The organism is Geodermatophilus maliterrae (assembly GCF_041018925.1).
Lineage (GTDB): Bacteria > Actinomycetota > Actinomycetes > Mycobacteriales > Geodermatophilaceae > Geodermatophilus > Geodermatophilus maliterrae.
Genome location: NZ_JBFNXQ010000022.1, coordinates 1 through 56,662 on the forward strand (window position 1 = coordinate 1; position 56,662 = coordinate 56,662).

Annotated in this window: 53 protein-coding genes; 12 read left to right on the plus strand and 41 right to left on the minus strand. The window is 74.3% G+C overall.

The features are described 5' to 3' along the window. The 11 genes from ABQ292_RS09065 to prfB all read right to left on the minus strand — a co-directional run. The coding region (locus ABQ292_RS09065; protein WP_369205436.1) for a 2-keto-3-deoxygluconate permease at nucleotides 1-992 on the minus strand (992 nt) is incomplete at its 3' end. A gap of 110 nt (nucleotides 993-1,102) precedes the next feature. Then, complete coding sequence (locus tag ABQ292_RS09070) at nucleotides 1,103-2,155, minus strand: GNAT family N-acetyltransferase (RefSeq protein ID WP_369205438.1); 1,053 nt, start codon at nucleotides 2,153-2,155, stop codon at nucleotides 1,103-1,105. A gap of 63 nt (nucleotides 2,156-2,218) precedes the next feature. Further along, a complete protein-coding gene (locus ABQ292_RS09075; protein ID WP_369205440.1) occupies nucleotides 2,219-3,061 on the minus strand; it encodes an alpha/beta fold hydrolase in 843 nt (280 codons plus the stop codon). Nucleotides 3,062-3,120: 59 nt separating this feature from the next. After that, on the minus strand, nucleotides 3,121-4,587 hold the full coding sequence (locus ABQ292_RS09080) for an FAD-dependent oxidoreductase (protein ID WP_369205442.1): 1,467 nt from the start codon (nucleotides 4,585-4,587) through the stop codon (nucleotides 3,121-3,123). Between the two features lie 273 nt (nucleotides 4,588-4,860). Continuing rightward, nucleotides 4,861-5,751 carry an amidohydrolase family protein gene (locus tag ABQ292_RS09085; RefSeq protein WP_369205444.1) on the minus strand — a complete coding sequence of 297 codons (891 nt, stop codon included), beginning with the start codon at nucleotides 5,749-5,751 and terminating at the stop codon, nucleotides 4,861-4,863. Continuing rightward, nucleotides 5,748-6,671: an NADP-dependent oxidoreductase gene (locus tag ABQ292_RS09090; protein ID WP_369205446.1), complete on the minus strand. Its 924-nt coding sequence runs from the start codon at nucleotides 6,669-6,671 to the stop codon at nucleotides 5,748-5,750. Before ABQ292_RS09090 ends, ABQ292_RS09085 begins: the two co-directional genes overlap by 4 nt. Continuing rightward, entirely contained in the window at nucleotides 6,671-7,147 is a 477-nt protein-coding gene (smpB, locus tag ABQ292_RS09095; RefSeq protein WP_369205448.1) for an SsrA-binding protein SmpB, read from the minus strand. Before smpB ends, ABQ292_RS09090 begins: the two co-directional genes overlap by 1 nt. A 20-nt stretch (nucleotides 7,148-7,167) precedes the next feature. Continuing rightward, entirely contained in the window at nucleotides 7,168-8,193 is a 1,026-nt protein-coding gene (locus ABQ292_RS09100; RefSeq protein WP_369205450.1) for an acyl-CoA dehydrogenase family protein, read from the minus strand. Nucleotides 8,194-8,299: 106 nt separating this feature from the next. Continuing rightward, nucleotides 8,300-9,184, minus strand: coding sequence for a permease-like cell division protein FtsX (ftsX, locus tag ABQ292_RS09105; RefSeq protein WP_369205452.1), 885 nt, complete (start codon nucleotides 9,182-9,184; stop codon nucleotides 8,300-8,302). Nucleotides 9,185-9,228: 44 nt separating this feature from the next. Further along, nucleotides 9,229-9,918: a cell division ATP-binding protein FtsE gene (gene ftsE / locus ABQ292_RS09110; protein ID WP_369205454.1), complete on the minus strand. Its 690-nt coding sequence runs from the start codon at nucleotides 9,916-9,918 to the stop codon at nucleotides 9,229-9,231. A gap of 156 nt (nucleotides 9,919-10,074) precedes the next feature. Continuing rightward, a complete protein-coding gene (gene prfB / locus ABQ292_RS09115) occupies nucleotides 10,075-11,190 on the minus strand; it encodes a peptide chain release factor 2 (protein WP_369205456.1) in 1,116 nt (371 codons plus the stop codon). A gap of 632 nt (nucleotides 11,191-11,822) precedes the next feature. On the opposite strand from prfB, the gene ABQ292_RS09120 reads away from it, so the two are divergent. Both ABQ292_RS09120 and ABQ292_RS09125 read left to right on the plus strand, forming a co-directional pair. Then, on the plus strand, nucleotides 11,823-13,544 hold the full coding sequence (locus tag ABQ292_RS09120) for a polysaccharide deacetylase family protein (protein ID WP_369205458.1): 1,722 nt from the start codon (nucleotides 11,823-11,825) through the stop codon (nucleotides 13,542-13,544). 83 nt (nucleotides 13,545-13,627) lie between these two features. Beyond that, complete coding sequence (locus ABQ292_RS09125; protein ID WP_369205460.1) at nucleotides 13,628-14,812, plus strand: glycoside hydrolase family 5 protein; 1,185 nt, start codon at nucleotides 13,628-13,630, stop codon at nucleotides 14,810-14,812. 88 nt (nucleotides 14,813-14,900) lie between these two features. Here ABQ292_RS09125 and ABQ292_RS09130 read toward each other — a convergent pair whose 3' ends face one another. Both ABQ292_RS09130 and ABQ292_RS09135 read right to left on the minus strand, forming a co-directional pair. Beyond that, entirely contained in the window at nucleotides 14,901-15,722 is an 822-nt protein-coding gene (locus tag ABQ292_RS09130; RefSeq protein WP_369205462.1) for a metallophosphoesterase family protein, read from the minus strand. Further along, nucleotides 15,722-18,433 carry an ATP-grasp domain-containing protein gene (locus tag ABQ292_RS09135; RefSeq protein WP_369205464.1) on the minus strand — a complete coding sequence of 904 codons (2,712 nt, stop codon included), beginning with the start codon at nucleotides 18,431-18,433 and terminating at the stop codon, nucleotides 15,722-15,724. Before ABQ292_RS09135 ends, ABQ292_RS09130 begins: the two co-directional genes overlap by 1 nt. Before the next feature lie 203 nt (nucleotides 18,434-18,636). On the opposite strand from ABQ292_RS09135, the gene ABQ292_RS09140 reads away from it, so the two are divergent. Then, entirely contained in the window at nucleotides 18,637-19,704 is a 1,068-nt protein-coding gene (locus ABQ292_RS09140) for a lipid II:glycine glycyltransferase FemX (protein ID WP_369205466.1), read from the plus strand. Here ABQ292_RS09140 and ABQ292_RS09145 read toward each other — a convergent pair. From ABQ292_RS09145 to ABQ292_RS09180, 8 genes are all read right to left on the minus strand, one after another. Next, complete coding sequence (locus ABQ292_RS09145) at nucleotides 19,637-20,881, minus strand: glycosyltransferase (RefSeq protein WP_369205468.1); 1,245 nt, start codon at nucleotides 20,879-20,881, stop codon at nucleotides 19,637-19,639. The genes ABQ292_RS09140 and ABQ292_RS09145 overlap by 68 nt on opposite strands. Before the next feature lie 98 nt (nucleotides 20,882-20,979). After that, nucleotides 20,980-22,446 carry a tyrosine-protein kinase domain-containing protein gene (locus tag ABQ292_RS09150; RefSeq protein ID WP_369205470.1) on the minus strand — a complete coding sequence of 489 codons (1,467 nt, stop codon included), beginning with the start codon at nucleotides 22,444-22,446 and terminating at the stop codon, nucleotides 20,980-20,982. 42 nt (nucleotides 22,447-22,488) lie between these two features. Continuing rightward, a complete protein-coding gene (locus ABQ292_RS09155; RefSeq protein WP_369205472.1) occupies nucleotides 22,489-23,838 on the minus strand; it encodes a hypothetical protein in 1,350 nt (449 codons plus the stop codon). A gap of 149 nt (nucleotides 23,839-23,987) precedes the next feature. Further along, the gene (gene murJ, locus ABQ292_RS09160; RefSeq protein WP_369205474.1) at nucleotides 23,988-25,553 is read right to left on the minus strand and encodes a murein biosynthesis integral membrane protein MurJ; all 1,566 of its coding nucleotides are present in this window, start codon (nucleotides 25,551-25,553) and stop codon (nucleotides 23,988-23,990) included. Between the two features lie 107 nt (nucleotides 25,554-25,660). Beyond that, nucleotides 25,661-26,398, minus strand: a complete 738-nt coding sequence (locus ABQ292_RS09165; RefSeq protein WP_369205476.1) for a sugar transferase — start codon at nucleotides 26,396-26,398, stop codon at nucleotides 25,661-25,663. Continuing rightward, nucleotides 26,395-27,042 (minus strand): LbetaH domain-containing protein, encoded by a 648-nt coding sequence (locus ABQ292_RS09170; protein WP_369205478.1) that lies wholly within the window; start codon nucleotides 27,040-27,042, stop codon nucleotides 26,395-26,397. The genes ABQ292_RS09165 and ABQ292_RS09170 overlap by 4 nt, the downstream gene beginning before the upstream one ends. Beyond that, entirely contained in the window at nucleotides 27,032-28,225 is a 1,194-nt protein-coding gene (locus tag ABQ292_RS09175) for a DegT/DnrJ/EryC1/StrS family aminotransferase (protein ID WP_369205480.1), read from the minus strand. The genes ABQ292_RS09170 and ABQ292_RS09175 overlap by 11 nt, the downstream gene beginning before the upstream one ends. A gap of 58 nt (nucleotides 28,226-28,283) precedes the next feature. After that, on the minus strand, nucleotides 28,284-29,351 hold the full coding sequence (locus ABQ292_RS09180) for a Gfo/Idh/MocA family protein (protein WP_369205482.1): 1,068 nt from the start codon (nucleotides 29,349-29,351) through the stop codon (nucleotides 28,284-28,286). 769 nt (nucleotides 29,352-30,120) lie between these two features. On the opposite strand from ABQ292_RS09180, the gene ABQ292_RS09185 reads away from it, so the two are divergent. Further along, entirely contained in the window at nucleotides 30,121-31,023 is a 903-nt protein-coding gene (locus ABQ292_RS09185; protein WP_369205484.1) for an NADP-dependent oxidoreductase, read from the plus strand. Here the strand turns inward: ABQ292_RS09185 and cutA are convergent. Further along, the gene (gene cutA / locus ABQ292_RS09190; RefSeq protein WP_369205486.1) at nucleotides 31,020-31,349 is read right to left on the minus strand and encodes a divalent-cation tolerance protein CutA; all 330 of its coding nucleotides are present in this window, start codon (nucleotides 31,347-31,349) and stop codon (nucleotides 31,020-31,022) included. The two genes, ABQ292_RS09185 and cutA, sit on opposite strands and share 4 nt — an antisense overlap. 54 nt (nucleotides 31,350-31,403) lie before the next feature. On the opposite strand from cutA, the gene ABQ292_RS09195 reads away from it, so the two are divergent. The 3 genes from ABQ292_RS09195 to ABQ292_RS09205 all read left to right on the plus strand — a co-directional run bounded on the left by ABQ292_RS09195 (nucleotide 31,404) and on the right by ABQ292_RS09205 (nucleotide 32,693). Continuing rightward, on the plus strand, nucleotides 31,404-31,640 hold the full coding sequence (locus tag ABQ292_RS09195) for a hypothetical protein (RefSeq protein ID WP_369205488.1): 237 nt from the start codon (nucleotides 31,404-31,406) through the stop codon (nucleotides 31,638-31,640). Between the two features lie 57 nt (nucleotides 31,641-31,697). Further along, nucleotides 31,698-32,291 (plus strand): pentapeptide repeat-containing protein, encoded by a 594-nt coding sequence (locus tag ABQ292_RS09200; RefSeq protein WP_369205490.1) that lies wholly within the window; start codon nucleotides 31,698-31,700, stop codon nucleotides 32,289-32,291. 171 nt (nucleotides 32,292-32,462) lie between these two features. Beyond that, nucleotides 32,463-32,693, plus strand: coding sequence for a hypothetical protein (locus tag ABQ292_RS09205; RefSeq protein WP_369205492.1), 231 nt, complete (start codon nucleotides 32,463-32,465; stop codon nucleotides 32,691-32,693). A 477-nt stretch (nucleotides 32,694-33,170) separates the two neighbouring features. Here the strand turns inward: ABQ292_RS09205 and ABQ292_RS09210 are convergent, their stop codons facing one another. Next, complete coding sequence (locus ABQ292_RS09210; protein ID WP_369205494.1) at nucleotides 33,171-34,103, minus strand: oxidoreductase; 933 nt, start codon at nucleotides 34,101-34,103, stop codon at nucleotides 33,171-33,173. Between the two features lie 269 nt (nucleotides 34,104-34,372). Between ABQ292_RS09210 and ABQ292_RS09215 the strand changes: the two genes are divergently transcribed. Further along, nucleotides 34,373-35,614 (plus strand): flagellin N-terminal helical domain-containing protein, encoded by a 1,242-nt coding sequence (locus ABQ292_RS09215; RefSeq protein ID WP_369205496.1) that lies wholly within the window; start codon nucleotides 34,373-34,375, stop codon nucleotides 35,612-35,614. A gap of 22 nt (nucleotides 35,615-35,636) precedes the next feature. Here the strand turns inward: ABQ292_RS09215 and ABQ292_RS09220 are convergent, their stop codons facing one another. The 11 genes from ABQ292_RS09220 to ABQ292_RS09270 all read right to left on the minus strand — a co-directional run bounded on the left by ABQ292_RS09220 (nucleotide 35,637) and on the right by ABQ292_RS09270 (nucleotide 47,056). Continuing rightward, entirely contained in the window at nucleotides 35,637-36,098 is a 462-nt protein-coding gene (locus tag ABQ292_RS09220; protein ID WP_369205498.1) for a hypothetical protein, read from the minus strand. Next, complete coding sequence (locus ABQ292_RS09225) at nucleotides 36,095-36,559, minus strand: TadE/TadG family type IV pilus assembly protein (protein ID WP_369205500.1); 465 nt, start codon at nucleotides 36,557-36,559, stop codon at nucleotides 36,095-36,097. Before ABQ292_RS09225 ends, ABQ292_RS09220 begins: the two co-directional genes overlap by 4 nt. Then, nucleotides 36,556-36,759: a hypothetical protein gene (locus tag ABQ292_RS09230; protein WP_369205502.1), complete on the minus strand. Its 204-nt coding sequence runs from the start codon at nucleotides 36,757-36,759 to the stop codon at nucleotides 36,556-36,558. Before ABQ292_RS09230 ends, ABQ292_RS09225 begins: the two co-directional genes overlap by 4 nt. A gap of 29 nt (nucleotides 36,760-36,788) precedes the next feature. Beyond that, nucleotides 36,789-37,730, minus strand: a complete 942-nt coding sequence (locus ABQ292_RS09235; protein ID WP_369205504.1) for a type II secretion system F family protein — start codon at nucleotides 37,728-37,730, stop codon at nucleotides 36,789-36,791. Next, a complete protein-coding gene (locus ABQ292_RS09240; RefSeq protein ID WP_369205506.1) occupies nucleotides 37,727-38,590 on the minus strand; it encodes a type II secretion system F family protein in 864 nt (287 codons plus the stop codon). Before ABQ292_RS09240 ends, ABQ292_RS09235 begins: the two co-directional genes overlap by 4 nt. Further along, on the minus strand, nucleotides 38,587-39,840 hold the full coding sequence (locus ABQ292_RS09245) for a TadA family conjugal transfer-associated ATPase (protein WP_369205508.1): 1,254 nt from the start codon (nucleotides 39,838-39,840) through the stop codon (nucleotides 38,587-38,589). Before ABQ292_RS09245 ends, ABQ292_RS09240 begins: the two co-directional genes overlap by 4 nt. A 159-nt stretch (nucleotides 39,841-39,999) precedes the next feature. Then, complete coding sequence (locus ABQ292_RS09250; RefSeq protein ID WP_369205510.1) at nucleotides 40,000-42,651, minus strand: putative bifunctional diguanylate cyclase/phosphodiesterase; 2,652 nt, start codon at nucleotides 42,649-42,651, stop codon at nucleotides 40,000-40,002. A gap of 154 nt (nucleotides 42,652-42,805) precedes the next feature. Next, nucleotides 42,806-44,356: an acetolactate synthase large subunit gene (locus ABQ292_RS09255; RefSeq protein WP_369205512.1), complete on the minus strand. Its 1,551-nt coding sequence runs from the start codon at nucleotides 44,354-44,356 to the stop codon at nucleotides 42,806-42,808. Beyond that, the gene (locus ABQ292_RS09260; protein WP_369205514.1) at nucleotides 44,353-44,673 is read right to left on the minus strand and encodes an EthD family reductase; all 321 of its coding nucleotides are present in this window, start codon (nucleotides 44,671-44,673) and stop codon (nucleotides 44,353-44,355) included. Before ABQ292_RS09260 ends, ABQ292_RS09255 begins: the two co-directional genes overlap by 4 nt. An 86-nt stretch (nucleotides 44,674-44,759) precedes the next feature. Then, nucleotides 44,760-45,695, minus strand: a complete 936-nt coding sequence (locus tag ABQ292_RS09265) for an NADP-dependent oxidoreductase (RefSeq protein WP_369205516.1) — start codon at nucleotides 45,693-45,695, stop codon at nucleotides 44,760-44,762. A gap of 164 nt (nucleotides 45,696-45,859) precedes the next feature. Continuing rightward, complete coding sequence (locus tag ABQ292_RS09270; RefSeq protein WP_369205518.1) at nucleotides 45,860-47,056, minus strand: acyl-CoA dehydrogenase family protein; 1,197 nt, start codon at nucleotides 47,054-47,056, stop codon at nucleotides 45,860-45,862. A 143-nt stretch (nucleotides 47,057-47,199) separates the two neighbouring features. On the opposite strand from ABQ292_RS09270, the gene ABQ292_RS09275 reads away from it, so the two are divergent. Beyond that, nucleotides 47,200-47,520, plus strand: a complete 321-nt coding sequence (locus ABQ292_RS09275; protein ID WP_369205520.1) for a DUF4190 domain-containing protein — start codon at nucleotides 47,200-47,202, stop codon at nucleotides 47,518-47,520. 19 nt (nucleotides 47,521-47,539) lie between these two features. Here ABQ292_RS09275 and ABQ292_RS09280 read toward each other — a convergent pair whose 3' ends face one another. The 3 genes from ABQ292_RS09280 to ABQ292_RS09290 form a co-directional block, all read right to left on the minus strand. Beyond that, nucleotides 47,540-48,490 (minus strand): HpcH/HpaI aldolase/citrate lyase family protein, encoded by a 951-nt coding sequence (locus ABQ292_RS09280; RefSeq protein WP_369205522.1) that lies wholly within the window; start codon nucleotides 48,488-48,490, stop codon nucleotides 47,540-47,542. A 142-nt stretch (nucleotides 48,491-48,632) separates the two neighbouring features. Then, nucleotides 48,633-49,568 carry a DMT family transporter gene (locus ABQ292_RS09285; protein ID WP_369205524.1) on the minus strand — a complete coding sequence of 312 codons (936 nt, stop codon included), beginning with the start codon at nucleotides 49,566-49,568 and terminating at the stop codon, nucleotides 48,633-48,635. Further along, entirely contained in the window at nucleotides 49,565-50,437 is an 873-nt protein-coding gene (locus ABQ292_RS09290) for a PhzF family phenazine biosynthesis protein (RefSeq protein WP_369205526.1), read from the minus strand. The genes ABQ292_RS09285 and ABQ292_RS09290 overlap by 4 nt, the downstream gene beginning before the upstream one ends. Before the next feature lie 24 nt (nucleotides 50,438-50,461). On the opposite strand from ABQ292_RS09290, the gene ABQ292_RS09295 reads away from it, so the two are divergent. Continuing rightward, the gene (locus tag ABQ292_RS09295; RefSeq protein WP_369205528.1) at nucleotides 50,462-51,700 is read left to right on the plus strand and encodes a magnesium transporter MgtE N-terminal domain-containing protein; all 1,239 of its coding nucleotides are present in this window, start codon (nucleotides 50,462-50,464) and stop codon (nucleotides 51,698-51,700) included. Next, complete coding sequence (locus ABQ292_RS09300; RefSeq protein ID WP_369205530.1) at nucleotides 51,693-52,241, plus strand: DUF1003 domain-containing protein; 549 nt, start codon at nucleotides 51,693-51,695, stop codon at nucleotides 52,239-52,241. Before ABQ292_RS09295 ends, ABQ292_RS09300 begins: the two co-directional genes overlap by 8 nt. A gap of 75 nt (nucleotides 52,242-52,316) precedes the next feature. Here ABQ292_RS09300 and ABQ292_RS09305 read toward each other — a convergent pair whose 3' ends face one another. Together ABQ292_RS09305 and ABQ292_RS09310 are read right to left on the minus strand one after the other, a co-directional pair. Next, a complete protein-coding gene (locus ABQ292_RS09305; protein ID WP_369205535.1) occupies nucleotides 52,317-52,634 on the minus strand; it encodes an AzlD domain-containing protein in 318 nt (105 codons plus the stop codon). Next, entirely contained in the window at nucleotides 52,631-53,332 is a 702-nt protein-coding gene (locus tag ABQ292_RS09310) for an AzlC family ABC transporter permease (protein WP_369205537.1), read from the minus strand. The genes ABQ292_RS09305 and ABQ292_RS09310 overlap by 4 nt, the downstream gene beginning before the upstream one ends. A gap of 233 nt (nucleotides 53,333-53,565) precedes the next feature. On the opposite strand from ABQ292_RS09310, the gene ABQ292_RS09315 reads away from it, so the two are divergent. Further along, nucleotides 53,566-54,726 carry an Mrp/NBP35 family ATP-binding protein gene (locus tag ABQ292_RS09315; protein WP_369205539.1) on the plus strand — a complete coding sequence of 387 codons (1,161 nt, stop codon included), beginning with the start codon at nucleotides 53,566-53,568 and terminating at the stop codon, nucleotides 54,724-54,726. Nucleotides 54,727-54,882: 156 nt separating this feature from the next. Here ABQ292_RS09315 and ABQ292_RS09320 read toward each other — a convergent pair whose 3' ends face one another. After that, nucleotides 54,883-55,296, minus strand: a complete 414-nt coding sequence (locus tag ABQ292_RS09320) for a twin-arginine translocase TatA/TatE family subunit (protein WP_369205541.1) — start codon at nucleotides 55,294-55,296, stop codon at nucleotides 54,883-54,885. A 141-nt stretch (nucleotides 55,297-55,437) separates the two neighbouring features. Next, nucleotides 55,438-56,662 (minus strand): S1C family serine protease (locus ABQ292_RS09325; RefSeq protein WP_369205543.1); only part of this gene is annotated, 1,225 nt, incomplete at its 5' end.

Sequence of the window (56,662 nt, forward strand, 5' to 3'; positions counted from 1 at the left end):
GCGTCCTCGCTGGTCAGGCCGCCGGCGCGCTTGAGCACGAACGAGGCGACCAGCGGCGCCAGGATGGCGGTGACGAGGACCGAGGCCGCCACCTGCGCGGTCGCCGTCCCGGCGAACTCGGCGAAGCGCGGGTCGGCCGCCGCGACGACGCCCGGCGTGGCGATCGCGTTGCCCGCCGTCGTCGCCGCCGCGAAGCCGATGCCGGACTTCCGGCCACGGCGGAGCAGGAAGCGGTAGCCGACGTAGACCAGCGAGCCGGTGATCAGGACGACGGCGACACCCATGACCAGCCCGGTCAGGCCGCCGGTGACGACGGAGCCCAGGTCGATCCCGGTACCGAGGGCGAAGGCGAAGAACGGGATGACGATGTTCGGGACCGGACGCAGGACGTCGCGCCACTGGGAGTCCAGGTTCCCCACGAGCATGCCGAGGAGGAACGGCACCAGTGCCGCCACCAGGGCCAGCAGCGGGATGTCACCCAGCCCCGAGGCACCCAGGAACAGCAGGGTGAAGAACGGGCCGTCGTTGATCGCCGAGGCCAGGTAGGCACCGCGGTCCCGGGAGTCGCCGTACCGGCCGGTGAAGGCCAGCCACAGCCCGCCGTTGCTGTTGTCGAAGGCGGCCAGCAGGCCGAGGATCGACAGCCCCCAGAAGCCGTCGATGCCGACGACCAGGCCGAGCAGCACGATCAGGCCGGCCGGGACGAGGCTCTTCATCAGCAGGACGACGCCGGCGTGCGCCAGCACGGGTCCGCTGGTGCGGCCGGTCACCTGCGTGCCGGTCATGAAGATGAGCAGCGCGATGAGCGGCAGGGCGCTGTCCTGGAACAGGGCCGTGGTGAAGCTGCCGATCCCGAGCGCGTCGGGTGCGAACGTGCCGATGACCGACCCGAGGACCAGGGGGACGAGCATCAGTCCACCGGGGATCCGGTTCATCGTCGCGAACAGCGGGACGCGGGGCCGCTCGCCCTCGATCACGTCGGTCCTGCTCATGGGTCACTCCTCGGAGGACGCGCCGGTGCGCCCCGTCAGTACGGACAAGATGTACGTACTAAACCACGGAGGATGTGACCTGCTCCACCCTGGGCGCGTGCCCGGACGGGTCAGCCGAGCGGCGCGAGCGGGTACGCGTAGGCGACGTGGGTGCGCGCGGTGCGGAAGCCGACCCGTTCGTAGAGCCCGAAGGCGCCGGTGGTGTTCTCGGTGTCCACGTCGAGCGCGGCCCGGCCGCAGCCGGCCTCCGCCGCGGCGGCCAGCGCGGCGGCGATGGTCGCCGTCGCCACGCCCCTCCCCCGCGCCGAGGGCAGCACGCCGATCTGGCCGAGGTGCGCGGTGGCGACGCCGGTGGCACGGGTGTCGGCCTCGTAGACGTAGGCCAGCACGTAACCGACGACGGCGCCGTCGGCCAGGGCGAGGACCGACAGGTCGGGCCGGAAGGCCCGCTGCCCGGTGAACCAGCTGCGCCAGGCCACCTCGTCGCGCTCGGTGGAGCCGTGGTGCTCGGTGAACGAGGCGTTGTGCGCGCGCCGCACCTCGTCGTCGCGGTCCCACGTGAACGGCGTCAGCTGCACGCCCGGCGCCGGCGTGGCCCGCGGCAGGTCGGTGAGCGGGCGCTCCATCGTGGCGTACAGCCGCTCGCGCTCGAAGCCGGCGCGCTGCAGCAGCCGCTCGAGCGAGGTCATCGCCGGCCAGGCGGCGGCGACCAGCCGGCCGGGCACGGCCGGTGCCAGCTCGGCGTGCTGCTCGGCGCCGCGGCGCAGCTGCCAGGCCACCAGGGCCCGGCCGATCCCGCGGCCGCGCCAGTCGGGGTGCACCCGGCCCTCCGACCAGATGCGCAGCGCGTCGCGGACGCCGCGCGGGACGATCGACGTCGCCCACGCCACCACCCGGCCGTCGGCGTCGACCACCGCCACGCCGTCGCGGCGGTGGCCCGGCTGCAGGGTCCCGCCGCGAGCCTGCGCGTGGCGGGGGGCGGGCGGCTCCTCCTCCGGCTCGCGGCCCCACCACTCGATCAGGTCGGCGGCGTCCTCGTGCTCGCCGGTGTCGTCCACGGTCTCGGCGGCCGCGAGCAGCTCGGCGGCGGCGTCCGCGTCGGCGAGGGTGAGCGGCCGGGCGGTGAGGCCGTCCGGGAGACCGGTGACGTCAGCGGCGGACACGGACCGCAGGGTAGGGACACCGGGCCCGCGGGGCGATCGAGTTCACGGACCGGGCCCGCGTCGTCAGCCGGGGCCGTCAGCGGGGCCGGCGACCGCGGTGCGGCCCGCGCTGGTCACCCGCTCGAGGAACGGGAGGACCACCGCCTCCAGGCCGACGGGGTCGTCGAGCATCGGCCAGTGCCCGCTGCCGTCGAGCACGACCACCTCCGCGCGCGGGAACGTCTCGCGCTGCCGCTCCGCGTAGGCCACCGGCAGGTAGGGGTCACGCCGCCCCCACACCGCCAGCACCGGCCGGTCGCTGCCCTCCAGCCGTCGGTGCAGGTCCTCGGCGACCGCGGCCATGTCGGTGGCCCGGTACAGCCGGAGGACGGCGCGCTGCGTGCCCGGGTCCCGGAAGCCCCGGCCCAGCCGCTCGACCGCCTCGTCCGGCAGGCCCGGCGGGCTGCCGCGCCGCAGCAGCCACCGCGGCGCCGGCAGGGAACTGGCGCGGAAGAAGGCCTCGCCGACGCCCGAGGTGCGCCAGATCCGCGCCAGGGAGTGCCAGCGGTAACCGCGGAGCACGCCGATGCCCACGAGCGTGGCGCTGGCGAAGCGGTCCGGGTGGTCGGCCGCCCACCACAGTCCCCACGGACCGCCGAAGTCGTGCAGCACCAGGTGCGCGCGGCGGATCCCGAGCCCGTCGAGCACGCCGGCGAGGTGCCGGGCGTAGCCGTCGACCGTGTAGACGAAGGAGTCGGGTTTGTCCGCGCCGCCGAACCCCGGCATGTCCGGGGCGACGGCCCGCGCGAAGGCACCGGTGCGGGCGACGAGGCGCCGCCAGTCCTCGGCCGGTCCCGGGTTGCCGTGCACGAAGACGACGGCCTCGTCGGCGTCGGCCGGGCCGGCGTGCAGGTAGGGCGAGCGCACGCCGGCAACGGTGACCGAGCCCTCGGTCACAGGCGCCAGTCGATCGGGTCGGGGCGGGGTCATGCCGGCTGCCTCTCTCCTCGGCGGCCGGAGGCCGCCTGGTCGGCCCGGCGCGGGGGTACCGGCGCGATCCCGGTCACCCGGGTCGGCCGGGTCCGGGCGGCCGCCGCGACCAGTCCCGGCCGGAACAGCGCCGTCGGCCGCTCGAGCATGCCGAAGGCGCGTACGTAGACGTCGGCCACCGCGGGGTCACGGGTCGACGCCGCCTCGATGCGGTCCAGGTAGTGGTGCTGCGCGCGCAGGACGCGGCCGGCCGTCATGCCGGTCGTCGTCGGGAAGCGCAGGTCCTCCCCGGTCGAGAACATCCAGGCGTCGGCGTTGCGCCGGGCCAGTGCCCGCTGGAAGCGGGCGCCCAACCCGTCGAGGTCCCCGGCCGGGCGCCGCCGGCTGCGCAGGCAGGCGTCGAGGGTCTCGGCCCCCACCGCGGCGGTGGTCATGCCCTGACCGTAGATGGGGTTGAACGCGCAGACGGCGTCACCGAGGACGACGAACCGCTCCGGCCACCGCCGCATCCGCTCGAAGTGCCACTGGCGGTTGGTCGTGCCACGGTGCCCGCGGATCTCGGACACCGGTTCGGCGTCGGCGACGGCCTCGGCGATGACCGGGGACCTCAGGCTGCGCACGAAGGCGGCGTGACCCTCCTCGTCGGTCGGCGGGTGCTGGCCGGCGGCCCCCATCAGCGCGACCATCCACTGGCCGTCCTCGATCGGGAACAGGAATCCCGTGCGCGGCATCGTCGGTGGCTGTGACATCAGCATCACGGCCTTCCAGTCCGCGGTGAAGCCGTCCGGGATCCGGTAGGTGCGGGTGGCGTAGGCGATGTCGGGGTCGACCCGCGTCGCCTCCGGCGCCGGGTAGCCGAGCTCGGCGAGCCAGGCCGGGGTCCGGGACCCGCGCCCGGACGCGTCCACGACCAGGTCCGCGTCGACGGAGAAGACGCCGTCGAGCCCACCGACCCGTCGGACGGTCACCCCGCGCACCACCCGGCCGTCACGGGAGGCGACCAGCGCGGTGGCCTCGTGCCCGTCGAGGAGCGTGATGCCGGGCAGGTCGAGCAGCCGCCGACGCACCGTCGCCTCGATCAGCGGCCGGCTGGCCGACAGCGCCGTCCAGCCGGGGGCGCGCCGGTCCAGCCACCCGGCCTTGGTGAGCGTCAGGAAGTCGCCGGGAACGCTGATGGGCACCGCCCCGGCCGCCTCCAGTTCCCGGCCGAAGCCGGGGAACAGGGCCTCGAGGACGTCCCGCCCGCGGGCGAGCAGGGCGTGCAGCTGCCGTCCCTGCGGTACGCCCTTGCGGTGCGCGCCACCGTCCCGGAGCCGGTCGCGCTCGACGATCGTCACCCGGTCGAAGTGCGCGGCGAGCACCCGGGCGGCCACCAGGCCGGCCATGCTGCCGCCCACCACCACGGCGTGGCGCCTGCCCGAGCCGATCGTCTCCCCGCTCGGCACGGTTGCTGCTGTCCTCATCGACGGTCCTCCGTGGGTCGGTCAGGAGGACGGGCCCGTCGCCCACGCCTCCTGGTCAGCGGAGGCCGGTGCGGCGCTCCCCTGCCCCGATCCGAGGGAGGGCGCCGGGCTCCTGATACACCCGGCGCGGGATCGGACCGGGTCCGGACCGGAGGGGACCCGGCCGGGTCACCGGGCGCCCAGCCGCACGAACAGGCAGACGGGGTGGCCGTCGGGGCCGGCGTGGACCCCCACGTCCTCGTGCGGCTCGGTGCGGCCGCCGGTGCGCCGACCTCAGCCCGCCACCCCGAACAGCCGGGCGCCGTTGGCCCACAGCACCGAGCGCAGCCAGTCGTCACCGAGGTCGAGCCGGGCCAGGGCCGCGAGCTGCTCGGCGTAGGGGTACGGGATCGACGGGAAGTCGCTGCCGAGCAGCACCTTCTCGCGCAGCGCGGCCAGCCGCGGCCGGTCGGCGGGGTCGAAGGGCATGAGCCGCTCGGTGAAGTCGGTGGCGAACATCGTGGTGTCCAGGTGCACCCGCTCGTACCGCTCGGCCAGGTCGAGGAAGGCGCGGTACTCCGGCATGCCGAGGTGGGCGATGACCAGCTGCAGCCGCGGGTGCCGCTCGAGCAGGCCGATCATCGGCTCGGGGCCGGTGTGCTCACCGCGCAGCGGACCCGACCCGCAGTGGATGACCACCGGCGTCCCGGTCTCCTCCAGCCGCGCCCACACCGGCTCGAGCAGCCGGTCGCGCGGGTCGAAGGCGCCCACCTGCACGTGCACCTTGAAGACCCGCACGCCGCGGTCGAGCGCCTCGGCGACGTAGTGCGGCGCCTCCGGCTCGGGGAAGAAGGTCGCCGAGGGCAGCACCTGCGGGTGCGCGGCGGCGAAGCCGGCCGACCAGTCGTTGAGCCAGGCGGCCATCCCGGCCCTGTGCGGGTAGGGCAGCGTCGGGAACGCGCGGACGCCGAGCCGCTCGAGGACGGCCAGCCGCTCGTCCTCCGGCAGCGGGTACTGCACCGGCCACGCCGCCCCGTAGTGCGTCTCCGCCGCCGCGAAGTAGGCCCAGACCTTGGCCTGCACCCGCTCGGGCAGGAAGTGCACGTGGACGTCGACCAGGCCCGGCAGCCCCAGCTCCCGCCAGAACCGCGGGACGTCGTCGTCGTCGACCGGCGGGGTGGTCACCGCAGCGTGAGGACGACCTTGCCGCGGACGTGACCCCCGGCGACCAGGTCCTGCGCCTCGGCGATCCGCTCCAGCGGGAACGCCCGGGCCACCGGGACCCGCAGCTGCCCGGCGTCGGCCATCCGGGCCAGCTCCTCGAGGTGCTCGTGCTCGGGCCGGACGAACACGTAGCGCCCGCCCGCCTCCTTCACCGACGGGTCGACGACGCTGGCGACGCGGGCGGGGTCGCGCACCTGCTTGGGCGCGTCGGCCAGCGTGTCACCGCCGACCAGGTCCAGGACGGCGTCGACCGGCTCGGACAGCTGGGCGCTGAGGGGGCCGGCGGAGTAGTCGAGCACCTCGGCGGCCCCGGCGTCGGTGAGGAAGCCGTGGTTGCGCGGGCTGGCGGTGCCGACGACGTGCGCGCCGAGCGCGACGGCGATCTGGACGGCGAAGAAACCGACGCCGCCGGCCGCGCGGTGCACGAGCACCCGGTCACCCTCGCCGACCTCGAGCGCCTCGGTCAGCGCCTGGTAGGCGGTCAGCCCGGCCAGCGGCACCCCGGCGGCCTCGGCGAACGACAGCGACGACGGCTTGTGCGCCAGGCAGCGCTGGGGCGCGGGCACGAGCTCGGCCGCCGTCCCCCACTGGACGTCGTCGCGGCGGACGTAGCCGTACACCTCGTCGCCGGCGGCGAAGCCGGTGACCGCCGGGCCGGCCGCCTCGACCACCCCCGAGACGTCCCAGCCGGGCACGATCGGGAAGTGGTGCGGGAAGGCGCCGGCCAGCCCGCCGTGCCGGATCAGCAGGTCCACCGGGTTGACCGCACTGGCGTGCACCCGCACCAGCACGGTGTCGGGACCGACCGGCGGGTCGGGCAAGTCGTCGCGCAGGGTCAGGACCTCGGGGCCGCCGAACTCGTCGTAGGCGACTGCGCGCACTACCGCCGTCCCTTCACGTAGCGGCCGAAGGCCTTCTGGATCTCCCGGCGCGAGTCCCGCTCGGCGAGGTCGTGCCGCTTGTCGTAGGACTTCTTGCCCTTGGCCAGCGCGAGCGTGGCCTTGACCTTGCCGTCCTTGAAGTACATGTCCAGCGGCACGAGCGTCAGGCCGCCCTCGCGGGTCTTGCCGATCAGCTTGTCGATCTCCTCGCGGTGCATGAGCACCTTGCGCTTGCGGCGCGGGGCGTGGTTGGTCCAGGTGCCCTGCGTGTACTCCGGGATGTGCACGTGCTGCAACCACACCTCGCCGCCGTCGACGGTGGCGAAGCCGTCGACCAGCGAGGCGCGCCCGGCGCGCAGGCTCTTCACCTCGGTGCCGGTGAGCACCAGGCCGACCTCGTAGGTGTCGAGGATCGAGTAGTCGTGCCGCGCCTTCTTGTTCTGGGCGATGAGCTTGCGCCCGGTCTCTCGCGGCATGCCGCCAGGTTACTGCCGGGTCAGGACGCCGCGACCTCGCGCCGGAGCTGGGCGTAGGTGGGCGCCTGCACCGGGAGGAACGCCGCCTCGCGGACCCGGCGGGCGGTGGCGGTGCCGGCGCGGTACCCGCCCGCACCGGTGACCGCCGTCTCCAGCCGGACGGCGTCCGCGGCGACCTCCAGGCCGGCCAGGCGCAGCCGGGCCAGGCCCCCGGGGCCGACCCCCACCCGGTCGGCCGCGAGGTCGTCCATCCGGCGGGCGACGTCGTCGCGGGCCCCGGCCACGTCGTCGTACTCGCTGCGCAGGACGCCGGCGACGTGCCGCGCGGAGGCGGCCAGGGCGGCGTCGGCCAGCCCCACCGCGAGCGAGGTCTGCAGGAGCAGCTTGGTCGGCCGGCACATCGCGACGAACGACGTGAGGTCCTCGCTGAGCACCTGCCCGGGCGCCACGAGGACGCCGTCGAGGTGCAGTCCGGCGGTGCCGGTGCCGTTGAGCCCGAGCAGCCGGTGCGGCTCGGTGGGCGTGACGCCGTCGTCGGTGCGCCGGAACCGGACCACCAGCCGGCCCTCGTCGGGCGCCCGCGCGGGCACGACGACGACCGCGTCGTCGAAGAGGTTGGACGCCCAGCCGACCGTCCCGGACAGCCGCCAGCCGTCGCCGTCCGGCTGCACGGAGACGGGCAGCTCGCCGCGGCCGGTGGGGTCGGCCACCGCCGGTGCCAGCGCGGTCGCACCGGTCACCTCCCCGGCCCGCAACTGCCGCACCAGGGTGGCCGCGGACTCCGGCGGCGGGCAGAAGCGCAGGTACTCCAGCACCATCCGCTGCGACCAGATCGAGAAGGCCGTGGCCAGGGAGACCGCCGCGACCTCGCGGACCAGCCGCACCGAGGACACCAGTGCCCTGGTCGGGTCGTCGCCCTCGGCGCCGAAGGCCCCGACGGCGCCCAGCCGGCGCAGTGCCGGCCGGACGTCGGCCCGCCCCACGTCCACGTCCTCCGCACCGGCCGCCGCGCGCTCCTGCACCCCGCCGACGTCCACCGTGCTCATGCCCCGCTCCCTACCCGCTCCCGGCCCCTGACGCGCAGGATCGCGCGGTCTCCGCACACCCGTGGCGGACGGGGACCCGCGCGATCGCGGCCGTGTGCTGCGGTGGCTAGAGCCGCACGTAGAGGCGCAGCGTCACGTAGGCGGCGACGGCGGCCAGGCCCACGCCGGCCGCGGCGATGATCGGGCTGATCGTGGCGATCGCGCCCCAGTCGACCGGCGGGATGATCCCGGCCTTGATCGGCCCGGCCAGTGTCTTGTCGACGAACAGCACCTTGGTGAGCACCAGCCCGCCGACGGCGAGCAGCGCGCCGATCAGGCCGGCCAGCGCGGCCTCGAGGATGAACGGCAGCTGGGTGTACCAGCGGGAGGCGCCGACCAGCCGCATGATGTTGGTCTCGTTGCGCCGGTTGAACGCGGCCAGCTGGATGGTGTTGGAGATCAGCAGCAGCGCCGCCAGCGCCTGCACCACCGCGACGGCGATCGTCGCGTTGCGGGCGCCGTTGAGCAGGCTGAACAGGCGGTCGAGGAAGTCGCCCTCGTCGCGCACCTGGTCGACGCCGTTCTGCCCGTTGGGGAACTCCGCCGCGACGACCGCGTAGCGCTCGGGGTTGACCAGCTCGACCCGGAAGCTCTCCGGCAGCGCGTCCGGCGGGGTGTTCTCGACCAGCTCGGGCTGCTGGGAGAACTGCTGCCGGAAGCGCTCGTAGGCCTCCTCCTTGGACTCGTAGAGGTAGCTGGCGACCTCCGGGGAGTCGGCCAGCTGCGTCTCGATCGCCGACCGCTGCTCGTCGGTGACGCCGTCGGCCAGGAAGATGGAGACCTGCACCTTGTCGTAGTAGATCTCCTTCATGTCGGAGATCATCCCGGCGATGAGCAGGCCGGTGCCCATGAGGCCGAGCGAGATGGCCGTGGTCAGGATCATCGCGACCGTCATGGTCAGGTTGCGACGCAGCCCGGTGGCCACCTCGGAGAGGACGAAGTTGACGCGCATGGGTTCCCTGTCGTGAGGTGCAGGTCGTAGAGGGGCGGCCGGGTCTAGCGGCCGACGCCGTAGACGCCGCGCGACTGGTCGCGGGTGATCTGGCCGCCGTTGAGCTCGATCACGCGGCGGCGCATGGAGTCGACGATGTGGTAGTCGTGCGTCGCCATGATCACCGTGGTGCCGGTGCGGTTGATCCGCTCCAGCAGCAGCATGATCCCCTCGCTGGTCTCCGGGTCGAGGTTGCCGGTGGGCTCGTCGGCGAGCAGGACCAGCGGCCGGTTGACGAACGCGCGGGCGATGGCGACCCGCTGCTGCTCTCCACCGGAGAGCTCGTGCGGCAGGCGGTTGGCCTTGCCGTCGAGGCCGACCATCTCCAGCACCTCGGGGACGACGCGCTTGATGGTGCGGTGCGGCTTGTTGATCACCTCGAGGGCGAAGGCGACGTTCTCGGCCACCGTCCGGTTGCGCAGCAGCCGGAAGTCCTGGAAGACGCAGCCCATCGAGCGGCGCAGCTTGGGCACCTGCCACTTGCTCATGCCGTTGAGGGTCTTGCCGTTGACGGTGACCGTGCCGCGCGTGGGGTCGTCCTCCTTGAGCAGCAGCCGCAGGAAGGTCGACTTGCCCGAGCCGGACGAGCCGATGAGGAAGACGAACTCGCCCTTGTCGATCTCGGTCGACACGTCATCGAGGGCCGGCCGGTTGCTGGCCGGGTACAGCTTGGTGACGTGTTGCAGTTCGATCACGAGGCGCCACGGTACCTGCCGCGGGCCTCAGGATGACCGGTTCGGCCCGGAACGCGCGGGCCGGTTCTCACCGGCGGTGATCGGCAGCCACTCCCACCCCAGGAGGCCGGCCACCGGCCGCACCCGGCCGGGTGGCGGGGCGGCGGCCCGCGGTCGTCAGCTCGCGGCGACGGAGTCCTGCTGGCGGCGCCAGCGGATGCCGGCCTCGATGAAGCCGTCGATGTCACCGTCGAGGACCGCGCCGGTGTTGCCGGTCTCCTGCTCGGTCCGCAGGTCCTTCACCATCTGGTACGGGTGCAGGACGTAGGAGCGCATCTGGTTGCCCCAGCTGCTGCCGCCCTCGCCCTTCAGCGCGTCCATCTCCGCGCGCTGCTCCTCCTGCCGCTTGGCCAGCAGGCGGGCCTGGAGCACGCGCATGGCGGCCGCCCGGTTCTGGATCTGGCTCTTCTCGTTCTGGCAGGAGACGACGATGCCGGTGGGCAGGTGGGTGATCCGGACGGCGGAGTCGGTGGTGTTCACGCTCTGCCCGCCCGGGCCGCTGGACCGGAAGACGTCGATGCGGATCTCGTTCTCCGGGATGTCGACGTGGTCGGTCTGCTCGACGACCGGCAGGACCTCGACCCCGGCGAAGGACGTCTGCCGGCGCCCCTGGTTGTCGAACGGCGAGATGCGCACCAGCCGGTGGGTGCCCTGCTCGACCGAGAGCGTGCCGTAGGCGTAGGGCTGCTTGACCGCGAAGGTCGCCGACTTGATGCCGGCCTCCTCGGCGTAGGAGATGTCGTAGACCTCGACGGGGTAGCGGTGCCGCTCGGCATAGCGCAGGTACATCCGCATGAGCATCTCGGCGAAGTCGGCGGCGTCGACGCCGCCGGCCTCCGACCGGATGGTCACCAGCGCCTCGCGGGAGTCGTACTCACCGTTGAGGAGGGTGCGGACCTCGAGCTCGTCGATCGCCTTGCGCAGGCTCTCCAGCTCCCGCTCGGCCTCGGCGGTGACCGCCGCGTCGTCCTCCTCGGCGGCCATCTCGTGCAGCAGCCCGACGTCGTCGAGCCGGCTGCGCAGCTCCTCCACCCGCCGCAGGTCGCCCTGCAGGTAGGACAGCTTGGAGGTGAGGGCCTGGGCGGCCTCGACGTCGTTCCAGAGGTCGGGCGCGGCGGCCTGCTGCTCGAGCTCGGCCACCTCGCGACGGAGGCGGTCCACGTCGAGGACGGCCTCGATGGACTTCAGGGTCGTGTCGAGCTCGTCCAGGACGACGGCGAAGTCTGCGGCCACGTCGATCCAGGGTAGTGCGCTGCGGCCCGGTGCCGGGCGGCGCGGTCGGCGGCCGTCACCGGCCGGGTGGTGGTCACGGTGACGAGAGCGGCCCTGCTGCCGGTGATCCCCATCCCGTTCCCGTGAGAGGTCGTCGTCGCGGTGACCAGTGCGCCGCCCCCCGTCACCAGCGGTGGGCGACGAGCCCTCGGGAGGGGTGGACACGGGTGCGCCTCCGTGCGTGCGTCACGGCTCCTGCTGACGTGTGGGCCGCCTCGTCCTCTGTCGCCCCGCCCGTCCCTCCCGGCGCCTCCCCGGGCCGGGACACCGGGTGGATCCCGTCTCCCGCGCTCAGAGGCTGTTCGCCCCTGAAGAGGCCCGATACTGTGACCCACGGCACAGACACGTCACCGACCAGCCGGAGCGGGGGCGCCGAGGTCCCCGCGCCGGCCGTGCCGGCTCGGAGACCGAGGCGTCCGGTCGGCCACCGCCCGGACAGGCCACCCCGGACGCTCACGCGGCTGCAGCTGTCCGGAAGTCCGCAGGGGGACAGCGCCATGAGCGTTCTCGGGCGAGCCGGCCGGACAGCGGCGGCGAAGCTCCGCCGCGCGTCCGCTCCTACACCGCGCACCGGGCTCCGTGCAGCGCGGGGCGTGCCCACGCGGGTGCTGTGGACCGCGCTGCTCGTCGTCGGCCTGGTCGCCGCCTCCTCGGTGTGGTTCCTGACCCGGCCGAGCGGGTCCGACACGGCCGGTCCGGTCGCCACTGACTCCCCGGCCCAGGCCGGCGCAACCGAGCCCGGGGGTGGGGCGGCAGCGGGAACCGTGGTCTCCCTGACCTTCAACTTCGGCACGGTGAGCCAGTACGACCACGCCCGCCCCCTGCTGCGCCGACACGGCGTGCACGGCACCTTCTACGTCACTCCGGATCGCCTGGATGCCGGCGAGGGGTGCTGCATGAGCTGGCAACAGGCCAGGCAGCTCTACAGGGAGGGTGACGAGATCGGCAGCTTCTCCGCCGACGGTGTCGACCTCACCGTCCCCTGGTCGGCAGACCCTTCCGAGGACTACGCCCGCAAGGAGGAGGAGGTGTGCGCAGCCCACGAGCGGCTCGTCCGGCTGGGCCTCGACCCGCAGAGCTTCGCCTATCCGGCCGGGGCGCACACCTATGACTTCCCGACCCTCGATCGCTCCCTGTCCGACCTCGTGGCCTCGTGCGGATACACGTCCGGTCGCATCATCGGGGGCCTGTCCACGGATGCCGCCGTCTCCCCGGTCTCCTCGGTGGCGCTCCCCCCGAGCGACCCGTACGCCCTGCCGACTCCCGCAGAGACCAGCACGGCACCCGTCACCCTCGCCGACCTCCAGCAGGCGGTGGTGGCCGGCTCGGGTGCTGCCGGCCACCTGGTGCCCCTGGTCTTCGGCGAGGTCTGCCACGCCGGGGCCCCGTCGTACGCCGCCTGCATGGCGACGAGGCGGCCCGTCGAGGACACGGTGCTCTCGGACTTCCTGAGCTGGCTGGCCGCCTCCGGACAGCCGGGCGGAGCTCCGGCGGGCACCACCGTGCAGACGGTGCGGGAGGTGATGGGAGCACAGCCGCCGCCTCCTCTCCCTCCACCCGCCACGATCGTGTCGTTCACGTTCGACGACGGCGATCTCACCCAGGACCTGGCCGGGCGCATCCTCCGTGACCACGGGATGCAGGGGACCTTCTACATCAACACCGGGCGCACCGACGCCGAGGACCCGTACCACATGTCGTGGGATCAGGTCCTCCGCCTGCACCGGGACGGCAACGACATCGGCGGCCACACCGCCAGTCACATCAACCTGACCGACCCGGCGATCCCGGACCCGGTCAAGCGCGACGAGGTCTGCCGGGACCACGTGCGCCTGCAGCAGATGGGGCTCGACCCGCAGAGCTTCGCCTACCCGTACGGAGGCCTGGACGAGGCGGCGCAGGCGCTCGTGCAGTCCTGCGGCTATGCGTCAGGCAGGTCGGCCGGCAGCGTCTCACCCGACGGCCCGGTGTTCGCGGAGACGGTTCCGCCGCTGAACCCCTTCGCCACCATGGCGCTCGACGGCCCCGGCGGCGCCGCGGTCGAGGACCCCTCCACCACCGCCCCCGCCATCCCGTTGACCCTCGACTACCTCCAACGGGCAGTCGTCTCGGCCTCGGACAACGGCGGCGGGTGGGTCCAGGTGGTCCTCCACCACGTCTGCGTGTCCGACGCCCCGGATCTCGCCACCTGCATGGCCAGTGAGGCGCCCATCGAGGCGAGCACCTTCTCGGCCTTCCTGGACTGGCTCCAGCACGACGCCCCCGACGGGACGACGGTGCGGACGGTCCGGGAGGTCATGGAGGACACGGCATGAGCCGGTCCGGCCCGCGTCGGCCGTGGACTCTCGTCCGGGGACGCGGAGGGGGTCCCGCCCTGTCGTCCCGGGCACGCTGGGCCGTGGGCGTCTCGGCACTCGCCGTCGCCGTGGCCCTGCTGGCCGTGCTGGCGCTGACCGTCGTCGACGGTCCTGTGTCCGACGGGTCCCCGGACGCAGGCACCGGTGGCAGCACGCGGAGCCCTGTCACCGCGCTGAGCGTGCAGGGGAACCAGATCGTCGACCAGGACGGCGTCCCGATCCGGCTGTTGGGCTTCAACTCCTCCGGCACGGAGTACGCCTGCATCGAGGACTGGGGCATCTTCGAAGGACCCGACGCGCAGCGCACCCGGATGCTCGCCTCGACGGTGGACCGGATGGCCGCCTGGACCGGTGCCAACACGGTGCGCATCCCGCTCAACGAGCAGTGCTGGCTCGGCCTGGGCGTGAGCCGGGAGTACGGAGGAGCCAGCTACCAGGAGGCGATCCGCGACTACGTGCAGCTGCTGCGGGACCGCGGCTTCGTCGTGGTCCTGGACCTGCACCGCTCAGCCCCCGGCGCGGCCCTCTCGCTCAACCAGGAACAGATGCCGGACCGGGACCACAGCCTCGACTTCTGGCGTGAGGTCGCGACGGTCTACAAGGACGACACGGGCGTGGTGTTCGACGCCTTCAACGAGCCCTGGCCGTTCGGGGAGCCGGACAGCACCCGCGCCTGGCAGTGCTGGCGCGACGGTGGCTGCGAGCTCCCCTCGCAGAACGGTGGGCAGCCCTACGTCGCCGCCGGCATGAACGAGCTCATCGCGACGATCCGTTCGACCGGCGCGCCGAACGTGATCGCGGTGGGGGGCATCCACTGGGCCGAGATGCTGAACAGGTGGCTGGAGTACCGGCCCGCCGACCCGCTGGACAACCTCATCGCCTCCTTCCACAACTACTCGTACAACCGCTACTGCAAGGACGCGGAGTGCTACGACACCGTGCTGGCGGAGGTCGCGGCGGAGGTACCGCTCTACGCTGGAGAGGTCGGACCCGACACCGGGGACCAGGTGCTCGAGGTGGGCGAGGAGTGCCCGGCGTCGTCCGTCCGTGAGGCCGGCTTCTCCGAGCGGGTCCTGGACTGGCTCGATGCCCACGATGCGAGTTACACACCCTGGGCCTGGAACGCGTGGGACGACTGCTACGCGCTCATCTCCAGCTACCGCGGCACGCCCACACGGATCTGGGGCGAGGAAGTGCGGGCGAGGCTGGCGCGCAACGCCCAGTGAGGCAGGCAGCCGGGCATCCCCGTCTCCGCCCGCTCGCTGTGCCGCGCCGGTTGCGTCACCGAGTCGCAGCTGGTGTGCCGGCCGGTGTTCAGTGGTCGGCACGGCCGCCCTGGCGAGGGTCCCTGCCCGGGGCTCGGCGGCGGGCGACCATCCGGGCGCCCAGCCGGAGCAACCGCCGGTGCACCCGTGGCGGTGCGTGCAAGCACCGGTCCGGCAGCTGCAGTCGGCGCAGCGCCTCACGGCTGGCTTCGACGTCGTAGTCGATCCGGAGGTACTCGACGGCTCCGGAACTGCTGTCGTACACGGCACAGCGGCTCGTGGGCCGGCGCTCCCGTTGCCGGGACTGACCGACGCTGCCGGGATTGAGCAGGCGTGGGCGGTCCTGCGGCAGGTACACCGTGCCGTGCGCCGGGCGCGATCCCGTTCCGGCGACGAGGCACCACTGTCGGTGGGTGTGTCCGAGCACGAGGGTGTCCGCTCCGGGCGACTCCTCCGGTAGCCGGGAGAGGAGCTCCGTGGCGCGACGCTCGTCGCGGACGTACTCCTCGGGGCTGTCGAGCGATCCGTGGGTCACCAGCAGCGTGCCAACCCGGAGCCTCAGCGGCAGGCCGGCGAGGAAGGCGCGGCCGTCGGCCGAGAGCGACGAGCGGGTCAGCTCGGCAGTCCGCCGGGCCAGCTCCGGGAACCTCGTGGCCGGCAGCCGATCGAGGACGAAGAGGTCGTGGTTCCCGAGGACGCAGTGGGCGCCGACCTCCGCCAGTGCAGCGAGGCACTCATCGGGCTGCCCGCCGTAGCCGACCAGGTCACCGGCCACCACCAGCTGGTCGATCCCGCGACGCTCCAGCGACTCGAGGGCAGCCCGCAGGGCAGGGAGGTTGGCGTGCACGTCCGACAGCAGTCCGAAGCGCATCAGTCGTCCTCGACGGCCACGCGCGTCGGCCCCCTTCCCCTCGGGACGGGGTGGGGGATCGTGCGGGACAGCCACCGCACCGGGTCCCCGATGGACCTCGTGTCACACCGGGCCAGCCAACCGAGCCAGGCCGCGACACCCACTCCGTCCTGCCGGGCCGCCAGCCAGTCACGGTCCACCTTGCACCAGGTCACACCGGGCCTGGCCGACGACACGGGTGGACGAGGCAGGCCGACGAGGTCCGCCCAGACCACGGCGGGGATGTTGACCCCGGCGGCGGCGCCCACGTGGTGCCAGAGGTTGAACCGGGGGTTCACCTCCAGCAGCCAGAGTCGACCCTCGGGATCGCGCTTGAAGTCCAGCTTCGCGACACCGCGCAGCCCCAGGTCCCGCGTGAGGGCCCGGCCCAGGCGTGCGACGTCCGGTGCATCCGTCGTCACCAGTGCGGTGGAGTGGCCCAGCGACCGGGGATAGGTGCGTAGCTTCCGTCCGGTGAACTCGGCGGCCACGTCCCCGGTCGAGTCGACGTAGACGTGGTAGCTCTCGACGTGTGTCTCCGGCCCGGGCAGGTGCTGCTGGAGCAGGACGCGGGGATGGTGGGGGGCGAGTCTCTCCAGGAGGAGCCGCAGCTCGTCCGGCCGATTGACGACCACGGCCTTCCCCGGGGTGATGGAGCGCCAGTCCCGCTCCCGCCGGACCGGCTTGACGAGCACGGGGAACGTCGTGTCCACGGCCTCCGGCACGACCGGGGAGAGGTCCAGGACCTGGGTGGGCGGCACCGGGAGGCCCAGCTGCTCGGCGAGGCGCTGGAAGGCCGCCTTGTCCGCCAGCTTCTCCACGAGATCGGCATCGGGGATGACGAACCGCAGTCCTTCCGCCAGCTCCGCACGGTGGCGCGAGACGAACAGCAGGTCGTCGTCCTCCTCGTAGTACAGGACGACGGGACCCGTCGCTCCACGGGCGTGCTGCAGCAGCGCCGAGACCAGCGCACCCTCGTTCCCCTCGGGACGGTTGATCCAACCCGACGTGGATCGTGAGAAGCGGACGACGGAGACGCGTGGGGACACGACGGTGACGGGCACTCCGGAGTCCCGCAGGGGCGCGGCGACGTCCTGGTCCCCGAGGAGGACCGCGTGGCCCCGCCCGTCGGACGGCACGGCGACTGGCCGTCCGCCGTTCGCCCGCGACCGGCCAACTGGCCCGGGGGGTCCGGGAACAGGTGCACCCGGTGTCGGGCCGGCGGGGACCCCTCGACGCGGCGGTGGCGCGGTGGCGCAGATGGTCGCCTCCGCCGCCGCCGGACCGGTCACCCGCCACCCGGCTCCGTCCCTCTCCAGGTGCGAGGCCGCCCGCCGCCGCCACCACGCCGCCACCTCGGCGGGCAGTGGTCGCCACACCCCGGGATCGGAAGCGAAGTGTGCCAGCAGCTGCCGGTAGGCCTCCGCCACGGGCCCGAGGTCGGTGTAGTCCGGGTGGGTGATGAGCAGCGCCATGCCACCGGCGGCCCGGATGCGCTCCGCCTTGTCGATCCACGCCTCCCCGTCGCGGGCACGGAGGATCACGAACAGGGTGTGGTCCTGGGGCAGCGTGATGGGCAGTTCGACGACCGGGCCGTTGAAGAACGGCCACCAGCTGCAGCACCCACCGGCCTGCGGTTCGAACGGGTCGGTGTCGGGCGAGGACGAGTCGTACTCGAACGGCAACGTGGACATCACGTCCCAGTTTCGGTGCGTCGCCGGGGAGCGGAAGCCCACGGCCTCCCACCTCTCCGCCCAGCGCCGCATCGCCGGCAGACGGGTCGGCAGTTCCCGGGGGTCCAGGTCGTGACCGTCGTGGTACAGCCCGTGGACGCCGACCTCCAGCCCGTCGTCCTGCAGGTCGCGGACCAGCGCGTCGTGGACGTCGTAGCGTCCCGGAACGAGGTTCCACGAGGCCCGGTGACCGGCCTCCCGGTCGATGGTGCGCAGCACCGGGATCCGACGTACTCCGGACTCGGTCTCCACGTCGTGGGTCAGCACCAGCGCCCAGGTCCGCCCGGCAGGCCAGGGAGCGATCCACGGGACCTGCTGCCCCGAGACCGAAGCGGCCCACTCGAGCACCAGCTGCAGGAACCCGTGCAGCGAGTCCTCCACCGGCCACCTGGGGAATGACCTGCGGCGCTGGATCCGGCTGGCGGCGCGCCGCAGCCTGATCTGCAGCGACCGGGGCAGCACCGGCCGGGTGGCGTAGTAGCCGGCCAGTGCCGCCGACCGCACCCTCCGTCTGACGCCGGCACCGGGCGCGTCGGCGTACCGCTCGCTCCAGAAGCGGGTCACCACCTCCCCCGGGTCGAACGGCAGCGCGACGTCGCCCTCCGACGAGCGCCAGACCGATCCCAGCAGTGTCCCGTCGTCGGCCCGGACCGCCTCGGCGCGGGCCCACGATCCCGTGGCGCCGGTCAGCGCGGCCGCGAGGAGGTCGTCGTCGAGCAGGCGCCCGTGCAGCAGCAGCCCGCCCAGCCGGAACCGCCGGGCCCGCAGGTCGGGCACCGGCCGACCGGTGTCGAAGTCGGGCCAGCTGAGCGCGGCTCGGCGAGTGCCCGCAGCGGCGGTCAGCCGGCCCCACGGCAGGCCTGGCCTCCCGGGACCGGTGCCGGTCCCGAGGTCCGGGTCGACCTGGTACGGGACACGGAGATGGTCGAACACCACGAAGGGCTGGCTGCTGGTGAACACGTCCGGGACCTCCTCGCTCGCGAGACGGGTGGGGACGAGCGCCGGCCGACGGGCCGCTCCGGCTCCGCGGCCGTGCCGGTCGTCCGGGAAGACGCCTCCTGTTCGCCGGCCCGGCGAGCCGGCGGGACGTACGGGGTGGAGGCGTCCGGCGACGGCTCCCGGACTCCTTGTGACCGTCTGCCGGTCCGTGGTGGGGTAGACCCGTGTCCGGCCCGGCCCAGGAGTTCGGATCGCCCGGTGCCGGGGAGCTCGTCGATGCCTGGGGCACCGAGTGGAGCAGGTTCGTGGCCGGCCACCCGGACGCCACGTGTTTCCACCAGCCCGCCTGGCTCGCCACCCTCTGCGGTGCCTACGGGTTCCGTGCACTCGTCGCGGTGCAGCGGGACACCGCCGGGACGTTGCTCGCGGGGCTCCCGCTCATCGAGGTCCGGCGCCCCACGGGGACGCGGCGGTGGTCCTGCCTGCCGTTCTCCGACGAGTGCGGACCGCTGGTCGCTCCCGGAGGGTCCGCAGCGGCGCTCCTGTCGCAGGTCGACGCGCTCCGCCGTGCCCGTGGTGTCGCCGAACTCGACGTCCGGACCGGTTGCGAGTTCCCCGGTGCCCGGAGCCGGCAGGTGGCCGTCACCCACGCGCTCGCCCTCACGTCCGCCGCCGGCGACGGAGGGCGCCTCCCACGGCCCCGCGGATCCGTGCGGCGCCACATCGCGACCGCCCGGCGTCTGGGCGTGCAGGTCCGCGCCGCCGAGGAGGTCGGCGAGGTGGTCGACACGTACTACCGGCTGCACGTCGAGACCCGCCGTCGCCAGGGTGTGCCGGCCCAGCCGCGCGGCTACTTCCGGGTCCTGTGGGACCGGGTGCTCGAACCGGGCGGCGGCTTCGTCCTGATCGCCCGTCACGGCGGCACCGCCGTGGCGGGCGCGGTCTACCTGATCGGTGGCCGCACGGTGACCTACAAGTACGGCGCCTCGGACTCCCGCGCCTGGTCGGTGCGCCCCAACCACGCCGTCATGGCGGAGGCCATCGCCTGGGCCACCGAGCGGCAGTACGCGACCTTCGACCTCGGCCGCACCGATCTGGACAACCCCGGCCTGGTGCAGTTCAAGGAGAGCTGGGGAGCGGAGACGCGCCCGCTCTGCTACACGTCCTCCTCCGGTCGGGTCGACTACCGGGCCGGGTCGGCGGCGCACGCCGTGCTCGCCTCCCTCATCCGGCGCTCACCCACGACCGTCTGCCGCGGGCTGGGCGAGCTGCTGTACCGGTACGCGGCCTGAGCGGACGCCGACCCCCGCGCATCCCGTCGGGGTGCAGCAAGCGGTCGAAGACGGCGAGGTAGGCGGGGGCCTGGTGGTCCCAGGCCAGGGTCTCCTCCACCCGACTGCGGCCGGCTGCTCCCATCCGGCGGCGCGCGACGGGATCGTCCAGCAGCCGGCTGATCCGGTCGGCGAAGCCCGCGACGTCACCGGGCGCGGCGTACAGGGCGGCCGCACGGGCGAGCAGGCGCGCCTCCAGGACGTCGAAGGCGACCAGCGGCAGGCCGAAGGACATGTACTCCATGACCTTCACCGGCGACACGGTGGGGTCGACACCGGGTTCGATCCCGACGTCCGCGGTCGCCAGGTAGGTGTACACGCCCTCGGAGGGCAGGAACCCGGGGAAGCTGACCCACTCCGCGACTCCGAGCTCGCGGGCCAGGTGCACGGCGTCAGCTCGAGCCTCGCCGTCACCGACGAACGCGAAGTGGCAGTCCGTGCGCCCTGTCTCGTGCACCAGGTGGGAGACCGCCCGTACCGCGAGATCCAGGCGGTCCTGAGGCCCCATCACCCCGGCCCAGCAGCACAGGTGCGCCCGGCCGTTCCTGAGCTCCGGGCGCGGTGTCCGGTTGGAGGTGGCGGCCAGCACCGGGCCGTTGCCCACGATGGTCACACGGTCGCCGGGCACCCCGCCCCGGGTGTGCGCCAGCCGCTCCAGGGTCCCGTTGACGGTGACCACGTGATCGGCGCTGCGGTACGTGGCGGCCTCCAACGCGAGCAGGATCCGGTGCACCGTCCCTCCTCCCGACCCGTAGCGGGTGGCGTAGAGCTCCGGGGACGGGTCGCGCTGGTCGTACACCGTGGGCTTGCCCAGCGCGCGGGCCAGGAGGCCGAGCGGGAAGTAGATGTCCGGTGGCCCGCACAGCTGCAGCACGTCGAACCCGGGCCGAACGGCGACGCGGAGGAAGGCCAGTGCCGCTCTCAGCCAGGAGTACCCGTACTCGCGCACGAAGCCGAACTTGCTCGTCGCGTCCCTGGGAGCGGCGTACTCGGCGACGTCGACCCCGGCCAGCGCCCGGTTGCCCGGGTCGCTGCGGCACACCACCGTCACGTCGTAGCCGGCGGCCACCAGCGCGCCGGTCTGCTTCCCGAGACGGCGGTCCCGGGCCAGCGGCAGGTTCTCGACGATGACGAGCACGCGCGGCCGGTCCCGCCGGGGGCGAGCCGGGCGCCACCTCACCGGCCCCCCGGGGACAGGACCCACGTCAGGCTGCCGCGTGCCCAGGACCATCGGTGCTACCCGGCGTTGGTGATGCGGTCATGCTGCTGTTCCTCTCCTCGTCGGGCGTCCTCGGCGCGGTGCTCGCCGCCGTGCAGGTCCTCTGCCGGGTCGGCGTGCCCGACAGCCGACCGCGCCGGTGCGCCGTTCCCTCGTCGGCGGGGCGGGCGGACCGGGCGGCGATCCCCTCGGGGACCGTCGTGGAGGACCAGGACCCCGCCGAGCAACGCCGCCCGGACGTCGTCCAGCTCGGTCAGCGCCGTCCCGAGGTCGTGGCGGCCGGTCCGGCCCGTGGCGACGACGATCACCAGCAGGTGGGCGTGTTCGGCGAGGACGCACGTCTCGGCCGCGCCGAGGACGGGTGGCGCGTGCAGGACCACGTGATCGACGTCGGCGGGGACCTGACTGAGCAGCTTCTCCACGGCCTCGTCGTCGAACAGCTCCCACGGACGGGGCACCGCCTCGGCGCCGGCCGGCAGCAGGCGCAGCCGGTCGACCCGGCTGTCGCGGACCGCCTCGGCCAAGCCGACCTCACCGGTGAGCACCACGCCGAGGCCGCCCTCAGCCGGGACGTCGAAGAGACCGGCCAGCCGTGGGGTCCTCAGGTCGCCCTCGACGAGCAGGACCTGCGCGCCGGCCTGCGCGAGGGCGACGGCGGTGTTCGCCGCCACCTGCGCGGCGCCGTCGTCCCGCGCAGCGCTGGTCACCAGGGTCACCGTGGTGGTCCGGTGCCGGCCGTGGGCCGCGCGACCGACCTTCCTGCGCAGTTGCCGATGCGCCTCGGCGGCCGGCGAATCGGGCTCGTCGAGGACGACGAGCCCCCCGCTGCCGTCGGCACCGAGGGCATCGGAGGAGCGGACGGTGGCCAGGACCGGCAGGTCGGTCTGCTCGATGAAGTCCCGCGGCCCGCGGACGGCATCGTCGAGACGGTCTCTGAGCAGCGCACTGCCCACCCCGAGCAGGAGCCCCAGCGCCAGGCCGGCGGCGCCGTTGAGCAGGTAGTTCGGCCCGGTGGCGGACCGGGGCAGGGTGGCGGCGCTGAGCATGGCCACCTGCGGGGCCCGGTAGGCGAGGTAGGCGTCGGCGATGGCCTGGGCACGACGCTGGGCGGTCTCGGCCGACGTGTCGGAGTAGCGGAGCACCAGGACGCTGCTGTCCGCCGGCACGGACGTGGTCAACCGCCGCTGGAGCTGCGCGGTGGACGTCCCGGATCCGCGAGCGGCCTCCGAGGTCACCACCGCGGAGGCGACCACCTGGCGTTCGGTCTCCATGTCCGGGGGCAGCGGTGTGCCGCCGGGTGTGAGGCCGGGGTTGACCAGCACCCGGGCCTCGGATCGGTACACGTGGTCGGAGAACTGCCAGGACAGCAGGCACGCACCGGCGACGGCCACGAGCGCGACCGCGAGGATCCAGCGCGCGTGCGCCTTGAGCAGCGAGCGGTGGCGCGGCGCCCTGAGCGGGGCCGGGTACGTCGGGACGTTCACCATCAGCTCCTCACACCTCTCCGTCCGAGGTCGTCGGCCGGGTCACCATCGGCCCCCGTCGATGTGGCTGCGGTCCTCGCGGTCCTCCGCCGGTCGGCCGGGACGACGTCGCGCGGCTCCGGCCGTGAGGGCGATCAACGCGAACAACGCATCTGCCGACCCCCGGTAGGTCACGTGGGGGTCGAAGGCCATCAGGACCGCGACGATCACGATGCCGACGAGGGTCGCGGCGCCGGCGGCGCCGATCGCGTCCTGGCGGTCCCGGGCGACGGCCCAGCCGCGTCGGGCGACCGCCCAGGTGAGGAACAGGAAGCTCGCTAGCAGGGGGACGCCGCCTCCCCACAGCAGCCAGGTGTACCCGCTCTCGATCCACACCCACCCGGTCGCCTGGCTCGCCACGGGCACGCGCGCGCTCGGCCGGACACCCAGCAGGAAGTTGGACGGCGAGGCCAGCTCCGGCCAGAAGTACGTCTGGAGGTTGTGCAGGCGGCCCACCCAGCTGACCGGCATACCGGAGGCGTGGGAGAAACCCTCGAGGCGCTCGGCGATCACCGGCCACACAGCCACGGCCCCGGCCGTCCCGAGCAGCCCGAAGAAGCCCAGCAACGCCAGCGAGCCGGTGACCAGGGCCAGGGTCCCGATGCCGAGCACCAGGCCGATGGCGCTGGAGAACTCACCGGCCGCCAGGGTGGCGACGACGAACAACGCCACGACGGTGCCGTAGAGGACGGTGAACCGCCGCACGCGGAGCCACAGTGCCGTGGCCACCGCCAGGTTCATGATCATCAAGTCTGCGGTCGCGGCCGGCAGGGACAGCGTCGACCCGCCGCGCGGCACGGTGATGATCGCCGCCGCGTCACCGAACTGGGCGTAGTACTGCGCCAGGAAGCCGCGGACACCGAGCAGGTCCAGGCCCTGCAGGATGCCGACGATCGCGACGAGCGACGCGGCGGCCACTGACACGAGCAGGCAGGTGCGGACCTCGCGCTCGCTGCGGACGGCGGACCTGACGATGAGGTACACGCCGGCGAGCTTCCACAGCACCAGGCTGTAGAAGAGGTCGTCCGTGGTGATGCTCTGACCGCGGACGGCCATCGTCGTCAGCGGCGTGACCGAGTTCGTGACGGCCAGGAGCAGGATGGCCGCCTCGACGGCATCGGGCCGTCCGAGCGGCACCTGTCCGGCTCGCAGCCCGACGAGCCACCGGACGGCGAGGGTGGCGCCGAGGACGAGCTCGAGGGCCTCGTTGGGCCGCAGCACGGGGATCGCGACACCCCGGTCGATGCCGGCGACGAGTGGTGTCACGCCGATGAGCAGGTAGGCCGCCGTCACCGGGCGCGCCCAGACCAGGGCCGCCAGCCCGGCCAGCAGACCGGCCGCGAGCGCCGCCACCGGCTGGTACGCCGCGACTGCGGCTGCACCACCGGCCGCGACGAGGACGCCGGCCTCCAGCGGACGTCTGACCGGTGCCCGGAGAGCGCGGACCCGGGGTGCCGCTCCGGCAGGCAGTGCGCCACCCGGCGGGAGGAGGGTGTGCGGCGTCACGGCGCGTCTCCGACCGCGGCTGCCCGGCTCCGGGAGCGGAGCGCACCCTTCCGCGTCCGGGCCAGCTCCGGCGCCCGCCACCATGCCTGCAGGAGGAGGAACACGGCAGCACCGAGGGCGGCGGCCGTGGCCGCGGCGATCGACCAACCGAGACGGCCGCCGACCCAGTGCGGCACGAGGACGGCGGCCGCCCACACCGGGGGAGCCATCAGGGCCGTGCCGGCCAGCACGCGCCGCACGCACGGGGCGAGCTCACGACCGAACGTCCCGAGCTCCCGCCGCGACCGGACGGCGAGGTGCCATGCGCCGACGAGGTTCGCGGCCGCGAAGGACAGAGCCAGCACGAGCAGCACCTGGTCCGGGCCGACGAGGAGGGCGCTGCTCGCCAGGACGAAGAAGGTGCCCGCCTGTACGGCCATCGACCGCAGCGGCGCCCAGGTGTCCTTGCGGGCGTAGCTGGCGAAGGTGAGGACCTGGAAGAGGCCCTCCCCGACCATGCCCACGGCCAGGGCCGCGACCGTCGTGGCGATGAGCTGGACACCAGCGGCCGAGCCCATGCGTCCCACCGCGACGACCTCGGCGAACGGCCGGGCCAGGAGCGCGCAGCCGACCGCTGCCGGCACGGTCACGAAGACGACCAGGGCCAGGCCCCGGCCCAGCGTGTCCCGGAACCGCGCCACCGAGTCCAGGCGTGACAACCGTGGGAGGAGGGACAGGGCCACCGGGGTCGCACCCAGCGCCACGACGAAGTAGTGGACGTTGAGCCCCAGCTGGACGGCCACCACGCCGCCGGGCACCCGGTTGGCCAGGACCAGCAGGGTCAGCAGCTGGAGGGCCGTGACAGCGGCGAGGGCCAGGGCCGGCAGAGCCCGCCGGACGAGGGCCGTCACGTCGGGATCCCGCCACCCCGCCCTGGGCCGCAGTGTGACGCCCGCACGCCTGGCTCCCCACCACTGGACCGAGGCGTGCAGGGCCACGGCAGCCGTGGCTCCGGCGCCCAGGAGCACCAGCTCCGAGCCGGGGACCGCGCCGATCTCCCCGGCCGTCCCGAACAGGACCGCGGTCGTGCCGAGGACGGCCAGGATGCCGAGGTTCTCCAGCGCCGGGGCCGCCGCTGCCAGGGCGAACCGCCGGCGCGCGTTCATCACCGCGGTCGAGGAGGCGATCAGGGCGTAGAGCAGCACCTGGGGGATCACCAGCACGAGCAGCAGGCGGCCGGCGCGTTCCTGGGCGGCTCCGACCGCCTCGGCCTGCGTCCCGAGTGCACCGAGCCGGAGCAGGAGCGGGCCCGCGAGCACCGCGGCACAGGCGGCCACGGCCACGGCCGCCGCCGTGACCCCGAGGAAACCGCCGGCGATCCGCTCCGAGGCGCGGCGATCGCCGGCATCCATCGTCCCGACGAGTGCGGGCACCAGGAGCGAGGAGAACAGCGATCCCGCCAGGAAGCCGTAGTAGACGAGGTTCGGCAAGGTGTTGGCGAACAGGAAGGTGTTGCCGAGGAGGGTCGGCCCCAGGACCGCGCCGATGGCCGCCACCCGCACCACCCCGGTGAGGCGGCTCACCAGCGTCCACCCGGCTATCCGGACGGAGTCCCGTGCCGCGGCAGTGGCGGCTTCCTCCTCGAGGCCGCCCGAGTCCGGCCCCCGGGGGTCCAGCCGTCCGGACGGGCTCACCGGACGCCCTCGCGACCCAGGACGACCGGGACGGTGCGCAGCAGGATCCTGAGGTCGAGGAGGAGCGACTGCCGCTCCACGTACTGCAGGTCGAGGTCGAGGGCCTGGGTCATGGTCAGCCGGTTGCGGCCGCTGGTCTGCCACAGACCGGTGATCCCGGGGGGGACCTGGAACCGTGTGCTGTGGCGGGGACCGAACAGCGCGGCCTCCCACGGGAGCACCGGACGGGGCCCGACCAGGGCCATCTCCCCGCGCAGGACGTTGATCAGCTGCGGCAGCTCGTCGAGACTGGACGTCCGCAGCCAGCGCCCCACCGGGGTGACCCGCGGGTCGCCGACGAGCTTGTAGAGCCCGTCGGGGCCGGGCACGACCGCCGCGGGCTCGGTCAGGAGCCTCCGCACGTACTCCCGGTGCAACCGGTCGTCGGCGTCCACGTACATCGTCCGGAACTTGAGCATCACGAACGGTCGCCCGTGCTGGCCGAGGCGGACCTGCCTGAACAGCGCCGGCCCCCTGGAGGTGCACCGGACGAGCACGGCGACGGCGGCCATCAGCGGCGCGAGGAGGACCAGCGCCACGCCGGCCACCAGCAGGTCGAGGACCCGGGCCGCGGTCCGTCGCCGGTGGACGGCGTCGGCTGTGGGGTCCGACGAGGTGGTGACGTCTGGCGCCGCACGCCCTCGTGTGCGGGTCGTCGGCGGCGACGCCGAGGCGTGCGCGAGGTGCCCGATCACGGTCCCCTCCGCGCCAGGCGATAGCGGGCCGCGGAGTCCTCTGCGGCTTCCACCCGCGCACCGATGTCGACCAGCTCGTCGACCCACCCGCGGACGACCGCCGGGTTGCCGAACGCGACGCAGCGGTCGGGGAGGTCGCGCGTGACGGTCGCACCGGCTCCGACGAGGGCTCCGGCGCCGATCCGCACGAACGGCAGGATGGTGACGTTCACCCCGATGCGCGCTCCGGCACCGATGCGCGGCCCGGACATGACCTCCTGGGACGCCGCGCTGCCCGGGTAGAGGTCGTTGGCGATGGTCACACCAGGAGCGAGGAACGCCCCCTCACCGATGTCGGTGAACTGGGCGACGTAACAGTTGGTGTGGATCTTCACCGAGTCGGCGATGTGGCAGCCGTAGTCGATCACCGAACCGGTCCAGACCGCGACGTCGTCCCCGATGTGGCACTGCTCGCGGACGACGACGTGGTGGCCGGTCTCGAACCGGGCGCCGATGGACGAACCCCGGTAGAGGACGGTGCCGCTGCGCAGGCGGGCCTCCCGGCCGAGCACCAGGGGGCCCGGGGCCGGTCGGGCCGGGGCGTACCCCAGCAGGACGTCCGGGTCGGCCTTCAGTCCGGGACCGGCGTCGACCTCAGGCGACATCCGCGTCCACCGCCGCCGCGACGATCTCCTGGAGCTGGTCGCAGACCCGGGTCACCTGTTCGGCCGTCAGGTGGGGGAACATCGGGAGGGACAGGATCTCCCCGGCCGCCTGCTCCGTCACCGGCAGAGCCCCGTCCGCGCACCCGGTGTACGGCAGCTGCAGGTGGCACGGCCTGGGGTAGTGCAGGCCCGTCTCGATGCCGGCCTGGTCCAGGGCGGATCGGACGCGGTCGCGGGCGTGGACGCGGGCGACCAGCAGGTGGTACACGTGGCCCCCACCGGAGGCGTCGTCCACCAACCGCACCGGCCCACCGGACAGCTCGGTCCGGTACTGCTCCGCGCGGAGCTGCCGAGCGGACGTCCATGCCGCCAGCCGGGGCAACTTCGCGGAGAGGACGGCGGCCTGCAGGGCGTCCATGCGACTGTTCGTCCCCAGGAACGGGTGCTCGTGGTGGGAGCCCTGCGCCCGGCCGTGGTCGCGCGTGCACCGGATCCGATGGGCCAGGTCGGCGTCGTCCGTGACGACGGCTCCGGCGTCGCCGAAGGCGCCGAGGTTCTTGCCGGGATAGAAGCTGAAGCACCCCACGTCGCCCAGCGAACCGGCGGGCCTACCACGCCACACCGCCCCGTGCGCCTGTGCCGCGTCCTCGACCACGGCCAGCCCGGAGGCCGCGGCGACCCGCGCGATGGCGTCCATGTCGGCGATCTGACCGTAGAGGTGGACGACGACCACCGCGCGGGTCCGCGGGGTGAGCGCCGCCTCGAGCGTGGCTGCGGTCAGCAGCAGCGTGTCCGGGCCGACGTCGGCGAAACGCGGCGTGGCACCGGCGAGGACGACTGCCTCCGCGGTCGCCACGAAGGTGTTCGCCGGGACGACGACCTCGTCACCGGGGCCGATCCCCAGGCCTCGAAGGGCCAGCTGCAGGGCGTCGGTCCCGTTGGCCACGCCCACGGCGTGCGCCGTCCGGCAGTGCGCGGCCCAGTCCTGTTCGAAGCGCTCGACGACCTCTCCGCCGATGAAGCGCCCCGAGTCGAGGACCTGCGCGAACGACGCCTCGACCTCCTCCCGCACCTCCCGCGTCATGGCGGCCAGGTCGGCGAACGGGATGCGGTCGGTCGGGGTCGGACGCGCGGACAGCAGGCACTGCGTGCCCGACGGCGGCAGGCGATGGGTCGAGGTCACCGTCGCTCCTCCTGCCCCAGCGGTACGGCCATCGGGCCGGCGCCCTCCCTGCGAGTCGTCACGGCCGGGCCCCCGAGACCGCCAGATCGGCGCGCACGCCGCCGTGCGCCGTCAGCGACGTCGGACGACCGCTCTGCAGGGAGGTTTGTGCGGCCTCCAGGACCTGGACCACCGCGAGGCCGCTGCGCCCGGGTGTCCGGTTGCGGGCACCGGTGGCGACGCAGGTGACGAAGTGTTCGTCCTGCACGGCGAGTGGTTCCGCGGCCGGGACGTACGGGGACGTGATGTCGCCGTAGCGGTAGGACATCGGTGGTTGCGTCAGGTCCGCGTCGCCGGCCGGGAAGGACACGCTCTTGTCGTGGACGCGGATCCGCTCCTCGGCGGAGAGGTCGTTGTAGACGGCCATCTTGCGGCTGCCGACGACCGTCACCCGGCGCACCTTGCAGGGATCCAGCCAACTCACGTGGATGTGCGCCGACATCCCGATGTCCTCGTACGTCATCCTCAGGTAGGCGACGTCCTCGAAGCGGCGGTGCGCGTGCCGGGAACCCCACGCCTGCACCGACGAGGGTTGCCTCCCCATCAGCAGGTTGATGATCGAGACGTCGTGGGGGGCCAGGTCCCAGATGACGTTGACGTCCGTCTGGTAGAGCCCGAGGTTCAGTCGAGCGCTGTCGATGTAGAACAGCTCCCCGAGTGCTCCGCTCTGGACCAGCTCGCGGAGCCGCCACACGGCGCTGTTGTACTCGAAGGTGTGACCCGCCATCAGCACGACGTCCTGCTGGTCGGCCGTGTCGACCAGCTGCTGCGCCCCCGCGCTCGAGGTCGCCAGCGGCTTCTCCACCAGCACGTGCTTGCCTGCTGACAGCGCCTTGAGCGCGATGGGAACGTGTGTGGTCGGCGGTGTGGCGATCACCAGTGCATCGACGTGCGGCAGCGCGGCGTCCAGGTCGGTGAAGCCGCGGAGCGACGGAAAGCTCTTCACCAGCGGACGGAGGCGTTCTTCACGGCTGTCGATGATGGCGACGGATGAAACGCTTTCCAGGCTGTGCAGGACTCGGACGTGCTTGGAGCCCCAATAGCCGACACCGATTATGCCGACGCGCGGGTCGGGGCAGGGTTTCATCGCAATCCTCGCGGGCTAGGAAGAGATGCGGTCTCGGTCGAATGAGCCCGCGCCGCACGCATAACGGGGGCCAGGCGCGTGCCATTGACCTGTACGCCGTGCAAGCCGACTCCGAGAGCACCTCGGCTCTTCGGGGTTGGCCCCTCCTCTCGTCCCGGCCATCCCCCGTGGCTGCGGAACCGTGCAAGGCAGGGGCACAGCCTGGATCGAAGAGGAGCCACTGTCCAGACCTTAGGTCCCGAAAAGAACAAAGTTTCTCGTACCCCAACGCCCGCCTGCAGTTGGCTATCGCGATATAACGGAACGTTACATACACATTCCGTTAATGATCCACTCCAGTGAGGAATCAGGGCGTCGGTCGAGTGCAATGGCGCTCCGGAGTCTCGAAACCGGTGCCCCTCACCGCGGCGAGGGAGAGGTCGACCGAAGTGCGCCATCGCGGTGTGACTGACCGTGACGTACACGTCGCGCGAAGGATCCGATTCACTGAGGAATGGCGGTGTCCGTCAATTCCGATGACGCCACGGTCTCGAGATGGATGGCCGCGACTGCGACTCTCAGGAGATCCTGCGTGCTCACGCGCTCCTCGGTGACCGCACACGGGACCATCGCGATCAGGACCGACGGGAGCCGCGTCCGGGGGTGCTGTGACCGTGGTGAGCCGGGCTGACGGCGAGCTGCGGGCGAGCCCGGGCGACGGCGGGAACGCGCGGACGGTGACCGCGGTTACAGCCACCGTCGTCCGTCCGTCGTCGAAGAGGAGCCGCAGGTGCGCGCCGTCGTCTACACCCAGTACGGGGAGCCCGACGTCCTGTCCGTCGGGGAGGTCGAGGAGCCGCACGCCGGGCGGGGGCGGGTCCGGATCGCCGTCCGGGCGGCCAGCGTCAACCCGCTGGACTGGAAGCAGGTCAGCGGGATGATGGCCGGCGGCGGGCAGCCGGACGGGCCGACCGTGCCGGGCTACGACGCCGCGGGGGTCGTCGACGAGGTCGGCGACGGTGTCACCGGCGTCCAGGTCGGTGACCCGGTCTTCGGGCTCGCCTCGGGTGCCGCGGCCGCCGAGTACGCCGTCCTCACCGCCTGGGCGCCCAAGCCCCCCAACGTCTCCTTCGAGGTCGCCGCCGGGCTGGGCGTGACCGGGGAGACCGCCGTCCGCGTGCTCGACCTGCTGGGGCTCGCTCCCGGGCGGACCGTCGTCGTCGACGGGGCCAGCGGCGGCGTCGGCACCGTCACCGTGCAGGTCGCGGTCAGCCGGGGTCTGGGCGTCATCGGGACCTCGAGCCCCGCCAACGCCGACTTCGTCCGCTCGCTCGGCGCGCTGCCGACCACCTACGGCGAGGGCCTGGCCGGCCGGGTGCGGGAGATGGCGCCCGACGGCGTGGACGGCGGGATCGACACCGCCGGGAAGGGCTCGGTGCGCGACCTGATCGCGCTCACCGGCGACCCGGGGAAGGTCGTGACCATCGCCGACTTCGGCGCCGCCGAGCTCGGCGTGCAGGTGACGACGAGCAGCGCCGGCGGCGCACCGCGGCTGGCCGAGGTGGCCACACTGGTCCGGCAGGGCCGCCTCGAGCTCCCGGTCGCCGGCACGTACCCCTTCGGGCAGGCGGCCGAGGCCCTCCGGCGCAGCCGGGAGGGGCACGTGCGCGGCAAGCTGGTGCTCACCCCCTAGGGAGCGCGGGTCTCGGCGACCACCCAGCGCAGGTAGTCGGGGCTGCCACCGGCCAGCGGCAGCGCGATGACGCAGGGGACGTCGTAGGGGTGCAGCTCGGCGGTGCGGGCGACGACCGCCGGCACCAGCGAGCGGCGGGTGTGCAGGGCGACGCGGGCCTCGGGGTCGTCGTGCACCTGCCCCTCCCACCGGTACACCGACCGGATCGCGGCGAGCTGGTGACCGCAGGCGGCCAGCCGCTCCCCGACCAGCGTCCGCGTGTACCCAGCCAGCCACTCGGCGTCCGGACCGGTGACGACCACCTCGACGACGTCCTCGCTGTCCACGCCGGCCATCCTGCGCGGCGCGTGTCCCGGGCCGCGCGGGGTAGGGGCCTGGCCATGAGCGACGACCTGACACTCGACATCGACGGTGAGCGGTACGTCATCCGCAAGGGCGCCCCCGGCCTGCAGGTGGGCCGCCGCAACGGCGACGACGTGGCCTGGCTCGACGACGTCGACCCGGCGCTGCTGCCCGAGGACGCGCGGGCCGCGCTCGCCGAGGGCGACGGCTCCAGCGAGGCGCTGCGGCTGGCGATCGGCGGCATCGTCCAGGCCGAGGTCAAGCGCGGCGGCTGACCCCGCACGCACGGCGCGAGCGGCGGCACTCGCGCCACCGGCCTCGAGGGTCGCGCGGTGACCGGCGCCCGGGAGGACGAGACCCTGCGCGACGAGGACTGGTACGCCGAGGACCTGTCGGGCCGGTCGTTCCTGCGCTGCACCTTCCTCGGCGTCGACCTCAGCGAGACCGAGTCGGTGGGCGCGACGTTCGAGGAGTGCGCCTTCACCGACTGCCGGCTGTCCGCCGGCCGGCACGAGGCCTCGGCGTTCCGCGGCTGCCGCTTCACCGCCTGCTCGTTCACCACCGCCGAGTTCACCGACTGCACCTTCCTCGGCAGCGCGTTCGCCGACTGCTCCCTGCGGCCGCTGCGGGTGACCGGCGGCGACTGGTCGTTCGTGTCGCTGGTCGACGCGGACCTGCGCGGAACCGTCCTCGCCGGCGTGCGGATGCGCGAGGTGGACCTGCGCGGCGCCGACCTCACCGGCGCCACCGTCACCGACGCCGACCTGTCGGCCGCGGCCCTGGAGGGCAGCCGCTGGTCGGGGGCGGACCTGCGCGGCAGCGACCTGTCCGCGTTCGACCCGCGCACCACCCCGCTGGACGGCGCCCGCATCCGCGCCGAGCAGGCGGTGGTGCTGGCGCAGCTGCTGGGGCTGCGGATCGGCTGAGCGCCGTCGGAGGGAACGCCGTCACCGGCCGCCGCGCTGCTGCGGTGCACGGATCGGGAGGGACTTCCGACTCCTCCGGCGGGCGCCGGGTCCCCTTAGCGTGGCGACCGGGCGCCGAGCCGCCGGCGTCCGGTCGCCGGTCCCCCCGGCCGGCTTCCCCAGGGAGTCGCCATGAGCGTGCCCGTCGACCGACCGCCCCGTGCCGCCGAGGACTCCGGACCGGCCGTCGAGGTGCCGGACTCCCCCGCCGCCCTCGTGCCCACCGAGACGAAGCCCGCGAAGCGCGGCCTCGAGGAACGCGGCTGGCTGCTGTTCGCCGTCGTGGTCGCCTTCATCCTCCTCGCCTTCACCGGCATGATCGTGCTGACCGCCCTCGGCGGAGGCACCACCTACGTCCGCTGACGACGCTCCTCCCGGGGCCCGCGCCGGGTGCCCGGCCCCGGGCAGCGTGGGAGACCGGCCATCGGGGTGGACGGCGGCCGAGACGTCCCCGAGCGGCGACGCCGTCCTCCTCGACGCCGGCGTCGGCGACTGCTGGACCAGCGTCTGGCTGAGTCCCTCGAGCGCCTGTGTGGAGACCGTCCAGATCCCGATGCTCGCCATGGCGCTGATCCGACCGGTGCCGGACACCTGCAGGGTCTGTCCGGAGCGCTGGGCACGCGGGATTGCGGGGCGCAGCCCGGTTCGTCCCCGGCACGCCGAACAGATCGGTCCCCGAGAGGGGCGCGGTCCTCCTCGGTGATCTCCCCGATCACGGTGAACGGACGCCGGCGATCCTCCCGGCGTTCGGCGTCCCGGCCCCTTCGGTCGACCGAAGGGGCCGGGACGCCGCATCCCGGATGCGGACTCCCAGGCGGTGGCGGCCGTTGCTCCGGGCCGTCACCGCCGAGCCGGGGACCCCCGGTCGGGGTCGGGTCCGCTGGTGCCGCCGATGCGCTCCAGCTCCGCCAGGTCGAGGGGGTCGAGCTCCAGGGCGGCCGCCGCCACGTTCTGCTCCAGCTGCGCCACCGAGGCGGCGCCCGGGATGACCAGCAGGTTGGCGGAGCGGGCCAGCAGCCAGGCCATGGCCACCTGCGCCGGGCTGGCCCCCAGCGGCCGCGCGACCGCCTCCAGCGCCGCCGACTGCCGCGGCGTCATCACACCGTTCGGGAAGAACGACGTGTAGGACATCCCCTCCAGCGCCGTGTAGGCGATCCCCTCCCGGGCCAGCGCGTCGATGAGGGGGTCGTCCACGCGGTGGATCAGGTTGTAGTGGTTCTGCACGCACGCCACCGGGGCCACGCTCCGCGCCTCGGCGACCTGCAGCGGGGTCACGTGGGACACCCCGAGGTGGCGGATGAGCCCCTCCTGTCGCAGTTCCGCCAGCGCCTCGAACGGCTCGGCGAGCGAGCGCTCCGCCGGCTCACCCAGCCCCGGCATCCGCAGGCTGACCACGTCCAGCACGTCGAGGTCCAGCTCCCTCAGGTTGTCCTGCACCGCTCGGCGCAGCTCCTCGGGGCTCAGCGCCTCGGCCCATCCCCCGTCCGTGGTGCGGCGGGCTCCCACCTTGGTGACGATGACCAGGCCCTCGGGATAGGGGTGCAGTGCCTCACGGATCAGCTGGTTCACGACGTGCGGGCCGTAGTGGTCGCTCGTCTCGATGTGCTCTACCCCCAGCTCGACGGCCCGGCGCAGGACGGCCACGGCAGCTCCACGGTCGGCGGGTGGCCCCGTGACCCGGTGACCGGCCAGCTTCATGCCGCCGAAGCCCAGCCGGTTGACCGTGCGGTCGCCGAGAGGGACGCGTCCTGATCTCTCCAAGGTGATGGTCATGCCGGGGGAAGTTAGGGCCGGGCACCTCGGAAGGGTCGTGATCCACTCGTCCGGCGAATTGATTTACCTGCCGGACACAATCGTCGAGGGGACCCGCCGAAGCCCCGGGCCCGTCACCATCACCGCAGGCGCACATGGTCCGCAACCGTTTGGACCGACTCGTCCACGGGCTCGCCGAGCAGTTCCTAGGCGCAAACGCCTGCTCGACGCCCGTGGAGCTCGATCCCGCGTTCGAGTCGAGATCGGAACCGGTGCGGCCGTTGTCCAGGATGCGCCGCACCCGCGGCGACCACGAGGCCGGGGACGGGGGTGCGGCGATGGGCCTGGGCGTCGTCACGAACGTCGCGGCACTGAACACCCACCGCGTGCTGGCGCGGACCGACCAGGCCACGACCGCGTCGCTGCGGCGCCTGTCGTCGGGACTCCGCATCAGCAGCGCGGCCGACGACGCGGCGGGGCTGGCGATCTCCGAGGGCCTGCGCGCGCAGGTCCGCGGGATGACCGTGGCCGTCCGCAACACCCAGGACGGCATCGGCGTCGTCCGGACCGCCGACGGTGCGCTCGGTGAGGTCTCCGCCGTCCTCCAGCGGATGCGCGACCTGTCCGTCCAGGCAGCCGGCACGGGCGCGCTGGACGCGCGCGCGACGGAGGCCGTCGGCACGGAGATCGAGCAGCTCAAGCGGGAGCTCGACCGCATCGCGCACACCACCGCCTCCAACGGCATCCCCCTGCTGGACGGCAGCTACGACCGCCTCTTCCAGGTGGGGGCGAACGTCGCCGAGACCGTCCGCGTCGTCATCCCCCCGACCGGCCGCGGCCTGGACACCGCCGGCCTCGGGCTCACCACGGTCGGCGTCGGAGCTGGCGGCAGCGTCCGGGCCACGGTGGTCCCGGCCGTCTCCGCCGCCGAGGGGATCCCCTCAGCGGGCCGCCTCTCGCTGGCCGGGGACTACGTCTCCGCGGGGACGGTCGCCGCCAGCTACCGGGCGCTGACCGGCACGGTGTCCTACGGCGGGCGGACCTTCGACCTCGCGTCGGTCGACTACACCGGCGCCGTCACGGCGCAGGACCACATCGACCGGCTCGACTCCGCGGCCCTGACCGCACTGCAGACCACGTTCATCCCGTTCGTCGCCACCGCCACCGAGCTCGTCTTCACCGGGGAGACCCCCGGCCCCGGCTCGACCGCCGCCGACGCCGTCGCGCGCACCCCCACCTACAGCGGGCGCAGCGGGAGCGCCGACGCGATCCGCCTCGTCGACGAGGCCATCGGCCTCGTCTCGTCGGCGCGGGCCTACCTGGGCGCCGTCGAGAACCGCTTCGCGCACACCGTCGACCGGCTCACCACGTCGATCGAGAACACCACGGCGTCGGAGTCGCGGATCCGCGACGCCGACGTGGCCGCCGAGACGGTCGCGCTGACCCGCAGCCAGATCCTCGGCCAGGCCGGGACGGCGATGCTGGCCCAGGCCGGCCGATCCGCGGAGCTCGTCCTCACGCTACTGCGCTGACTGTGAGGCCCCGGCTGACGGCTCATCGGTCGACGTAGCGGTCGGTCTCGACGACGAACTGGCCGGTGGCGGTGTTGGCGTCGACGAACTCCGGCAGCAGCGGGATCCGCACGGTCACCGTGGCGCAGACGGAGAACTCCTCCCCCGGCACCAGCGCGGGGGTGTAGGCGCCTGCGGCGTCGCAGCCGGCGCCGGCGGGGGCGTAGGCCAGGCGGACGTCGGTGGCCTCGACCGACTGGTCGGCCACCGCGAGCTGCGCGGCCCGCTCCGCGCGCGCCAGGCCGGTCGCCAGGTCCGGTGCGGTGGCCAGCGCCCGGCCGGCCTCGCGTGCGGCCGCGGTCGAGGCGAACACCCCGCGCTGCACCGCGGAGAACCCGGCGACGACGTGGACCAGGGGCACGAACACCACCAGCGCCACGAACACGAACTCCACCAGCGCCGAGCCCCGCTCACCGCTGCCCAGGCGCTCCCGCAGCCACCTCACGGCGCCTCCTCCACCGCCCGGCCGGTGACCGCGAGCGGCAGCAGGTCCCCCAGCCCGGCCAGCAGCGTGGGCACCGCCCCGGCGCAGCGCACCGTCACCAGCGTCAGGCCGGTGCCGTCGACCTCCTCCCCGGCGGTGCACACCAGCCCCTCGGCCGTCTGCACCGACGTCGCCCGCGCCACCACCGCCAGCGTCCGCCCGGCCGCGGCGGACGTCGGCACGTCGGCGTTGGCCGCGTAGCGCGCGCCCTCCTGTGCGCCGGCGGTCACCACGTTGCGCAGGTGCACGTAGACGGCCACCTGCAGCACCGCCAGCAGCAGCACCACGACCAGCACCGAGACCAGCGCGAAGTCGACGACGGCACTGCCCCGCTCGCTGGTGACCCGATGGAACGGCCTCGCTGCAGGGGCCCGCCGCGAGCATGCGAGCGGTGGCGGGCAGCGAGGCCCTTCTCCCTTCACCCGTTCGTGACGGAGGCCAGCGCGTTGGTCACCGCGGCGACGATCGCCTCGCGGAACGGGATGAGGATGGCCAGCACCAGCGCCGCCGTCATCACCGTGATCATCACCCAGCCGGGGACGTCGCCCCGCTCGGGATCACTGCTCCGCAGCCGGGCGGCGAGCACCGCCGTGAGCGTCATCAGCCAGGCCCAGGCCCGCATCCGTCGTCCTCCTCCGTGGTCCACGGCGCTCACCGCGCCAGCGAGACGATGCTGATCAGCCCCGGGAACAGGGCGAACAGGACGGTGACCGGCAGCACCAGGAACACGACCGGCACCATCATCTGGATCTCCTTGCGGCCGCCGGCCTCGAGCAGTCGGCGCTTGCCGGCCTCCCGGACGTCGGCGGCCTGGGCCCGCAGCACCTCGGCCAGCGGCGTACCGCGCTCGATGGCCACGAGCAGTCCGTCGACGAAGCGGGCCAGTGCGTCGACCGACGTGCGGTCGGCCACCTGCTGCAGCGCCTCGGTCAGCGGCACACCGGCTCGCGCCCGGCCCAGTGCCGAGCCGAGCTCGCGCGCCAGCTCACCGCCGGACAGCCGGGTCACCCGGGCGATGGCCGCGGTCGGGCTCTCGCCCGCCGTCACGGCCAGCGCCAGCAACTCGGCCACGACGGGGAACTCGGCGAGCAGCAGCTCCTCCCGGCGACGCACCTGCTGGGTCAGCCACCAGTCGCGTCCCAGCACGCCACCGAGCAGCCCGGCCACGCACAGCAGCGCCACCGACAGCACATTCACGCTGCCGGCCAGCAGCGACCCGGCCGTCGCGAGCAGTGCGGCGCCGAGCAGCCCGAGGCCGCCCCACACCACCTGCTCGACCCGCACGTCCTCCACCGTCTGGTCACCGCCGAGGGCGTCGAGCCGGCGCCGGACGGCAGAGCGACCGCCGAGCACCCGGTCGACGAGCCGGGCGCCGTCGGCGACCACCGGGCCGAACACCCGCCGGGCGGCGGTCAGCAACCCGGGCTCGGTCGCCGTCCCGAGCAGCCGTGACGGCGGCGGGGTGTCGTGCACGTAGGGAGCCAGCCGGTCGACCAGCCGCACCGCCCGGAACGGCGGCGCGAAGGTGACGACGAGCAGCAGCCCCGTCGCCGCGGCCAGCCCCAGCAGCATCCCGAGCAGGGCTGCACTCACTGGAGCACCCGCACGTCCTGCGGCAGCCGCCCGATCCGCAGCATCAGCCGGTAGGCGACCAGGCAGACCGCGCCGCCGCCGAGCAGCAGCACCGTGCCGAGCGGCGAGTCGTAGGCGGCCAGCGTCGCCGACTGGGTGGCCAGCAGGAGCAGCACGACCCACGGTGCGCCGACGGCCAGCCGCGCGGCCTGCACCACCCAGCCCTGGCGGGTCTCGAGCTCGGCGCGGGCACGGGCGTCCTCGCGCAGGAAGGTGGCCAGCGTCCGCAGCACCCGGCCGAGGTCGCTGCCGCCGACCTCCCGGGCCACCCGCAGCGTCTCGACGATGCGGTCGCCCACCGGGTCGGCGAGGTCGGCCTTGAGCCGGTCGAGGCTCTCGCCGAACCGGCCGCTGGAGCGGTGGTCGGCGGCGAAGCGCAGGAACGGTGGCCGCAGCACCTCGGGGCCGCGGGTGCCCAGCGCCGACAGCGCCTCGGGCAGCGACAGCCCCGCCCGGACGGCGGAGGCGAGGTTGTCGACCACCTCCGGCCACACCTCGCGGAGGTCGGCGCGGCGTCGGGCGGCCAGCCGGCGCACCTGCACGTGCGGCAGGAGGAACCCGAAGACGCCGAAGGTGAGGCTGACGGTGACCGTGCCGGTGGTCAGCAGGACGACGACCAGCGCCAGCGTCCCGAGCCCGACCTGCAACGCGACGAGCTGGGCCGGGTTGATGCCGGTCAGCCCGGCCGCGGCGAGCAGCCGGGCACGGCGTCCCGGCGGGCGCGGAGCGGTCCTCCGCTGCGGCGCCCGCGGACCGCTGCGCCACACCAGCAGCAGTCCCACGCCGAGCAGCAGCCCGAGCAGCGCACCGGTCAGGCTCACGGGTCCCGCCGGCCGGCGGACGCCTCGAGCAGCGCGGCCAGGTCGAACCCCGCCGCGGCGAACCGCTCCGGGTGCGGCGGGAAGCCCTCCGCGCGGACCAGCCGGCCCTCCCGGGTGGTGAAGACGTCGGCCAGCTCGACGACGCCGTCCTCCGCGCGGCCCGGCACGGCCACGACCTCGCGCACCCGCCGCTGCCCGGAGGGCTCGGTGGCCACGTGCACGACCAGGTCGACGCTGGCCGCCACCGTCGGGACGACGAAGGCGTGACCGATGTTGTCACCGGCCAGCAGCGGCAGCGTGCACATCTTCACCACGGCCTCGCGGGCGCTGTTGGCGTGCAGCGTGCACATGCCGGGCAGGCCGCTGTTGAGCGCGATGAGCAGGTCGAGGCACTCCTCCTGGCGCACCTCGCCGACGACGATCCGCGAGGGCCGCATCCGCAGCGCCTCCTTGACCAGCCGGCGCAGCGGGATCTCCCCGGCGCCCTCGAGGTTGGGCTGGCGGGTCTGCATCGCGACGACGTCGGGCAGCGGCACCCGGAGCTCGAAGACCTCCTCGCAGGTGACCACCCGCTCCCGCGCCGGGATCGCCGTGCACAGGCAGTTCAGCAGCGTCGTCTTGCCGGCCTGGGTGCCGCCGGAGACCAGCACGTTGAGCCCCGAGGCGACGGCGGCCTCCAGGAAGCGGGCGGCCTGCACGGTCAGCGTCCCGGTGCTCACCAGCTCGTCGAGGCTGTGCGCCTGCAGCACGAACTTGCGGATGTTGACCGCCATGTGCCGCCGGGTGATGTCCGGGATGACCACGTGCAGCCGCGAGCCGTCGGGCAGCATCGCGTCGACGAACGGCTGGCTCATGTCGATCCGCCGCCTGGAGGTGCGCAGCATCCGCTCGACCAGGTCGGCCAGCTGCCCGGCGCCCAGGATCGTCGTGGTCAGCTCGCTGCGGCCGCGGCGGGCCACGAACACCCGGCCGGGCTCGTTGACCCAGATCTCCTCGACCTCGGGGTCGTCGAGGTGGCGCTCCAGCGGGCCGAGGCCGGCCACCCGGTCGAGCACGTCGCGCACCAGCGCGTCGGCGTTCCCGATCGGCGGCAGCGCCGAGGTCAGCGACCGCTCGGAGTAGTCGGCGACGACCTCGCGGACCAGCACGCGCACCGGCGCCGGGTCGGTGAACGGGTCGAGCCCGCGGCGCCGGATGAGCTCGCGCACCTCGCCGTCGACGACGTCGAGCGCGCTCGTCGCAGTCGGCACCGCACCCCCGTCGACCTGCCGTTCCGGATCCAGGACGACGGGACTGTAGGTGGGCGCCGGCGGTCCGCGGCAGCGCTGTCAGCCGATCTGTGGACAGTGCGTACCCGACCTCGGGCGCCGTCCACCCGACCGGGTGACCCCGCGACGGTGTGCGCTCCGTCAGACCGGGCGGGTCAGCACCCGCGGCGCCCGTGGCACGGGCACGGCCGCGGCGGCGTCCCGCGCCACCTGCTCGAGCAGCACGGCCTCGGCGTCGGTGCGCTCCAGCGGCCGGGCGAACAGGTAGCCCTGCGCGGAGTCGCAGTTGCCCTCGGCCAGCAGCCGCGCCTGGTGCTCGTGCTCCACGCCCTCGGCGAGCACCTCCAGGCCCAGCGTGCGGCCCAGGTCGATGGTGCCGCGCACGATCGCCGGCATCGGCTCGCCCTCGGCCATCGTGCTGACGAACGAGCGGTCGATCTTGAGCACGTCCACGGTGAACTGCTGCAGGTGCGCCAGCGACGAGTAGCCGGTGCCGAAGTCGTCCAGCGCCAGCCGCAGGCCGAGCGCCCGCAGCGCCGCCAGGCAGGCCGCCGCGTGCTCCGGGTCGCCGACGAGCGCCGTCTCGGTCACCTCCACCACGAGCGCGCCGGCGGGCAGCCCGCTCTCGGCCAGCGCGGCGGCGATGGAGCCGACCAGGTCCGGCGACGCCAGCTGCGCGGCCGACACGTTGACCGCCATCGTCATGTCGGCAGCACCCGGGTGGTCGCGCCGCCACGCGGCGGCCGTCGTGCACGCCTCCCTGAGCACCCACGCGCCGATCTCGTCGATCAGACCCGCGGCCTCCGCGGCGGGCACGAACCGGTCGGGGCCCACCGGGCCCAGCCGCGGCGAGGTCCACCGCAGCAGCGCCTCGAAGCCGGTCACCCGGCGGTCGGCCAGGGTGACGACCGGCTGGTACACCAGCCGGAACTCCCCCGCGGCCAGCGCGCCGCGCAGCTCGTGCTCCAGCTCGCGGGCGGCCTGCACGGCCGCGCGCATGCCGGGGTCGTAGACCTCCACCCGGTTGCGGCCGCCCGTCCGGGCCGCCTGCAGCGCCAGGTCGGCGTCGGCGATGAGCGACCCGCTGGTCACGTCCCCGCGGCCCACGGCGATGCCGACGGCGGCGGTGACGGTCACCGGCCGGCCCTCGAGCTCCACCGGACGGGCGAGCACCTCGAGCACGCGGGTCGCCGTCGTCAGCGCCGCGTCGTCGCCGTCACCGGCCTGCTCGACCAGCACGGCGAACTCGTCGCCGCCCAGCCGGGCCACGGTGTCGTCGGCGCGGACGGCGGCGCTCAGCCGACCCGCGACCTCGAACAGCAGCGCGTCGCCGGCGTCGTGGCCGAGGGTGTCGTTGACCGCCTTGAAGCCGTCGAGGTCGATGGTGACCACCGCGGCCGAGCCGCCGCCGCGCACGGTGCGCAGCAGCGCCTGGCCGACGCGGTCGGTGAACAGCGTGCGGTTGGCCAGGCCGGTCAGCCCGTCGTGCAGGGTCACGTGGGCCAGCGCGCGGTCGGCGCGGCGCCGGCTGGTCACGTCGGTCAGGTGGACGACGACGCCGCCGATGTCCGGGTCGTCGCTGAGGTCCACCAGCCGGACGCCGTACCAGCGGTCCTCCCCCATGCGCCGGGCGGGCACCTCGACGTCCACGACCTGCCCGCCGGCGGCCACCCCCTGCGCGAAGACGTCCACGGCGACGTCGGGGTCGATCCCGGCCGTCCGCACGACGTCCTGCGAGCTCCCGAGCTCGGCCGGCGTGGTGCCCAGCAGCCCGGCGAGCGGCGCGGGGTCGCTGAGCAGCCGGTGGTCGCGGTCGACCACCATCACCGCGTCGGCGGACCAGGCGGCCAGCTTGGTCGCGTACCGCTCCTGCGAGCGCAGCCGCGCCCGGGCCGCGGCCTCGCCCTTCAGCAGCAGCGACGCGCGCAGGAAGACCAGCAGGGTGAGGACCAGCGTGCTGGCGAAGACGGTGCTGACGGAGTTCCCGTGGCCGGTGGCGTCGGTGACCAGCTCGACGACCGGCGGGACCATGAGCGCCCCCAGGCAGATCGCGAGGCGGCCCAGGCCGGAGGCGGTGACCACATCGTCGCGCGCCGGGCGGGCCGGGGTGGCCAGCCGCCGCGAGGTCGCCGCGGCCAGCAGGAGGCTGCCCAGCAGCCAGCCGGAGTCCAGCCACGAGCCGAAGCCCTCGACCCGGTCCTGCACGAGGAAGGCGACGTCCGAGACCAGCCAGCAGGCGCACGCGGCGGCCACGGCCGGACCCGCCCACTCGCCTCGCCGGCGGCTGGTCACCAGGCGGCAGACCAGCCCCAGCAGCACGGCGTCCGCGACCGGGTAGGTGACCAGGACGGCCTGGGCGACCAGCGGGAGCGACCGGTCCGACACCGTGGCCGCGATCGACAGCTCCCACACGACCAGGAGCGCGGCCACGGTCACGCACAGCGCGTCGATCGCCCCCGACACCCGCTGCCGGTGCGATCGCTCCCGGGCGCCGGCCATGAGCCACACCCCGGTGCCGACGGCGGCGTAGGAGCCCAGGTACAGGACGTCGACGGCGGAGACGTCGGCCGCCGTGCCGGCGAGCAGCACCTGCGCCTGCCAGAGCGCGTCGCCCAGGCCCGACAGCGTGACGCCCACGGCGAGGCAGTACGGCGCCGCGCCGCGCCGCGAGGCGTGGGCGCCCGCCCAGGCCCCGGCCACGGCGACCGCGACGACGGCGAAGTACAGGGCCGTGCCGGCGTCCGTGCCGGGCAGCATCCCCTGCGCCACGACCATCCCCAGCACGGGCAGCACCGACAACACGGTCCAGGGGGCACCGGAGAGCGGCTTCCGCACGGGCGTGCGGGAGCCGTCTCCTGTCGTCATCGGGGACACACGGACCACATCGGCCCCCGGCGCCCGACACTGGAACGGATCCGTCCGGCGTTCCCCCCAGCGGGTGAGGCGGTCAGCCGGCCGGCCGCAGCACCGCCTGCACCAGGTGCGGACCCGGCTCGGCCAGCGCGGTGCGGAGCTGGTCGGCCAGCTCCTCGGCGGTCTCGGCCCGGGTGGCCGGCACGCCCATGCCGGTGGCCAGGGACACGAAGTCCAGCGCCGGCCCGCCGAGCTCGAGCAGCTGCCCCGCGCGCTCCCCGCCGCCGGAGGCACCGACCCGCGACAGCTCCCCCTGCAGGATCGCGTACGAGCCGTTGTCGTAGAGGACGACGGTGACGTCGAGCTGCTCGCGGGCCATCGTCCACAGCGCCTGGACGGTGTACATCGCGCTGCCGTCGGCCTGGAGGACCAGGACCGGCCGGTCGGGGCAGGCCACCGCCGCGCCGACCGCCATGGGCAGGCCGTCGCCGATCGCCCCGCCGGTGAGCGCCAGCCAGTCGTGCCGCGGCGCGCCCGAGGTCAGCTCGGCGATCCCGACGCCGGAGGTGATCGCCTCGTCGACGACGACCGCCCGCTCGGGCAGCAGCGCGCCGACCACCGCCGAGACCGCCCGCGGCGTCAGGCGCCCGGTGGGCAGCTCGGGGCGGGAGGCCTCGAGCAGGGGCCCCGGGTCGCTCGCCGACAGCATCTCGCCCAGCTGCCGGAGGGCGGCGACGCCGTCCTCCCCCGGCTCGGACAGCACGTGCACCGTGCAGTCGTCGGGCACCGGCGTGCCGGGGACCCCCGGGTAGCCGAAGAAGTGCACCGGCGCGGTCGCCCCCGCCAGCACCAGGTGCCGGGTGCCGGCGAGGGCCTTGATCGCCACCTCCGGCGGATAGGGCAGCTTGCCGACGTCGGGCAGCCCGGCGCCGCGCACCATCCGCGCCGGGAACGTCTCGGCCAGCAGTCGCGCGCCGCTGCCCGCGGCGACCCCGGACGCGACCAGCAGCCCGTCCTCGCTCGCGACGACGTCGCCCCCGAGGAACAGCACGGCCGGCTCGCCGGACTGCAGCGCCGACGCGACCCCGGCCACCCGGGACTCGGGCGGCACCGGCGCAGCGCGGTACGGCGGCGGGTCGGCCACGGCAGCGCCGTCCTCCCAGGAGACGTCGGCGGGCAGCACCAGCGTGGCGATCTGCCCGCGGGCGGCCGCGGCGACGGCGTCCGCGGCGTCGGCGGCGACGTCGGCCGGCGACAGCGACCGGCGCACCCAGCCCGACACCGTGCCGGCGAGTGCGTCGATGTCGCTCTCCAGCGGCGCGTCGAGCCGCTTGTGCGAGCGGGCGTGGTCACCGACCACGTTCACCATCGGCGCACGGCCGCGGCGGGCGTTGTGCAGGTTGGCCAGGCCGTTGCCCATGCCGGGCCCGAGGTGCAGCAGGGTCGCGGCGGGCCGGCCGGTCATGCGCGCCCAGCCGTCGGCGGCGCCGGTGGCCACGCCCTCGAAGAGGGTCAGCACCCCGCGCATCCCGGGGACGTCGTCGAGGGCGGCGACGAAGTGCATCTCCGACGTGCCGGGGTTGGCGAAGCAGACGTCAACCCCCGCGTCGACCAGCGTGCGGATCAGTGCCTGGGCGCCGTTCACCGGGAGACGTGGACCTCGGTGACCTCGTAGTGCGTCATCGTCGCCCCGCCGGTGGCGAAGTTCGCGACGTCACCGGCCGCGACCTTCCCCTCCTCGGACGCGAACGCCGCGCCCATCGCCTGCTCGGAGTCGAAGTCCAGCGCGGCGACCAGGTAGGGCGCGGGCGTGGAGGGGTCCAGGGCCTGCGGGTGCCCGACGGTCAGCCGGACCAGCCCGGGCATCTTCGTCGCCAGCGGGGTGTGCGTGTCGCGGTAGTACGCGTCGAACGCCCCCGGGTCCTCCGGCTGCCCGTAGCTGACGACGAGCCTGTGCACCATCGACCGCACCTCCATCGCACGCCGGGCCCCACTGCCCGGCACCGCCCCCACCCTGTCAGGCCCCGCGGTGGGCGCGCGACCGCAGCTCAGAAGGTGATCACCAGGCGGCCGCGGACGCCGCCGGCGGCCAGCACGCGGTGGGCCTCGGGCGCCTCCTCCGGCGCGAACGTCCGCGCCACCCGGAGCGTCACCGCGCCCTGCTCGACCTGCTCGCGCAGCCGGTCGAGCGCCGCGGCGTTCTCCGCGTAGCGGCGCACCAGCGTCGGCAGCACCTCGACCCGGCCCGAGCCGTCACCGCGGTAGCCGCGCACGGTGGCCACCTTCCCGCGGTCGCGGACCGCGGGCAGCACGAGGGCGTCCTGCACCGACCCGTCGGCCAGCCCGTCGACGCCGTCGGGGAACTCGGCGCGGATGCGCTCGGCCACGTCGTCGCCCCGCCGGACGACGACGTCGGCACCGAGGTCGCGCACCAGCTGCTCGTCGGCCTCCGACGCGTCGGCGACGACGGTCAGCCCGTCCGCCTCGCCCAGCTGGACCACGTAGCCGCCGAACGCCCCGGCCGCGCCGGTCACCGCGAGCACCGAGCCGGCCGGCAGTGCCATCTGGTCGAGCGCGAGGCGGGCGGTGAGGCCGTTCATCGGCAGGGTCGAGGCGGCGACGGCGTCGGCACCGGCCGGCACCCGGGCGACCGAGGCGGCCGGCAGCACGAGGTCCTCGCGGTAGCCGCCGTGCGCACCGGTGGGGACGACGATCCCCATGACGGCGTCCCCGACCGCGACACGGTCGACGCCCCCGCCCACCTCGACCACCTCACCGGCGGCGTCCATGCCCGGCACCCACGGCGGGGTCTTCACCGGGTCGCGGCCGGCGTAGGCGCCGCTGCGCAGGTGGGTGTCGGTCGGGCTGACCGCCGCGGCCCGCACCCGGACCCGCACCCGGCCGGGCCCCAGCGGCTCGTCCGGCACGTCGACGACGGACAGGGCCTCGGGCCCGCCGAACTCGGTCACTCCCACGGCTCGCACGTCCCGACCCTAGAAGGACCCGGCTCCGCACCTCCTCGCGCGGTCGGCGCCTCGGAACTCGTGCTCTGGTCCGCATGCGGACCAGAGCACGAGGTGCCGGCAGGACGAGCCCGGCCCCCGTCCCGCGTGCGGGACGGGGCCGGGTCGGCTCCGGACGGCGGACGTCAGCGCCGGAGGCCGTAGTCCTTCAGCAGGCCGCGGCTGATGATCGTCTTCTGGATCTCGCTGGTGCCCTCACCGATGAGCAGGAACGGCGCCTCGCGCATGAGCCGCTCGATCTCGTACTCCTTCGAGTAGCCGTAGCCGCCGTGGATGCGGAAGGACTGGGTGGTCACCTCGGCGCAGTACTCGCTGGCCAGCAGCTTGGCCATGCCGGCCTCGACGTCGTTGCGCTTGCCCGCGTCCTTGAGCCGGGCGGCGTTGACCATCATCAGGTGCGCGGCCTCGACCTTGGTGGCCATCTCGGCCAGCTGGAAGGCGATCGCCTGGTGCTGCACGATCGGCTTGCCGAAGGTCTCCCGCTGCTGGGCGTACTCCACGGCCAGCTCGAAGGCACGGATGGAGATGCCGCAGGCGCGGGCGGCCACGTTCACGCGGCCCACCTCGACGCCGTCCATCATCTGCGCGAATCCCCGGCCGGGCTCCCCGCCGAGGATCGTGTCGGCGCCGGTGCGGTAGCCGTCGAACACCAGCTCGGTGGTGTCGACGCCCTTGTAGCCCATCTTGTCGATCTTGCCGGGGATGGTGAGACCGGGGGCGACCGTGCCGAAGCCGGCCGGCTTCTCGACCAGGAACGTCGTGAGGTTCTGGTGGGCCTTGTCCGCGCCGAGGTCGGTACGCACCAGCGCGGCCACCAGCGTCGAGGACCCGCCGTTGGTCAGCCACATCTTCTGGCCGTCGACGACGTAGGAGTCGCCGTCCTTGACCGCCTTGGTGCGGATGCCGGCGACGTCGGAGCCCAGGCCCGGCTCGGACATCGAGAACGCGCCGCGCACCTCGCCGGTGGCCATGCGCGGCAGGAAGTGCTCCTTCTGCGCCTGCGTGCCGTGCTGGCGGATCATGTAGGCGACGATGAAGTGGGTGTTGATGACGCCCGAGACGCTCATCCAGCCGCGGGCGATCTCCTCGACCACCAGCGCGTAGGTCAGCAGCGACTCGCCCAGTCCGCCGTACTCCTCGGGGATCATCAGCCCGAAGATGCCGAGCTCCTTGAGCCCGTCGACGATCTCGGTCGGATAGGCGTCGGCGTGCTCGAGCTCCTGGGCGTGCGGGATGATCTCCTTGTCCACGAAGCTCCTGACCGTCGACAGGATCTCCTTCTGGACGTCGGTCAGGTCGGCGGTCTGCGCCAGTCGGGCCACGCTCACTCCTCCGGGACTCCGGTGTCCGTGTTACCGGCGAGTATGGGCCACCACCCCCTGACCGTCGCCGTGTCCTGGGTCACCGGCGCCCCCTCGGGACGTCGGGCGTCTACGGTGCCGCGGACGGCACCGAGGAGGACGCGATGAGCAGCACCCAGGACCCCTACGGACCCGTGGGGTACGGCGCCCCGCAGGGCTACGGGCCACCGCCGGGATGGCCGCCCCTCCGCCGGCCGACCAACAGCCTGGCCATCGTGGCGCTGGTCCTGGCCTTCGTCTTCGCCCCGGCCGGGCTCGTCCTCGGCGTCGTCGCCCGCCGGCAGATCCGCGAGACCGGCGAGGAGGGCGACGGCCTGGCGCTCGCCGGCATCGTCATCGGCGCGATCGGCACGGCGCTGGCCGTCCTCGGGATCGTGCTCGCTCTCCTCGCCCTCGCGACGGTCGCCGGCAGCTTCGCACCCTGACCCCTCCGGCGGGGTCCTCCTACTCGGGCGGGGTGAACGACGAGGTGCGGCCCATCCCGGCGGCGCGGCCCTTGCCGGCGATGACCAGCGCCATCTTGCGGCTGGCCTCGTCGATCATCTCGTCACCGAGCATCGCCGAGCCCTTCTTGCCGCCGGCCTCGGAGGTGTACCAGTCGTAGGCGTCGAGGATGAGCTCGGCGTGGTCGTAGTCGGCCTGCGACGGCGCGTAGATCTCGTTCGCGGCGTCGATCTGGCCGGGGTGCAGCACCCACTTGCCGTCGAAGCCGAGGACGGCGGAGCGCTTGGCGACCTCGCGGAACGCCTCCACGTCGCGTACCTGCAGGAACGGCCCGTCGATGGCCTGCACGCCGCGGGCGCGGGCGGCCATGAGGATCTGCATGAGGATGTAGTGGAACGGGTCGCCCGGGTAGTCCGGGTGCAGGGCGCCCACCACGAGGGACTTCATGTTGATGCTGGCCATGAAGTCGGCCGGGCCGAAGATGATCGTCTCGATCCGCGGGCTGGCGAAGGCGATGTCGTTGACGTTGACCAGGCCCTGCGCGGTCTCGATCTGCGCCTCGATGCCGATCCGCCCGACCTCGAGTCCGTTGGCCTTCTCGACCTGGGTGAGCAGGAGGTCCAGCGCCGCGACCTGGGAGGCGTCGGCGACCTTGGGCAGCATGATGCAGTCGAGGTCGGCCCCGGCACCCTCGACGACCTCGATGACGTCGCGGTAGGTCCACTCCGTCGTCCAGTCGTTGACCCGGACCGTGCGGATCTTCTCGCCCCAGCCGCCCTCGGTGAGCGCCGCGACGATGTTCTTGCGCGCGCCCGGCTTGGCCAGCGGTGCGCAGGCGTCCTCCAGGTCCAGGAACACCTGGTCGGCCGGCAGCCCCTTGGCCTTGTCGAGGAAGCGCGGGTTGCTGCCCGGCACGGCCAGGTTGGAACGGCGGGATCGGAGCTCGGCCACGGTGCCTCCGCTGGGGTGGTGGGGTGGGCCGACGACACGGCGTCGGTCGATGATCGGCCACCGGAGGGTAACGACGCGCATCGGCCCCGTCGCAGGGTCCCGCCGCGAGCCTGCGAGTGGCGGGGGGCGACGGGGTCCTTCCTCAGGTGACCGGCTCGACCGGCGTCGGCGGCCGGCTCGCCCGCACCACGAGCGCCACCCCGGCGACGACGGCGACCATGCCCGGCAGCGCCAGCAGCGGCGGCGTCTGCCCCAGCAGGACGAGCGCCACCAGCAGGGCGCCGGGCACCTCGAGCAGCACGGCCAGCCCAACGACGGTCGGCCCGACGCTGGAGAGCACCAGGTTGAGCAGCGTGTGCCCGAACAGCTGCGCGCAGACGGTGATCGCCGCGATCAGCCACCAGTCGCGCGCGCTGAACCCGGCCAGCGCCGTCCCGGTCACCAGCGCCGCGAGAGCCAGCGCGACCGCGCAGGTGGAGTAGCAGACGACGGAGTAGGCCGACGTCGCCAGCCGGGCGCGCGCCCGCGCCCCGGCCAGCATGTAGCCGCCGGCGCAGACCGCGCCCAGCAGCGCCAGCCCGTCGCCGGCCAGCGCCTCCAGGCTCACCGCGACGTCGACCCCGGCGATCAGCGCGGCCCCCACCACCGCCAGCGCCAGCCCCCACCAGACCTGCGCGGGCAGCCGGACGCCGGACACGCGGGCGGCCAGCGCCGTCCAGATCGGGGTCGTGGTGACCAGCGCGGTCGACGCGGCGACCGTGGTCATCGACAGGCTCGGCAGCCACGCGGCGAAGTGGGCGGCGAGGAAGAGCCCGGCCACCACCGAGCTGCCCAGCTGCCGCGGCCGCAGCCCGGCCAGGGTGGCCCGCTCGCGGCCCAGCAGCACCGGCACGAGCAGGGCGGCGCCGGCGGCGTTGCGCCAGAAGGCGATGGCCAGGAACGACGTCGTCACCAGGGCGGTGAGCGGTCCGGAGAACGAGACGCCGACGACGGCGATGCCCATGAGGACGACGTCGCGGCCGCCCGGCCGGTGCACCGCCCACGGTGAGGGCGCCGCGGTGACCTGCCCGGCGCTCACCAGGGGACCCGGATGCGGCCGGCGGCCACGGGCACCACCGCGCCGGCCACCGTGGCGCCGGTCGCCCGGCCTCCTGCCGCGGTGACCGTGCAGGACAGCAGCGAGGGCCGGCCCATGACCTCGCCCTGGCGCACCGTGTAGGCCGACGTCGCCCCCGGCGCGAGCAGCCCGGTCGCGACCAGCCAGACGCCGGCGCCCAGCGCGGCCGAGCCGGTGGCCGGGTCCTCGCCCCAGCGCAGGTCACCGGCGAAGACGCGGGCGCGGGCGGTCGACGTCGCGGCGTCCCAGGACAGGACCGACACCCCCTCCCCCACGCCCAGCGCGTCGAGGGCGGCCGGGTCGGGCGCGGCGCGGTCGACGACGTCCGGGTGCACGGCGAGGAACGCGAACGGCAGGCCGCAGCCGGCGACGTGCGCGGGCAGCCCGACGACGTCGGCTCCGCCGAGCCCCACGGCCGCGGCCAGCGCCGCGGGATCCGGCCCGTCCTCGAGCGTCGGCCGCCCGCCCGACAGCGTCGCGCCGTCGCCGTCGACCACGACGTCGAGGACGCCGGCGCCGCACTCCTGGCGCAGCGTGCCGGCGGGCAGCCGGCCGGTGCGGACCAGCGTGTGCGCCGCCCCGACGCTCGGGTGCCCGGCGAAGGGCAGCTCGGCGTAGGGCGTGAAGATGCGGACCCGGTAGTCGGCCCTCGGCTCGGTGGGCGCGCAGAGGAACGACGTCTCCGACAGCGCGAACTCGTTGGCCAGCGCCTGGCACTGCTCCGTGGTCAGGTCGTCGGCGTCGAGGACGACGGCCAGCGGGTTGCCCGCGAAGGCCCGTGGCGCGAAGACGTCGACGACCTCGTACACCACGGAGGCGGGGGCGGCCACGCACCGACGGTAGCCTCAGGGATCGTGACCACGGTGACCAGGGCGTACGTCTCCCGGCTCGCCGGACTGCCCGTCTTCGACCCCAACGGCGACCGCGTGGGCCGGGTGCGCGACGTCGTCGTGGCGCTGCGGGTGGGCACCGCCACCCCCCGCGTGCTGGGCCTGGTCGTGGAGGTCGTGGCCCGCCGCCGCATCTTCGTGCCGATGGGCCGGGTCACCTCCGTCGACCCCGGCGCGGTGGTGCTCGGCTCCGGCACGCTCAACCTCAAGCGCTTCGAGCAGCGGCGCGGCGAGACGCTGGTGCTCGGCGAGCTGCTCGACCGCACGGTCACCATCCGCGAGTCCGGCCGGCCGGGCACCGTCGTCGACGCCGGGATGGAGCAGACCCGCACCGGCGAGTGGCAGATCACCCGGCTCGCCGTGCAGGAGCCCGGCCGGATCGGCCGCCGCGGCCAGCTGCACCAGCTGGCCTGGGACGAGGTCTCCGGCCTGGCGCTGCCCGAGACCGGGCAGGGCGCCGAGACGCTGATCGCCACCTACCGCGAGCTCAACGCCGCCGACCTCGCCCACGCGCTGCAGGACCTGCCGATCAAGCGGCGGCACGAGGTGGCCGAGGCCCTCGACGACCAGCGGCTGGCCGACGTCCTCGGCGAGCTGCCGGAGGCCGAGCAGATCACCATCCTCGGCACGCTGGAGGAGGCGCGCGCCGCCGACGTCCTCGAGGAGATGGACCCCGACGACGCCGCCGACCTGCTCTCGGAGCTGTCCAACGTCGACCGCAACCGGCTGCTCGAGCTCATGGAACCCGGCGAGGCCGAGCCGGTGCGCCAGCTGCTGCAGTACACCGAGGACACCGCCGGCGGCCTCATGACCAGCGAGCCGGTGATCCTCACCCCGGACGCCACGATCGCCGAGGCGCTCGCGCGGGTGCGCGAGCCCGAGCTGACGCCGGCGCTGGCCAGCCAGGTCTACGTCTGCCGGCCGCCCTCGGCCACCCCGACCGGGCGCTACCTGGGCCTGGCGCACATCCAGCGGCTGCTGCGCGAGCCGCCGTCCACGCTGGTCAGCGGTGTCCTCGACGACCTCGAGCCGCTGCAGCCGGGCACACCTCTGGCGGAGGTGACCCACTACTTCGCCACCTACAACCTGGTGGCCGCCCCGGTCGTCGACGAGCAGGGCCGGCTGGTGGGCGCGGTGAGCGTCGACGACGTCCTGGACCACCTGCTCCCCGAGGACTGGCGGGAGCGGGCCCGCCGTGGCTGACGGCCGGCGGCTCGACGTCCCGCGCGGGTCGCCGCGCGGCCTGGGCAGCTACCTGCGGCTCGACCCCGACGCGGTCGGCCGGTTCGCCGAGGGGATCGCGCGCTTCCTCGGCACCGGCCGCTTCCTCGCCGTCCAGACGCTCATCGTGATCGTCTGGATCGCGCTCAACGTCTTCGCCGTCCGCCTGCGGTGGGACCCCTATCCCTTCATCCTGCTCAACCTGGCCTTCTCCACCCAGGCCGCCTACGCCGCGCCGCTGATCCTCCTGGCACAGAACCGGCAGGCCGACCGCGACCGGGTGCAGGCCGAGGAGGACCGCGCCCGGGCCGCCTCCACCCGCGCCGACACCGAGTACCTGGCCCGCGAGCTCGCCGCGCTGCGCGTGGCGGTCGGCGAGCTGGCCACCCGCGACTTCATCCGCGGCGAGCTGACCCGGCTGGCCGGCGAGGAGGGTGACGACGCCGAGAAGCGGGAGCGCAAGCGCCGCAAGCAGGCGGAGCGGGCGGAGCGGGAGCGGGAGCGGCGCGAGTCGGTCGGCTGACGGGGTCGGCCGAGGACGGCGCGGCGGTGCCCGCTCCGGGAGGGCGCCGCCGGTCGACGTCCGGCGGGGCGCCGGTCACGTGGTGAGGACGTGGACCAGTGCCCCGGTGGCGCCGGCCAGGGTGAGCACCACGATGAACGGGGCGCGCAGGGCCAGCGCGAGCGCGGCGACGGCGAGCCCGGCCAGCCGCCCGTCGACCACGAGGCCCTGGCCGGAGGCCAGTGTCTGCACCGCGACCAGCGCCGCGAGCAGCGCGGCGGGGACGAAGGTGACCACGCGGGTGACCCACGGCCGCTCCACCCAGGCCGCCGGCACGGAGAGCCCGGCCAGCTTGAGCAGGTAGCAGCCCAGCGAGCCGACGACGACCACCGCCCACAGCGTCCCGCTGCTCACGCCGCCGCCTCCCGCTGCTCCGGACGCGGCCGGCCGGCCAGCGCGACCGCGACGACGGCGGCCACCACCTGCACACCCGCGGGCACGAACGGCGTCAGCGCGAGCGCCACGGCCGCGCCGCCGAGCGCGACCCGGCGGGCGACGGCCAGCTCCTCGGCGCCGGCCCGCAGCCGCGGCCACAGCAGGGCCAGGAAGGCGGCGGGGACGACGGCGTCCAGCGCGGCCTGCGCGGTCTCCCCCAGCGCCGCGGCACCGAGCGCGCCGACCAGCGTGGTGGCGTTCCAGACCGCGTAGATCGTCGCCCCGCCGGCGAGGAACCCCAACCGGGCCAGCCCGCGGTCGGGCGCGGCCACGGCCAGCGCCGTCGTCTCGTCGATGACCCACTGCGCCAGGCCGAGCCGGCGCAGCAGGCCCCGCGGGGCGAGCAGGGGTGCGAGGCGGACGCCGTAGACGGTGTTGCGGGTGCCCAGCAGCAGGGCGCTGCCGATCGCGGCCGGCCCGCTGCCGCCGGCGCCGAGCACGCCGACCAGCGCGAACTGCGAGGCGCCGGTGAACATCAGCAGCGACATCGCCAGCGCCTGCCAGGGGTCCAGGCCCGCGGCGTCGGCGGCCGCGCCGAAGGCGACGCCGTACAGGCCGACGGCCACCCCGAGCCCGATCGCGTCGCGCAGGACGGCGGCACGGACGGAGCGGGACACGGCGTCCGACGCTACCGACCGGCTCCGGGCGCCCCGTCGACCCGGGGACGCGGCGCGCGTCCCGGCGTCGACCAGCACGGCAGCACTGCGCGTCGTGCGCAACACATCACCCCGACGCCGGGCGGCACCCGGTGCCGATCGCCGTACAGTGGCAGGTGGCCCGAGTGGCAGGACGCCGCCGCGCGCGGCGGGTCGCCGACCGGGTCCCCCCGTCGAAGGAGACACAGGCACCCATGTCCGACACGCTGACCGGCTCACCGGCGCTCGACGCCGTCAACGCCGCTCTGGCCACCGTCCAGGACCCGGAGATCAACCGTCCGCTGACCGACCTCGGCATGGTCAAGGACGTGCAGATCGGCGTCGAGGGCGACCCGGGCGCCGTGCGCGTCGAGGTCTACCTCACCGTGGCCGGCTGCCCGATGCGCGAGACGATCACCAACCGCGTCACCCAGGCGGTCTCCGCCGTCCCCGGCGTGACCTCGGTGCAGGTCGGCCTGGACGTCATGAGCGACGAGCAGCGCGCCGAGCTGCGCAAGACCGTGCGGGGCAGCGACACCGCCGAGCCGGTCATCCCCTTCGCCCAGCCCGGCTCGCTCACCCGCGTCTACGCCGTGGCGTCCGGCAAGGGCGGCGTCGGCAAGTCCAGCGTCACGGTCAACCTGGCCGCCGCGCTGGCGAGGAAGGGCCTGTCGGTGGGCGTCGTCGACGCCGACATCTACGGCCACTCGGTGCCGCGCATGCTCGGCGTCGAGGACAAGCCGACCCAGGTCGACAACATGATCATGCCGCCGCAGTCGATGGGCGTGAAGGTCATCTCGATCGGCATGTTCACCCCGGGCAACACCCCGGTGGTGTGGCGCGGACCGATGCTGCACCGCGCGCTGCAGCAGTTCCTCGCCGACGTGTGGTGGGGCGACCTCGACGTCCTGCTGCTGGACCTCCCGCCCGGCACCGGTGACGTCGCGATCTCCATCGCCCAGCTGCTGCCCACCGCCGAGATCCTCGTGGTGACCACGCCGCAGCTGGCCGCCGCCGAGGTGGCCGAGCGCGCCGGCGCGATCGCCACGCAGACCCACCAGCAGGTGGTCGGCGTGATCGAGAACATGTCGTGGATGGAGCTGCCCGACGGCACCCGCATGGAGGTCTTCGGCTCCGGTGGCGGTCAGACGGTCTCCGACGCCCTGACCCGCACGCTGGGCGCCCGGGTGCCGCTGCTGGGCCAGATCCCGCTCGACACCCGCCTGCGCGAGGCCGGCGACGCCGGGGCGCCGATCGTGCTGGCCGAGCCGGAGTCGGCCGCGGCGAAGGCGCTGTCCGCGATCGCCGACTCCCTCGCCGTCCGCCAGCGCGGGCTGTCCGGGATGTCGCTGGGGCTCACCCCCGTCCGCCGCTGACGCACTGACCGCCAGGAGGCCGGCACCCCGTTCGGGGTGCCGGCCTCCTGCGTTCGGGGATCAGGGGCGCGGCGGCTCGTGCGGCCGTCCGCTCGGCTCGCGGGACCCCGGTGGTGCTCGCTCAGCGCAGCAGGGGAACGGCACGTCGCCGCGGTGTCACGTCGCGTCGACGTCGAAGGGCGGTGGGGTGGCGCGGTCGCGGGGACGGGCGACGTCGCGGCCCGGCTTGACCAGCCCTGCGGCGGTGGCCCCGGTCGCGGCCCCGGCGACCAGCCCCGGCGTGCCGGTGGCGCTGCCGCGGCGCACCGGCGGCGCGTCCTCGTCGGCGAGCAGCTGCTCACGGATGAAGGTCTTCGGGTGGTAGCGGCGCAGGTCGAGGTCGCGCAGCCCGGCCAGCTCGTCGCCGAGGGACTCGTCGACCTGCGCCCGCACGCCGGTGAGCGCGGCGCGGACCCGCTTGAGCCCGGCGGCGGCGTCCTTGGCGAGGGTGGGCAGGCGCTCGGGGCCGAAGATGAACAGCGCGGCGAGCGCGAGGACGACGATCTCGCCCCAGCCGATCGAGTCGAACACGCGCTGCCCCCAATCTCCGGAGCAAGCCTAGACGGCCCCGTCCCGGGTCCCGCCGAGCGGCGGGGGCCGGGGAGGAGGGGTGGCCCCCCTGCAGGGTCCCGCCGCGAGCTCGCGAGTGGCGGGGGGCAGGGGGGTCCTTCCTCAGGCCTGACCGAGCGTGACCTGCACCGTGGTGGACCGCCCGTCGCGGATCACCTCGAGGGTGACGGCGTCGCCGGGCCGATAGGAGTCGACGGCGACGACGAGCTCCTCGGAGCTGCCGACGGGCTGGTCGTCGACGGCGATGACGACGTCGCGCTCCCGGATCCCCCCGTCGGCCGCGGCGCTGCCCGGCTCGACGTTGAGGACCAGCGCGCCGTCGCGGGTGCCGTCGCTGACCGAGCGGGTGTTGACGCCGAGCGAGGCGTGCACCGCGGCGCCGCTGGCGATGAGCTGCTCGGCGACCTCGCGGGCGGTGTCGATCGGGATGGCGAAGCCGAGGCCGACGCTGCCACCGCCGAGGGAGGCGATCGCGGTGTTGATGCCGATGACCGCCCCGGTGGCGTCGACCAGCGCACCGCCGGAGTTGCCCGGGTTGATCGGGGCGTCGGTCTGCACGGCGCTGATCACCGCGTTGGTGTCGCTGCCCTCCCCCGCCAGCCGGACCGGCCGGTCGAGGGCGCTGACGATGCCGCTGGTGACGGTGCCGGCCAGGCCCAGCGGGGAGCCGATGGCCACCACCGGGTCGCCGACGACCAGGTCGTCGACGCTGCCGAGCGAGGCGGTGACCAGACCCGGGCGCTCCACCTTGACGACGGCGATGTCGCTGGCCGGGTCGCGGCCGACGATGCGGGCCTCCGAGCCGGTGCCGTCGCTGAAGACCGCGCGGAGCTCGGCGCCCTCGACGCCGTCGGCGCCGGAGACGACGTGGTTGTTGGTGACGATGTAGCCGTTCTCGCCGTCGACGACGACGCCGGACCCGGTGGCCCCGACCTCGCCGACGCGGACCTCGATCGACACGACCGCCGGGGTGACCGCGCCGGCGATGTCGGACACCGACCCGGGCTCGCGGGTGACACCCTCGTCGGTCTGCGACAGCGTCGTCCCCGGGGCCAGCAGCGGGGTCTCCGCGGCCTCGCGGGTGAGCAGGTAGCCCACCCCGCCGCCGAGGGCGCCGGCGAGCAGGACCGCGAGCGCGACGAGCGCGGCGACCCGCACCGACAGGTCGCTCAGCCGCAGCTTCCTGCGGCCCCTGCGGTCGACGACGACCGGGCCGTCCTGCTCGGACTCGTCGGCGAACACCGCCGGTCCGGTGAGCCCGGCCGGGGCGTGCGGGTCGCGCCACGGGTCGCTGCGCGCGTCGGGCTTCCACCACGGGCCGGCCGAG

What these genes read in the sequence shown, in the direction of transcription:
- ABQ292_RS09080 (WP_369205442.1), bottom strand. Translation starts at nt 4,587, where the DNA reads ATGAGGACAGCAGCAACCGTGCCGAGCGGGGAGACGATCGGCTCGGGC.
- smpB (WP_369205448.1), bottom strand. Translation starts at nt 7,147, where the DNA reads ATGCCGCGAGAGACCGGGCGCAAGCTCATCGCCCAGAACAAGAAGGCG.
- ABQ292_RS09100 (WP_369205450.1), bottom strand. Translation starts at nt 8,193, where the DNA reads ATGAGCACGGTGGACGTCGGCGGGGTGCAGGAGCGCGCGGCGGCCGGT.
- ftsX (WP_369205452.1), bottom strand. Translation starts at nt 9,184, where the DNA reads ATGCGCGTCAACTTCGTCCTCTCCGAGGTGGCCACCGGGCTGCGTCGC.
- ABQ292_RS09130 (WP_369205462.1), bottom strand. Translation starts at nt 15,722, where the DNA reads ATGCGCTTCGGACTGCTGTCGGACGTGCACGCCAACCTCCCTGCCCTG.
- ABQ292_RS09170 (WP_369205478.1), bottom strand. Translation starts at nt 27,042, where the DNA reads ATGTCGCCTGAGGTCGACGCCGGTCCCGGACTGAAGGCCGACCCGGAC.
- ABQ292_RS09180 (WP_369205482.1), bottom strand. Translation starts at nt 29,351, where the DNA reads ATGAAACCCTGCCCCGACCCGCGCGTCGGCATAATCGGTGTCGGCTAT.
- ABQ292_RS09195 (WP_369205488.1), top strand. Translation starts at nt 31,404, where the DNA reads ATGAGCGACGACCTGACACTCGACATCGACGGTGAGCGGTACGTCATC.
- ABQ292_RS09205 (WP_369205492.1), top strand. Translation starts at nt 32,463, where the DNA reads ATGAGCGTGCCCGTCGACCGACCGCCCCGTGCCGCCGAGGACTCCGGA.
- ABQ292_RS09210 (WP_369205494.1), bottom strand. Translation starts at nt 34,103, where the DNA reads ATGACCATCACCTTGGAGAGATCAGGACGCGTCCCTCTCGGCGACCGC.
- ABQ292_RS09215 (WP_369205496.1), top strand. Translation starts at nt 34,373, where the DNA reads ATGCGCCGCACCCGCGGCGACCACGAGGCCGGGGACGGGGGTGCGGCG.
- ABQ292_RS09230 (WP_369205502.1), bottom strand. Translation starts at nt 36,759, where the DNA reads ATGCGGGCCTGGGCCTGGCTGATGACGCTCACGGCGGTGCTCGCCGCC.
- ABQ292_RS09260 (WP_369205514.1), bottom strand. Translation starts at nt 44,673, where the DNA reads ATGGTGCACAGGCTCGTCGTCAGCTACGGGCAGCCGGAGGACCCGGGG.
- ABQ292_RS09275 (WP_369205520.1), top strand. Translation starts at nt 47,200, where the DNA reads ATGAGCAGCACCCAGGACCCCTACGGACCCGTGGGGTACGGCGCCCCG.
- ABQ292_RS09315 (WP_369205539.1), top strand. Translation starts at nt 53,566, where the DNA reads ATGTCCGACACGCTGACCGGCTCACCGGCGCTCGACGCCGTCAACGCC.